This window comes from Sulfuricaulis sp. (genome assembly GCF_049587675.1).
Classification (GTDB): Bacteria; Pseudomonadota; Gammaproteobacteria; order Acidiferrobacterales; family Sulfurifustaceae; genus Sulfuricaulis.
On sequence record NZ_JBAVEJ010000244.1, the window covers coordinates 1 to 45,330 of the forward strand.

At 60.0% G+C, this 45,330-nt stretch carries 46 protein-coding genes and 1 pseudogene; 13 read left to right on the forward strand and 34 right to left on the reverse strand.

The window, feature by feature from the left end; all coding sequences use genetic code 11:
• On the forward strand, positions 1–504 hold a 504-nt coding region (locus tag WB402_RS12920; protein WP_424208503.1), incomplete at its 5' end, for a hypothetical protein.
• Positions 505–707: 203 nt separating this feature from the next.
• Here the strand turns inward: WB402_RS12920 and WB402_RS12925 are convergent.
• From WB402_RS12925 to WB402_RS12940, 4 genes are all read right to left on the reverse strand, one after another.
• A complete protein-coding gene (locus WB402_RS12925) occupies positions 708–2,729 on the reverse strand; it encodes a sodium-translocating pyrophosphatase (RefSeq protein WP_424208504.1) in 2,022 nt (673 codons plus the stop codon).
• 121 nt (positions 2,730–2,850) lie between these two features.
• Positions 2,851–3,063, reverse strand: coding sequence for a hypothetical protein (locus WB402_RS12930; protein ID WP_424208506.1), 213 nt, complete (start codon positions 3,061–3,063; stop codon positions 2,851–2,853).
• Positions 3,064–3,136: 73 nt separating this feature from the next.
• Positions 3,137–4,405 (reverse strand): 6-phosphofructokinase, encoded by a 1,269-nt coding sequence (locus tag WB402_RS12935; protein WP_424208508.1) that lies wholly within the window; start codon positions 4,403–4,405, stop codon positions 3,137–3,139.
• Between the two features lie 5 nt (positions 4,406–4,410).
• On the reverse strand, positions 4,411–4,848 hold the full coding sequence (locus WB402_RS12940) for a hypothetical protein (protein WP_424208510.1): 438 nt from the start codon (positions 4,846–4,848) through the stop codon (positions 4,411–4,413).
• A 212-nt stretch (positions 4,849–5,060) separates the two neighbouring features.
• Here WB402_RS12940 and WB402_RS12945 point away from each other — a divergent pair.
• The 4 genes and pseudogenes from WB402_RS12945 to WB402_RS12960 all read left to right on the forward strand — a co-directional run.
• A pseudogene (locus tag WB402_RS12945) lies at positions 5,061–5,702 on the forward strand (adenylate kinase); the annotation flags it as partial.
• Between the two features lie 417 nt (positions 5,703–6,119).
• The gene (gene hemB / locus WB402_RS12950) at positions 6,120–7,133 is read left to right on the forward strand and encodes a porphobilinogen synthase (RefSeq protein ID WP_424208512.1); all 1,014 of its coding nucleotides are present in this window, start codon (positions 6,120–6,122) and stop codon (positions 7,131–7,133) included.
• 36 nt (positions 7,134–7,169) lie between these two features.
• Complete coding sequence (locus tag WB402_RS12955) at positions 7,170–8,006, forward strand: 23S rRNA (adenine(2030)-N(6))-methyltransferase RlmJ (RefSeq protein WP_424208513.1); 837 nt, start codon at positions 7,170–7,172, stop codon at positions 8,004–8,006.
• Positions 8,007–8,219: 213 nt separating this feature from the next.
• Positions 8,220–8,534, forward strand: coding sequence for a PilZ domain-containing protein (locus WB402_RS12960; RefSeq protein ID WP_424208515.1), 315 nt, complete (start codon positions 8,220–8,222; stop codon positions 8,532–8,534).
• A gap of 220 nt (positions 8,535–8,754) precedes the next feature.
• On the opposite strand, the gene WB402_RS12965 is transcribed toward WB402_RS12960, so the two are convergent.
• Complete coding sequence (locus WB402_RS12965; RefSeq protein ID WP_424208517.1) at positions 8,755–8,961, reverse strand: hypothetical protein; 207 nt, start codon at positions 8,959–8,961, stop codon at positions 8,755–8,757.
• On the opposite strand from WB402_RS12965, the gene WB402_RS12970 reads away from it, so the two are divergent.
• Positions 8,948–11,299: an EAL domain-containing protein gene (locus WB402_RS12970; RefSeq protein ID WP_424208519.1), complete on the forward strand. Its 2,352-nt coding sequence runs from the start codon at positions 8,948–8,950 to the stop codon at positions 11,297–11,299. The genes WB402_RS12965 and WB402_RS12970 overlap by 14 nt on opposite strands.
• Here the strand turns inward: WB402_RS12970 and WB402_RS12975 are convergent.
• The 5 genes from WB402_RS12975 to hslO form a co-directional block, all read right to left on the reverse strand.
• The gene (locus tag WB402_RS12975) at positions 11,296–12,036 is read right to left on the reverse strand and encodes an RsmE family RNA methyltransferase (RefSeq protein ID WP_424208520.1); all 741 of its coding nucleotides are present in this window, start codon (positions 12,034–12,036) and stop codon (positions 11,296–11,298) included. The genes WB402_RS12970 and WB402_RS12975 overlap by 4 nt on opposite strands.
• 7 nt (positions 12,037–12,043) lie before the next feature.
• Positions 12,044–12,844 carry a class I SAM-dependent methyltransferase gene (locus tag WB402_RS12980; RefSeq protein WP_424208522.1) on the reverse strand — a complete coding sequence of 267 codons (801 nt, stop codon included), beginning with the start codon at positions 12,842–12,844 and terminating at the stop codon, positions 12,044–12,046.
• Positions 12,845–13,036: 192 nt separating this feature from the next.
• Positions 13,037–13,549 carry a DUF1269 domain-containing protein gene (locus tag WB402_RS12985; RefSeq protein ID WP_424208524.1) on the reverse strand — a complete coding sequence of 171 codons (513 nt, stop codon included), beginning with the start codon at positions 13,547–13,549 and terminating at the stop codon, positions 13,037–13,039.
• A gap of 177 nt (positions 13,550–13,726) precedes the next feature.
• Positions 13,727–15,547: a translational GTPase TypA gene (typA, locus tag WB402_RS12990; protein ID WP_424208526.1), complete on the reverse strand. Its 1,821-nt coding sequence runs from the start codon at positions 15,545–15,547 to the stop codon at positions 13,727–13,729.
• 86 nt (positions 15,548–15,633) lie between these two features.
• Positions 15,634–16,509, reverse strand: a complete 876-nt coding sequence (gene hslO, locus WB402_RS12995; RefSeq protein ID WP_424208528.1) for an Hsp33 family molecular chaperone HslO — start codon at positions 16,507–16,509, stop codon at positions 15,634–15,636.
• Between the two features lie 126 nt (positions 16,510–16,635).
• Between hslO and WB402_RS13000 the strand changes: the two genes are divergently transcribed.
• Both WB402_RS13000 and WB402_RS13005 read left to right on the forward strand, forming a co-directional pair.
• Entirely contained in the window at positions 16,636–17,136 is a 501-nt protein-coding gene (locus WB402_RS13000) for a SixA phosphatase family protein (RefSeq protein WP_424208530.1), read from the forward strand.
• Between the two features lie 96 nt (positions 17,137–17,232).
• Complete coding sequence (locus WB402_RS13005; protein WP_424208532.1) at positions 17,233–18,231, forward strand: CHAD domain-containing protein; 999 nt, start codon at positions 17,233–17,235, stop codon at positions 18,229–18,231.
• A gap of 1 nt (position 18,232) precedes the next feature.
• On the opposite strand, the gene WB402_RS13010 is transcribed toward WB402_RS13005, so the two are convergent.
• Positions 18,233–19,273, reverse strand: coding sequence for a glycosyltransferase family 4 protein (locus WB402_RS13010; protein WP_424208534.1), 1,041 nt, complete (start codon positions 19,271–19,273; stop codon positions 18,233–18,235).
• Entirely contained in the window at positions 19,270–20,244 is a 975-nt protein-coding gene (locus WB402_RS13015) for a UDP-2,3-diacylglucosamine diphosphatase (protein ID WP_424208536.1), read from the reverse strand. Before WB402_RS13015 ends, WB402_RS13010 begins: the two co-directional genes overlap by 4 nt.
• Positions 20,245–20,439: 195 nt before the next feature.
• Here WB402_RS13015 and WB402_RS13020 point away from each other — a divergent pair, with 195 nt between their 5' ends.
• Both WB402_RS13020 and ppx read left to right on the forward strand, forming a co-directional pair.
• The gene (locus WB402_RS13020; RefSeq protein WP_424208582.1) at positions 20,440–20,796 is read left to right on the forward strand and encodes a diacylglycerol kinase; all 357 of its coding nucleotides are present in this window, start codon (positions 20,440–20,442) and stop codon (positions 20,794–20,796) included.
• A 114-nt stretch (positions 20,797–20,910) separates the two neighbouring features.
• A complete protein-coding gene (ppx, locus tag WB402_RS13025; protein WP_424208538.1) occupies positions 20,911–22,452 on the forward strand; it encodes an exopolyphosphatase in 1,542 nt (513 codons plus the stop codon).
• A gap of 484 nt (positions 22,453–22,936) precedes the next feature.
• Here the strand turns inward: ppx and ppk1 are convergent, their stop codons facing one another.
• From ppk1 to WB402_RS13105, 16 genes are all read right to left on the reverse strand, one after another.
• Positions 22,937–25,030 carry a polyphosphate kinase 1 gene (gene ppk1 / locus WB402_RS13030; RefSeq protein WP_424208540.1) on the reverse strand — a complete coding sequence of 698 codons (2,094 nt, stop codon included), beginning with the start codon at positions 25,028–25,030 and terminating at the stop codon, positions 22,937–22,939.
• Positions 25,031–25,150: 120 nt separating this feature from the next.
• Positions 25,151–25,528, reverse strand: a complete 378-nt coding sequence (gene trxA / locus WB402_RS13035; protein WP_424208542.1) for a thioredoxin — start codon at positions 25,526–25,528, stop codon at positions 25,151–25,153.
• Positions 25,529–25,802: 274 nt separating this feature from the next.
• A complete protein-coding gene (gene phoU, locus WB402_RS13040) occupies positions 25,803–26,522 on the reverse strand; it encodes a phosphate signaling complex protein PhoU (RefSeq protein WP_424208544.1) in 720 nt (239 codons plus the stop codon).
• Between the two features lie 27 nt (positions 26,523–26,549).
• On the reverse strand, positions 26,550–27,332 hold the full coding sequence (gene pstB / locus WB402_RS13045) for a phosphate ABC transporter ATP-binding protein PstB (protein ID WP_424208584.1): 783 nt from the start codon (positions 27,330–27,332) through the stop codon (positions 26,550–26,552).
• A gap of 3 nt (positions 27,333–27,335) precedes the next feature.
• A complete protein-coding gene (gene pstA, locus WB402_RS13050; RefSeq protein WP_424208546.1) occupies positions 27,336–28,199 on the reverse strand; it encodes a phosphate ABC transporter permease PstA in 864 nt (287 codons plus the stop codon).
• Positions 28,196–29,167: a phosphate ABC transporter permease subunit PstC gene (gene pstC, locus WB402_RS13055; RefSeq protein ID WP_424208547.1), complete on the reverse strand. Its 972-nt coding sequence runs from the start codon at positions 29,165–29,167 to the stop codon at positions 28,196–28,198. Before pstC ends, pstA begins: the two co-directional genes overlap by 4 nt.
• Before the next feature lie 78 nt (positions 29,168–29,245).
• Entirely contained in the window at positions 29,246–30,322 is a 1,077-nt protein-coding gene (gene pstS, locus WB402_RS13060) for a phosphate ABC transporter substrate-binding protein PstS (protein ID WP_424208549.1), read from the reverse strand.
• Positions 30,323–30,741: 419 nt separating this feature from the next.
• Positions 30,742–31,344 (reverse strand): DUF6691 family protein, encoded by a 603-nt coding sequence (locus tag WB402_RS13065; RefSeq protein ID WP_424208551.1) that lies wholly within the window; start codon positions 31,342–31,344, stop codon positions 30,742–30,744.
• Complete coding sequence (locus WB402_RS13070; RefSeq protein WP_424208552.1) at positions 31,341–31,859, reverse strand: YeeE/YedE family protein; 519 nt, start codon at positions 31,857–31,859, stop codon at positions 31,341–31,343. The genes WB402_RS13065 and WB402_RS13070 overlap by 4 nt, the downstream gene beginning before the upstream one ends.
• A gap of 356 nt (positions 31,860–32,215) precedes the next feature.
• Complete coding sequence (gene arsB, locus WB402_RS13075; protein ID WP_424208586.1) at positions 32,216–33,301, reverse strand: ACR3 family arsenite efflux transporter; 1,086 nt, start codon at positions 33,299–33,301, stop codon at positions 32,216–32,218.
• Positions 33,302–33,345: 44 nt separating this feature from the next.
• Positions 33,346–33,822, reverse strand: a complete 477-nt coding sequence (gene arsC, locus WB402_RS13080) for an arsenate reductase (thioredoxin) (RefSeq protein WP_424208554.1) — start codon at positions 33,820–33,822, stop codon at positions 33,346–33,348.
• A gap of 28 nt (positions 33,823–33,850) precedes the next feature.
• The gene (locus WB402_RS13085; protein ID WP_424208556.1) at positions 33,851–35,233 is read right to left on the reverse strand and encodes a hypothetical protein; all 1,383 of its coding nucleotides are present in this window, start codon (positions 35,231–35,233) and stop codon (positions 33,851–33,853) included.
• Positions 35,234–35,240: 7 nt separating this feature from the next.
• Positions 35,241–35,477, reverse strand: a complete 237-nt coding sequence (locus tag WB402_RS13090) for a thioredoxin family protein (protein WP_424208558.1) — start codon at positions 35,475–35,477, stop codon at positions 35,241–35,243.
• Positions 35,478–35,494: 17 nt separating this feature from the next.
• Entirely contained in the window at positions 35,495–35,809 is a 315-nt protein-coding gene (locus WB402_RS13095; protein WP_424208560.1) for a hypothetical protein, read from the reverse strand.
• Between the two features lie 45 nt (positions 35,810–35,854).
• Positions 35,855–36,907: a permease gene (locus WB402_RS13100; protein ID WP_424208562.1), complete on the reverse strand. Its 1,053-nt coding sequence runs from the start codon at positions 36,905–36,907 to the stop codon at positions 35,855–35,857.
• A gap of 100 nt (positions 36,908–37,007) precedes the next feature.
• Complete coding sequence (locus tag WB402_RS13105; protein WP_424208563.1) at positions 37,008–37,358, reverse strand: metalloregulator ArsR/SmtB family transcription factor; 351 nt, start codon at positions 37,356–37,358, stop codon at positions 37,008–37,010.
• 96 nt (positions 37,359–37,454) lie between these two features.
• Here WB402_RS13105 and WB402_RS13110 point away from each other — a divergent pair, with 96 nt between their 5' ends.
• Complete coding sequence (locus tag WB402_RS13110; RefSeq protein WP_424208565.1) at positions 37,455–37,907, forward strand: arsenate reductase ArsC; 453 nt, start codon at positions 37,455–37,457, stop codon at positions 37,905–37,907.
• A 13-nt stretch (positions 37,908–37,920) separates the two neighbouring features.
• On the opposite strand, the gene WB402_RS13115 is transcribed toward WB402_RS13110, so the two are convergent.
• The 3 genes from WB402_RS13115 to WB402_RS13125 form a co-directional block, all read right to left on the reverse strand.
• The gene (locus WB402_RS13115; RefSeq protein WP_424208567.1) at positions 37,921–38,343 is read right to left on the reverse strand and encodes a phosphate-starvation-inducible PsiE family protein; all 423 of its coding nucleotides are present in this window, start codon (positions 38,341–38,343) and stop codon (positions 37,921–37,923) included.
• Between the two features lie 51 nt (positions 38,344–38,394).
• Positions 38,395–38,604 carry a hypothetical protein gene (locus WB402_RS13120; RefSeq protein WP_424208569.1) on the reverse strand — a complete coding sequence of 70 codons (210 nt, stop codon included), beginning with the start codon at positions 38,602–38,604 and terminating at the stop codon, positions 38,395–38,397.
• Between the two features lie 65 nt (positions 38,605–38,669).
• Entirely contained in the window at positions 38,670–40,181 is a 1,512-nt protein-coding gene (locus WB402_RS13125) for an alkaline phosphatase PhoX (RefSeq protein ID WP_424208571.1), read from the reverse strand.
• Between the two features lie 227 nt (positions 40,182–40,408).
• Here WB402_RS13125 and phoB (WB402_RS13130) point away from each other — a divergent pair, with 227 nt between their 5' ends.
• Positions 40,409–41,098: a phosphate regulon transcriptional regulator PhoB gene (phoB, locus tag WB402_RS13130; protein WP_424208573.1), complete on the forward strand. Its 690-nt coding sequence runs from the start codon at positions 40,409–40,411 to the stop codon at positions 41,096–41,098.
• Between the two features lie 72 nt (positions 41,099–41,170).
• Here phoB (WB402_RS13130) and WB402_RS13135 read toward each other — a convergent pair whose 3' ends face one another.
• Positions 41,171–41,671: a hypothetical protein gene (locus tag WB402_RS13135; protein WP_424208575.1), complete on the reverse strand. Its 501-nt coding sequence runs from the start codon at positions 41,669–41,671 to the stop codon at positions 41,171–41,173.
• A 607-nt stretch (positions 41,672–42,278) separates the two neighbouring features.
• Between WB402_RS13135 and WB402_RS13140 the strand changes: the two genes are divergently transcribed.
• Entirely contained in the window at positions 42,279–42,509 is a 231-nt protein-coding gene (locus WB402_RS13140; protein WP_424208577.1) for a hypothetical protein, read from the forward strand.
• A gap of 494 nt (positions 42,510–43,003) precedes the next feature.
• Here WB402_RS13140 and phoR read toward each other — a convergent pair whose 3' ends face one another.
• Both phoR and phoB (WB402_RS13150) read right to left on the reverse strand, forming a co-directional pair.
• Positions 43,004–44,299: a phosphate regulon sensor histidine kinase PhoR gene (phoR, locus tag WB402_RS13145; RefSeq protein WP_424208579.1), complete on the reverse strand. Its 1,296-nt coding sequence runs from the start codon at positions 44,297–44,299 to the stop codon at positions 43,004–43,006.
• A 3-nt stretch (positions 44,300–44,302) separates the two neighbouring features.
• Positions 44,303–44,992 (reverse strand): phosphate regulon transcriptional regulator PhoB, encoded by a 690-nt coding sequence (gene phoB / locus WB402_RS13150; protein WP_424208581.1) that lies wholly within the window; start codon positions 44,990–44,992, stop codon positions 44,303–44,305.
• Between the last annotated feature and the right edge of the window lie 338 nt (positions 44,993–45,330).

Here is a 45,330-nt window from a genome sequence, read left to right on the forward strand (position 1 = left end):
TTGGATCGAGCAAGCGTGAAAGGAAAATATGTGCGAGGCGGTCTAGTCGGGCTTGGGTTGTTTGAAAAGGTTAGATATCGTACCTACCGTTTGACGACGGTAGGACTAATTGAAGCAAGCGAAGTAAGCGGGGTCGAGCAAGGAATGCGAGGTACGGCAGAGAGAGCCCTCGCCAACGCAGTAGCAGACATTCTTTCTCATCCTGTGTTTCTTGAGTGGCTGAAGAACCCAGAGATGCCGAAACATTTCCGTGATGCAGGACACTTCTGGGGAGTAGCTCCAGGTACGCCCCCTAGTGTTATTCGAGCACGCATCCGTGACGTCGATAACACGCTAGGGAAGGCTGGTTCATTGTTGAAAACTAGTGGCGCTAAAGAGATCGTTGCTAGGCATGGGAAGATATTGTTCGATCAACCAGACATTAATCGCGCTATGGAATTTCACGAAACTCTAAAGCAGCGTTTTACAGCAGAGTTGGCTACGCTGAATGTTGCCTTGAGTTAAGCATTCTGTTCCGAGCCTTTATCCATATGATGCAAGTGTTGCGCCTTAACAACGCAACATTCGTTTGCGTGGCAAGCCGAGGCTAGCAAAACAAAGGGCCGGTGGTTGCCGGCCCTTATTATCAGATTGTATTTACCCCTCATCCCCACCCCTTCTCCCGCAAGGGGAAAAGGGAGCGAGCCGAAGCGCGCAGAGCGAGCACTCTATAAGAGGGGCACGATCAGCAATGCCACGATGTTGATGATCTTGATCATGGGATTGATCGCCGGTCCCGCGGTGTCCTTGTAGGGATCGCCCACGGTGTCGCCGGTCACGGCGGCCTTGTGCGCGTCCGAACCTTTACCGCCGAATTTGCCGTTTTCGATGTACTTCTTGGCGTTGTCCCAGGCGCCGCCGCCGGTCGTCATGGAGATGGCGACAAAGATGCCCGTGACGATGGAACCGAGCAGCACGCCGCCCAGGGCCTCGCGTCCGAGGGTGAAGCCGATAACGATGGGTACCAGCACCGGCAATATCGACGGGATAATCATCTCCTTGATCGCGGCTTTGGTCAGCATGTCCACGGCCTTCGAATAGTCCGGTTTGGCCTTGCCTTCCATGATGCCCTTGATGGTCTTGAACTGGCGGCGCACCTCCACCACCACCGAGCCAGCCGCACGCCCCACGGCCTCCATGGCGAGGGCGCCGAAGAGGTAAGGGATCAGGCCACCGATGAACAGGCCGATGATCACGTTGGGGTTGGACAGGCTGAATTCGACCGCCTTGCCGGCGTGCTTGAGCGCGTCGGTGTAGTCCGCGAACAGTACCAGCGCCGCCAGGCCGGCCGAACCGATGGCGTAGCCCTTGGTCACGGCCTTGGTGGTGTTGCCCACGGCATCGAGCGGATCGGTGACGTCGCGCACCTTTTTCGGCAGACCCGCCATTTCAGCGATACCCCCGGCATTGTCGGTGACCGGGCCGTAGGCGTCGAGCGCCACGATGACGCCGGTCATCGACAGCATCGACGTTGCGGCGATGGCGATGCCGTAAAGTTGCGCGAGTTCATACGCGCCCCAGATGCTGGCGCACACCGCGAGGACCGGCAGCGCCGTGGCTTTCATGGACAAGCCCAGGCCCGCGATGACATTGGTGCCATGACCCGTGGTTGAGGCCTGCGCGATCTTCTGCACTGGACTGAACTCGGTGGCGGTGTAGTACTCGGTGATGACCACCATGGCGGTGGTGAGCGCGAGTCCGATAAGCGCCGCGCCGTAAATCTGCATGGTGCTGTACGAGCCGTTGCCGACCATCATTTTGTCTGTCACGAAATAGAAGGCGATGGCGGCCAGCACCCCGGAAACGATCACGGCCCGGTACAGGCCGTTCATGATTTTCTGATTCTTGCCTACCTTGACGAAGAAGGTGCCGATGATGGAGGCGATGATGGATACACCGCCGAGGACCAGGGGATACATCACGGCATTGCCGAAGTTGGGCAACACCAGACTTCCGAGCAGCATCGTCGCGATGATGGTTACCGCATAGGTCTCGAACAGATCGGCGGCCATGCCGGCGCAATCGCCGACGTTGTCACCGACGTTGTCCGCGATCACCGCCGGGTTGCGCGGATCGTCCTCGGGGATGCCAGCCTCGACCTTGCCCACCAGGTCCGCGCCCACGTCCGCGCCCTTGGTGAAGATGCCGCCGCCGAGACGCGCGAAGATCGAGATCAGCGAACCGCCGAAGGCCAGTCCCACCAGCGGCGCGATCAGGGTGGATTGAGCGGCGTCGGGAGAAAGATGCTGAAGAATCGCGTAGTAACCGGCCACCCCCATGAGTCCGAGCCCCACTACCAGCAAGCCGGTAATGGCCCCCGAACGGAACGCGACCTGCAGTGCCGCATTAAGTCCATCCTTCGCCGCCTCGGTGGTACGCACGTTGGCGCGCACCGAGATGTTCATGCCGATAAAGCCGGTCGCGGCGGAGAGAATCGCGCCAATGGCGAAGCCGATGGCGGTGAGTGCGCCGAGAAAGTAGTAGATGACGCCGAACAGGATTACGCCGACCACGCCTATCGTGGTGTACTGGCGATTGAGATAGGCCGAAGCGCCTTCCTGGATCGCGGCGGCGATTTCGCGCATGCGATCGTTGCCGGTGGGTTTGGCCAGGACCCACTTGATGGACACCACGCCGTAGAGAATGGCCGCGGCGGCGCAGGCAAGTGCAAAGATCAGACTGTCAGACATGTTTATTCTCCTGCAAGTTGGACGTTGCTGCGCCGCTTGGCGCGTTGTTTGAGAACGAGTACTGAAAGTAACTGAATCGAACGAATCGCAACATTGATAAAAATCAATCTCGACGGAACTTTCACTTTTTTATCGCCAGTCCGCCTTCGAAATGCATGCCCGCCTCGAAGCCGAACACCTTGTCGAGGTTCAATTCGCGGACCAACCGGTCCACCGCCGCCTGGCCGTGTTCGCGGCTGACTTCGGCAAGTATCAGCTTGGCCGAATTGGCGTTGTAGAACCCGCCGAAATCCGCCTGGACCTTGAGCAATTCCGTTGCCTTTTCCAGTGTCATAAGAACTTTTACCGCCAAGAGAAAACAAAATTTATATCTGGGTTTCCTGGGCGTTTTTGGTGGTTCAACAAAATTATAACTTGAACTCGCCGAGCTTCTTTTTCGTCGCCACGTTCTTGAGCCGCACGTACTGCGGCATGCCGTTTTTGTACGGCGGATAATCTTCGCCCTGGATGAGCGGCTCGAGATAGGTACGGCACTTGGCGGTGATGCCGAAACCGTCGTCGGTGATGAAATCCTTGGGCATCATTTTTTCCACGTTCGCAACCTTATTAAGAGGAGCAACGCCGACTTTCCACTTGTAAGGTTTGCTCGACACGCGCTCGACCGTCGGCATCACGGAGTTCTTGCCCTTGACGGCCAGCTCCACCGCGGCCTTTCCCATGGCATAGGCCTGGTCCACGTCGCTCTTCGAGGCGATGTGGCGCGCCGCGCGTTGCAGGTAATCGGCGACGCCCCAGTGATACTTGAGGCCGAGACCATCCTTGATGATGCCCGCCACCACCGGCGCGACGCCTCCGAGCTGCGCGTGACCGAAGGCGTCCTTGAGTCCCTGATCGGCGAGGAATTTGCCATCCGGGCTTTTCACGCCTTCGGACACGACGACGGTGCAGTAGCCGTATTTCTTGACGTTGGCGTCGACCTTGGCGAGGAATTTATCCTTATCAAAGGCGACCTCCGGGAACAGGATCACGATCGGAATCTCGGTGTCCGGGGTGGAAGCCAGGCCGCCGGCGGCGGCGATCCAGCCGGCATGCCGCCCCATGACCTCGAGGATGAAAACCTTGGTCGAGGTCTTGGCCATGGACGCCACGTCGAAGCTCGCCTCGCGCGTGCTGACGGCGATGTATTTGGCGACGGAGCCGAAGCCCGGGCAGTTGTCGGTGATCGGCAGATCGTTATCCACGGTCTTGGGCACGTGAATCGCCTGGATCGGATAGCCCAGAGTTTCGGAAAGCTGCGAGACTTTGAGGCAGGTGTCGGCCGAGTCGCCGCCGCCGTTGTAAAAAAAGTAACCGATGTCGTGCGCCTTGAACACCTCGATCAAACGCTGATACTCGGCCTTGTTCTGCTCCAGGCTCTTAAGCTTGAAGCGGCAGGAGCCGAAGGCACCTGAAGGTGTGTGGCGCAGCGCCTTGATGGCGGCGGCGGATTCCTTGCTGGTATCGATCAGGTCTTCGGTCAGTGCACCGATGATGCCGTTGCGGCCGGCGTAGACCTTGCCGATCTTTTTCGGATACTTGCGCGCGGTTTCCAGCACGCCGCAGGCAGATGCGTTGATCACGGCGGTCACGCCGCCCGACTGAGCGTAGAACGCATTTTTGGATTTACTTTTTGCCATACGTATTAGTCTCCCCAGAAGAGTGGTGAAGTGTCCGGTTTGTCCGGCGACCCGTCGGTCTTCGCCGGATTCTGATCGATGCTGATTTTCTGCTTGCGAATATGGTCGGCCTCGACTTGCAGTACGCTGACCACACAGTCGCCGATATTATCGTGGCTGTCGATGCCGGTTCCGAGCTGGTATTCCGGATGATAATAGAAATAGGCCCGGTAGCGTTCGGGGCCGAGTTTCACGATGGTAAAGTTGGCGCCCTTGGCGGACCAGAACAGGGTCGGGCACCAGGCCATGCCGTCGGCCTCGCCACCAAGCATCACCTCGGTGTCAGCGAGTTGCGGTTCGATCTCCTTGCCATAGCGCTCTTTCAGCGCGCTGCGCACCGTCCAAAGTTCGCTGTCTGTGAAGTCCGGAATATTCATCGGCTGGATTGTAGGTGGTTCACTCACGGGGTTTTTCACGCTAGGAGCGCACTGGTGAAACGAGCTTAACCAACTTTCCCTCCTTGGAATATTTGGAAAGATGAATCGGGCGATAGGCCCCATTTATAGGGGGCCATTGACGCCGGGGTGGGCAAAATTGTAGTTTACGCGCCCCAGTGATTAAACTGGGGAAAATCCGAAGAACACGCCACCCACCAGGAACTTTAAGCGAGAGAACCATGAGAATCGTGCTATTGGGAGCGCCGGGTTCCGGCAAGGGAACGCAAGCTAAGTTATTGGTTGAGAAGTATAAAATTCCGCAAATGTCTACCGGTGATCTGCTGCGGGCCGAAGTTGCGGCCGGTACTGATCTGGGCAAACGTGCCAAGGCGGCCATGGATTCCGGACAGCTTGTCACGGACGAGATCGTGCTGGGCATGATCCAGGCGCGTCTGGCCAAGCCCGACGCCAAGATCGGCTTCATTCTCGACGGTTTTCCGCGCAATATTCCGCAGGCCCAGTCGCTCGATGCGATGCTTGCTCGCCTCGGCCAGCCACTGCAGCTCGCACTGCTGGTGGATGTCGATACCGACGTGTTGTTGAAGCGTCTGACTGGCAGGCGCACCTGCGGCTCCTGCGGCGCGATCTACAATATCTACTTCTCGGCGCCGAAAACCGCCAACAAGTGCGACAAATGCGGCAGTGCGTTGACGCACCGCTCCGACGATAACGAGCAAACAGTTGCCAACCGGCTCAAGGTCTACCAGCAGCAAACGGCGCCACTGGTCAATTATTACAAGGCCCAGGGCAAGCTGCGCACCGTTCGCGGTGTAGGGACGATGAGCGCCATCTTCAAGAATGTCACGGATATCATCGAATCCCAGATCAGGCCGCTTGCGGATGTGATGGGCAAGATAGAGTCGGCAGCTGCCAGGCAGGCGGCTAAGGCCAAGGCCGCAGCGGTGGCCAAGACAGCCGCTGCCAAGGCTGCGGCTAAAGTGGCAAAAGCATCTCCCAAGGCCAAGGCGGTAGTTCCGGCGACGAAGCTCAAGCCCTTGGCAAAAAAAGCTATGCCGAAGAAAGCGGCAGTGAAAAAAGCCGCTCCCAAGCCTAAACCGAAGAAAGCACATAAACCGGTTTCCAAGGCCAAAAAGGTCAAGTAATTCCCGGTCAGGTAACTCATATGTGCCGGTACCGCTGGCCCATGTGCTTTGGTTTCTTAGTGACATCCGCCATTTCACCCGGCAGACGACTAGGCTAGCATTAGGCTAAACCTTCCAGCGGTAACAAGCGGCATCATGACAAGTGAAACAGGTAAATTTCCGCGCACCCGCATGCGGCGCATGCGACGCGATGATTTTTCACGCCGGCTCATGCGCGAGACGCGCCTCACCGCGGACGACCTCATCCAGCCGGTGTTTGTCATGGAAGGCAAGAATCGTTCGGAGCCGGTCCCAAGCATGCCGGGCATCAGCCGTGTCACGCCGGATCTGCTGCTCAAGCAGGCGGAAAAGCTCCTGAAACTGGGCGTACCGGCCATCGCGCTTTTTCCGGTGGTGCCAGCATCGAAGAAAGACAACAAGGCCAAGGAGGCGTACAACCCCAAGGGCCTCGTGCCGCACACGGTTGGCGCGCTCAAGAAAAAATTTCCTGAACTTGGCGTTATTACCGATATCGCCCTCGATCCATATACCTCACATGGCCAGGACGGGCTCATCGACGGCGCAGGGTATGTGTTGAACGACGCTACCGTGACGGTGCTGGTCAGGCAAGCGTTGTCGCACGCGGAGGCGGGCGCCGACGTGGTCGCGCCTTCGGACATGATGGACGGACGTATCGGTGCGATTCGCGACGCGATCGAGAAAGCCGGCCATGTTCATACCCGCATCCTCGCCTACGCGGCCAAGTATGCCTCGAATTTCTATGGCCCGTTTCGCGACGCCGTGGGTTCGGCCGCGAATCTCGGCCAGAGCAACAAGTACAGTTACCAGATGGATCCGGCTAATTCGAACGAAGCGCTGCGCGAAGTCGCGCTCGATATCGAGGAAGGCGCGGACATGGTGATGGTGAAGCCGGGGATGCCTTACCTCGATATCGTACGAAGCGTAAAGGACAGGTTTGGGGTGCCGACCTTCGTCTATCAGGTAAGCGGCGAATACGCCATGCTCATGGCCGCCGCGAAAAATGGCTGGCTTGATGAGCGTGACTGTGTGCTGGAATCCTTGCTCTGCATCAGGCGCGCCGGAGCCGATGCCATTCTGACTTATTTCGCCGAACGCGCGGCGGGGTGGCTGAAGGAAGGCGCCCGCTAACCGGCGCCCATCCGCGATTCGCGGTCTTCGCTCCAGATGAATTACCGCCACGCCTTCCACGCCGGCAATTTTGCCGACGTCTTCAAGCACATCGTGCTTACCCTTTTGCTCAAGTCCTTGCACCGGAAAGACACGCCGTTCTGTTACGTCGATACGCACGCCGGCGCGGGACGATATGATCTAACCAGCGAGGCGGCGCAGAAAACCGGTGAGTACCGTGACGGCATTTGGCGCTTGTGGGACATGAATCCGCTGCCTGAACTGGCGGATTATCTTGCTGCCGTGCGCGCGAGCAATGCTGATGGAACGCTGCATTATTACCCCGGGTCACCCGCGATCGCGCGATTTTTCATGCGGCCAATTGACCGCATGGTGCTTTTGGAGCTGCAAGCGGATGAGTGCGCGCTGCTGCAAGCCAGATTTGCCGGCGACCGGCAGGTCGTGGTGCAGCGTCAGGATGGATACGCCGGTCTAAAGGCGTATCTGCCTCCCAAGGAAAAACGTGGCTTGGTCCTGATCGATCCGCCGTACGAATCAGACAGGGAATACGAGCAGGTGGTGGAAGGTCTGAAAGTCGCGCATGATCGCTGGTCCTCTGGCATCTTCGCCTTGTGGTATCCCATCAAGGCCCGTCCTCCGATCGAACGATTCCATCGTGTACTGGCGGCCACTGGAATTCGCAAGATGCTGCTGGCGGAATTCGCTCCTTATCCCGAAGATTCCAGTTTCCGCCTTAACGGCTGCGGCATGGTCGTGGTCAATCCGCCTTGGAAATTGGAGGAGACGCTGCGACGGTTGTTGCCGGAACTCCTTGATGTGCTGCGGCAGCATCCGGCCGCCCGCACGGGCCTGTCCTGGCTGGTCCCGGAATAGGGGTGTTTTGATAACTAAGTGCCGCTGACAGGTGGTAAAAGTGTAACGGCAGCGACCTGTTACACATGATCGTCGACAGCCTTGGCATAACCGGGTATTTTATAGCTGTTATATACAGGTTTTTTAATAACAAAACCGCCACGGCCGCGCGCCAGTTGGAGGACTCCGGCGTCGAAAGGCCCGCCGGCTATGCAAGGGGAGTGTAATCAGACAATGAACGAAAGACGCGACAGCCAACGGGTACCGGTAGTGATCGATGCCGTACTGAACTACCAGGCGCAGGTGATGATATGCACGGTGCGCGACATCAGCCTGAACGGCGCCTTTATCGAAGGCATGCCTCAAGGACTGCCTTATTTCAATGCCCCCGTGGAATTGGGGCTGACCCTGACCGCCGGTGGCGAGACCAAGCAGCATCGTATCCCCGCCAAGATCCGTCGGATTGCCGACAACGGTGCCGGAGTGAGTTTCGGCGATGTCGGCATGGACGCCTATTTCAGCCTGGTCAATCTGGTTTATAACGCCTGACCCTTTCTGGTTCCCCCGACGACAATTCCGGACTATTCGGGAATCAACAGCCAGTCAGCGACAGCTGTCGGCGTGCGCCGTCGTTTTATCGGCTTTTTCCATCGCGCTGTGAGCCGTGTCCTAATTCGTCACACTCCGTAAATTATTCATTTCTTTCAAGGTTCTGCTTTCCGAGTTTTACCCGCAATAACCATATTGCTGGCATGTCTCTTGCAGCCTTCTAGCCACAAAGGGAAGGGGACAACAGCTTGTTTTGGCGCGACTTTCGCGAAATGACGCCGGCCAGCATCGCCGGATCCAGCGCGCCGTCTAACGTTGTCAGCGAATAACCAGAACAAGAGCCGGTCGCACGCCCGGATTTATTGATGATTCGGCACAATTCCAGATACCTCATCATTTCGGGGTTCGTTCTGATGTTGGCGCTCATGGTGGCATTGGCGGCCGTGGGCCTCACGCGCATGGCCGCGATCCATCATCACCTCGACGTAATCACCGGAAAATACAACGCCAAGACCGATATCATTTTCTCGATGCGCCACATTGTCCGCGAGCGCGCGCTAAGCACCTATGCCATGTTCATCATGGACGACCCGTTCCAGCGCGAGGAAGAGTACCAGCGGTTCACCAATATGGCGGGCGAGTTTATCCAGCTGCGTGACCATTTGATACAGCTCGGCCTTACCGAAAAAGAACGAATCGCCCTGGATGGAGTGCTGGAGCAGGTACGCGAGTACCAACCGCTGCATTCGAGGCTGGTTGACCGCATCACGCACGAACAGACTGATGGTATCCGGGAAGAGATTCTGAATCACGACTTGTTGCGCCAGAGGGAGATGCTGGACCGGCTGGACAAGATGGTTGACATGGAACGCAACGAGAGCCGGGCCGCGGCGGTACAGGCGTCGGATGAATACCGCTCCGCCTATCTGGTCATGATGTTTCTGACAGCAGTCGCCATTGCATTCGGTTTGCTGATTGCGGGCTATGTCGTCCGCCGCGCGCGCCTTATTGAAAGCGCGCTGGCGCAGGAAAAGGAACATGCCGAGATTACCCTGCATTCCGTGGGCGATGCCGTGATCGCCGCCGACGCGCAAGGCAAGGTGAGCTACCTCAACCCCGCGGCCGAGCAGATGACGGGTTGGCGCAGCGAAGAGGCGCGCGGCCAGCCGTTGAGAAAGATTTATCACATCATCAACGAAACCACGCGCAAGCCGCTGGAACATCCGGCGATGCTCGGTGTTCTCGACAGCCCTATCGTCGGCCTGGACAAGCATACTCTGCTGGTCAGCCGTTCCGGCATAGAGTTGGCCATCGAGGACACGGCCGCGCCGATTCGCAACAGCGCCGGTGAGGACGTTGGCGCGATTCTCGTGTTCCGCGACGTCACCGAACAGCGCAGTATGCAGAACCAGCTCAGCTGGCAGGCGAGCCATGATCCGCTAACCGGGCTTGTCAACAGGCGCGAACTCGAGTTGTTGCTTGAACGACTGCTCGCGAGCGCCAAGGAACAGAACAAACGCCACGCATTGCTCTACCTCGATCTCGACCAGTTCAAGGTGATCAATGACACCTGCGGCCACATCGCGGGAGACGAACTCCTGCGACAGGTCGCCGGGCTCATGCACCCCCTGATCCGCGACAGCGATACGCTGGCGCGGCTTGGCGGCGATGAATTCGGTATCCTGCTTGAAGGCTGCTCCCTACGGCAGGCTGAACAGATTGCCCACAAGTTGCTTCAGTCGCTGGAGGAATTCCGCTTTGCCTGGCAGGGTAAGACCTTCCGCGTGGGAGTCTCCATCGGTCTTGTTGGAATTCATGCGCGCAGCGGTACGCTCTCCACGGTGCTGAGCGCTGCCGACGGCGCCTGTTACATGGCCAAGGAGAAAGGCCGCAATCGTATCTGGCTGCACCAGGACGATGATCGCGAGATTGCGATCCGGCACGGAGAAATGGAGTGGGTATCCCGCATCATGCAGGCGTTCGATGAAAACCGCTTCGTGCTTTATTTCCAGCGTGTGATACCGCTGGTCGTTTCTTCCGGGACCCCGCCGTATCGCGAAGTGCTGGTGCGCATGATCGACGAGAAGGGGGAACTGGTGCCGCCCATGGCGTTTATCCCTGCCGCCGAACGCTATGGTGTCATGAGCACGGTCGACCGCTGGGTGGTGAAAACCACCTTTGCATGGCTGGCGGATCATCCGCAGGAAGAAGGTCTCGCGGTCAATCTCTCCAGCCAGTCTCTCAGCGATGACGGGTTTCTGGACTTCGTGATGGGCCAATTCCATGCCGTGCGTCTGTCGCCGCGCCGGATCTGTTTCGAGATTACGGAAACCGCGGCCATCGCCAACTGGAAACGCGCCACCCAGTTCATCGCCGCACTGCGGTCGCTCGGCTGCTGCTTCGCCCTGGATGATTTTGGCAGCGGCATGTCGTCGTTCGGGTATCTCAAAAACCTGCCGGTGGATTTCATCAAGATCGACGGTGCATTTGTGCGCGACATGATCGAAGACGAGGTGGACCATGCCATGGTCGAGGCGGTCAATCGCATCGGCCATGTGATGGGCATCCGCACCACGGCGGAGTACGTGGAGAATGACCGAATACTCGCCAAACTGCGGGAGATGGGTGTGGATTATGCGCAGGGATTCGGCATCCATGTGCCCGAACCGCTCGATATCCAGGAGCCGCGCACCGCCGCGAAGCCGCTATCCGAGGATCATGAGCTTCTTGGTCCGGTGATCTCGGCTTTTCGCCGCCCTGCCTAGAGTGCGCGCGATCCGGCGGCCAGAGAAAAGGCCGCCACCAGCGCCACCGCCGCCGTTTCAATCCGCAGTATCGCCGAACCCAGCGCAATTTGTTTGGCGCCGGCACCGGTTGTCCGTGCAACCTCCTCTTCCGTAAAACCGCCCTCGGGTCCGACCAGTATGGTCACGTCAGCCGAGGCATTTTGCTCGACGGCGCGTGAAACCGCGACTGCCGTCGCTGAAGGATGGGCGATCCAAACGCTGTTTGCCCGGCCCGCTTCCCGTGCCACCATTTCCTGAGGTGTGGCCGAAGCTTGCAAGATCGGCAAATAGGACCGTCGGCTTTGCTTGCAGGCTTCCAGGCAAATTCGCCACCATCGCTCGGCGCTGTTGGCGCCGGGCCGCACCACGCTGCGTTCACAAGCCAGCGGTGTGAACTCGGTCATGCCGAGCTGGGTGGCCATGTCGAGCAATGTGCCCTGTCGATCCCCCTTGGGCAGGGCGCAAACAAGATGAATCGCCGGTTTCGGAGGCGGTTCAACGCGTCGCTCTTCGATGCGCAGGTCGAGCGCGCGTCCGCGCGCTGTTATATGCAGGAGAGTGGCGCGAACGAGACCCCCACGTCCGTCAAAGAGCCAGAGTGTCTCGCCAACCTGAAGCCGGCGTGAGGCCGTGGCATGACGTGCCTCGTCGCCCGCGAGCGTCAGAGTGGCGCCGGGATCGGCAAGATGTTCGGCATAAAACAGCGGCTCGGACATGCGCGGGTCAGTGACGGGTAAGATAAACGTCGTAACGGACCAGTTTGCCCGCGAGACTCATGCTCGGTTTGGGTGCAAGTGGCGGGGCGTCGTCCGGACGTTTCACCACCACTCGGTCCAACGCCACGCGGCGGCTGATCTCAAGCAACTCCTTTGCATCGGGATCATCGCCCACCAGGTCGCGCAGCAGGCGCATCTCTTTTTTTACCGCCGCGGATTTTTTGCGCTTGGGCGGAAACATGGGGTCGAGATAGATCACCTCGGGCGGCGTTATCGAAGGCAGCAACACGCGTCCATCCCCTTCGATCAACCGCAATCGCTTGTCCAGCGTGATGCCGGAACGCGCGGTCAGGCGCCGCAGACCGTCCCGCGCCAGCGCCATGATCACCGGCGAGCGCTCGATGGCGGTGGTGCGATATCCCATGAGCGCGAACAACAACGCATCCTGGCAATAACCGGCCGTGGCATCCACCACCGATTGCGCCTTCTTGCCGAGCGCGCGCGCCAGCGGCTGGCGGCGCGAAAGATTGGGACTGTAGGGGCGTAGATCGAGATGCGAAAAGTCCACGCACACCGGCCCCATCTGCGGGTCGTGGTTGTGATGCGCGCCATCCCTGGCGCGCCGCCCTTCGGGCCGCGCTGAAGCGCGCCCAATTCCGCTCCTGGCGGAATTGTCGCGGAGCTCCAGACGTTCGGGCGTCACGACCAGCAGCAAATCGAAATCTGCCTCCGCTGTCGTTACAAATGGCAGCTTCAGCTCGCGCGCCAGTTCCTCGGCGCTGGCCCTTGCGTTGTCGTCGCCTGTCATGCTGACCGCAATGCTTGCGGGAAGACGGGAAATGCCGGGGACAGGCAATGGGCGTCGGGATGAGAATGACGACATAGTGCGCCAAGCATAATCCATTCCCCCGTCCGCGCGCACGCGATGCAGAGTTCCGTCGCTCTGAAACAAAACGCCCCGCGAGCGGGGCGTTTTGTTTCAGGCGCTAATGTCCGGATTTCAGGGAAACGCCGGTATGGTCGGATCGCGTCCGCGCGGAGCGGCGTCTGGATGCTGTTCCCTCAGCATGCCGGTGATTTCCTCGATCTGGTGCTTATGAATATCCACCATCAAGAGAATTTTTCCGCTCTCGATTTCCTTGGAAAATTTCTCAAGACGAGTGTTGGGCACATCCGAGGCGATCATGCCCGAGGCCCAGACGCCGACGATGGCGCCAATCAGGCTCATCGCCAGAATCACGCCGAGACCCATAACCAGTCCCGAAGGCGGGAACATCATGGCAACCACGCCGGCGAGCGCGCCGGTGGCGCCGCCGACCACCAGGCCGACTCCCAATCCGTGGATTTCATCGCTTTTTTGCAGCATGGTGGCTTCAGGGAGGTCGCTCAGTTCAACGCCTTCCTTGGCCAGGAAAAAGATATGACGATCTTCGATGCGGGCCAGCAGTAGTTTCTTGAACACCTGCCTGGCGCTTTTGACATCCGGCAGCAGGAAATAAAGCCGTCTTCTCATAACCACCTCCTTCCGATAACGGGTTGGGTGTCAGATAGAGGCCTCTTTACCTATGGAGGCGTTGAACAAAGCATAGCCCAAGCGAGTTGATCAGCCTAACAGAGACACTACTTTCCGTGCAGGAATTCCTGGACGCGGTATGGCAAGGCCACGCGCCGTATCGATAAAAATCAAAAATCAGCCGGCGGCGGCGCGATCGGCACGCTTGCGGTCGGTTTCCTTGAGGAAGCGCTTGCGCAGGCGCAGGTGGTTGGGGGTTATCTCGACCAGCTCGTCGTCATCGATGAATTCGATGGCACGTTCGAGCGTGAGCTCGATCGGGGGCACGAGGATGACGTTCTCATCCGAGCCCGAGGCGCGCATATTGGTGAGCTGCTTGCCCTTCATCGCGTTCACCACCAGATCGTTGTCGCGCGTGTGAATGCCGATGATCATGCCCTCGTACATGTCCTCGCCCGGGCCGATGAACATGCGCCCGCGTTCCTGCAGATTGAACAGCGCGTAGGCGACGCTCATGCCGGCACCGTTCGAGATCAGCACGCCGTTAATGCGTCCGCCGACCACGCCTTTCTTCTCCGGGCCGTAGTGATCGAACACGTGGTAGATCAGGCCGCTGCCGGCGGTGGCGGTGAGGAAGTCAGTCTGAAAGCCGATGAGCCCGCGCGCCGGAATCATGTATTCGAGGCGCACGCGTCCCTTGCCGTCCGGCTCCATGTTGAGCAGGTCGCCCTTGCGCTGGCCGAGCTGTTCCATGACCGCGCCCTGATGCTGGGTTTCGATGTCCACGGTCAGCTGCTCGTACGGTTCGTGGGTCTCGCCGCTCACTTGCTTGGTGATGACTTGCGGGCGCGACACGCCGAGTTCATAACCCTCGCGCCGCATGTTCTCGATGAGGATGCCCAGGTGCAGCTCGCCGCGTCCGGAGACGCGGAATTTGTCGGGGCTGCCGGTATCTTCCACGCGAAGCGCGACGTTATGGATCAGCTCGCGTTCGAGCCGCTCGCGAATTTGGCGGCTGGTGACATATTTGCCGTCCTGTCCCGCGAACGGGGAATTGTTGACCTCGAAGGTCATGGTCACCGTCGGCTCATCCACGGACAGCGGCGGCAGCGCCTCGACCTTGCTCGGATCGCACAGGGTGTCGGAAATGCGCGGGCCTTCGATGCCGGTGATGGCGATGATGTCGCCAGCCTCGGCCTCGGGCACTTCGGTGCGTTCCAGTCCCATGAAGCCGAGTACTTGCAGGACCTTGCCGTTGCGGGTCTTGCCGTCGTGGTCGATGATCACGACCGGTTGATTGGTTTTCACCTTGCCGCGGGTGATGCGGCCGATGGCGATGGCGCCGACGTAGCTCGAATAGGCGATGCTCGAGACCTGCATTTGGAACGGGCCTTCGGGGTCGACCTTGGGTGGCGCGACATGCTTGATGATGGTCTCGAACAGCGGCGTCATGTCGCCCTCGCGCACGTCCGGCGTGAGTCCGGCGTAACCGTTCAGCGCCGAGGTGTACACCACCGGGAAGTCGAGCTGCTCTTCAGTCGCGCCGAGCTTGTCGAAAAGGTCGAAGGTCTGGTCCAGCACCCAGTTCGGACGCGCACCGGGGCGATCGATCTTGTTGATGACGACGATGGGTTTCAGGCCCTGCGCGAATGCCTTGCGCGTGACGAAGCGCGTTTGCGGCATCGGTCCGTCCACGGCGTCCACCAGCAGCAATACGGAATCCACCATCGACAGCACGCGCTCGACTTCGCCGCCGAAGTCGGCGTGGCCCGGCGTGTCGACGATGTTGATGCGGTAATCGTTCCAGCGGATCGCGGTGTTCTTGGCCAGGATGGTGATGCCGCGTTCCTTCTCCAGGTCGTTAGAATCCATGATGCGCGTACCCATTTGCTGGTGCGCGGCGAAAGTACCCGACTGTTGCAGGAGTTTGTCGACGAGCGTGGTTTTGCCGTGGTCGACGTGGGCGATGATGGCGATGTTGCGCAGTTTCTGAATCATTGAATTTACCGTTTACTGTGGGGGGTGACGGCCAAAAGGCCGCGCATTATACACGGTTATCGGGAAAAAAGCCCACCGGCGGCAGGCTAGTGGCGCGTCGGCGTGGCCGGGACGCTGTGGAGCGCGGTAAACAGCTGTTCCGCGTCAATGCGGTCAAATTCGTAGCGGCTACCGCAGAATTCGCAATCCACGCTGACTGCCCCTTGCTCGTCAAGAATCGAGTGGATTTCGTCACGTCCAAGCATGCGCAACACCGCCTCGACCCGCTCACGCGAACAGGAACAGCGAAAGCTGACCGGCATGCGTGAGAACAGGCGTATGTCCTCTTCGTGATACAGGCGATGGACGATCTCGCGTACCGGCAACGCCAGCAGTTCCTCCCGCGTAATGGTCGAGCCGAGATGCACGGCACGCACCCAGGCGTCGTCGTCGGACGGTTCGGCGTCCGGCAGGCGTTGCAGCAGCATGCCCGCCGCCTGTTGCGGATCGGAGGCGAGCCATAGGCGCGTGGCGAGCTGTTCGGAGCGGGCGAAATAGTTTTCAAACGCCTCGGCCACTGTCAGCCCCTCCAGGGCGACAATCGCCTGGTAACGTTCCTTGCCTTTCAGCGGATCGATCGTGACCGCGAGGCGACCGTCACCCACCAGCGCGGCGAGCGGCGCATCCGGGATCTCTCCTTGCCACTGCGCGATGGCGCGCATGGTCCGGTCGCTGGTGCATTCGACCACCAGCAGGCTGACCGGCCCCTTGCCTTGTATCTGCATGATGAGCCGGCCGTCGAATTTCAGCGTGGAGGTGAGCAGCGCCGCGGCCGCCATCAGCTCGCCCAGCACCTCGCGCACGCGTGGCGGATATTGGCGCCGTTCGAGCACCGCCTGCCAGGTTGCGTCGAGGTGCACGATCTCGCCCCGGATGGGCTCGTTTTCAAACATAAACCGTTGCAGGCTGTCGTGGTATTGCATGGCTCTCCTAATATACATGGATGCGTCCTTACAGTTTGTCAGAACCGATCGTGGTTTCCGGCCGGTTCTCGATATATTTTAAGTGTAACAAAACTGACATGCGATTTTCGTTATACTGTAATAATCATGTATATCCTGCTTGTCCGTCACGCCAAAGCCGAGGCACGTTCTTTGCTGGGCCTGGGAGCGAAAAGGGACGTGCGGCGTCTGCTGACTGACGCCGGACGTAAGCGCATGCGACGGGCTGCCAAGGCGCTGCACAGGCTTGTCCCGGCGATCGATGTGATCGCCTCGAGCCCGCTGATCCGTGCCCGTGAAACCGCAGAGATCCTCGCCGGACGATATGACAATATGGCCGTCGTCGACCTGATGCCGCTTTCGCCGGGGGGTTCCGAACAGGAACTGCTCGACTGGCTGCGGGAACAGCACCAGGATGCCTCCGTCGTCCTGGTGGGGCATGAGCCCGATCTCGGTTTCCTGGCGAGTTGGCTGCTCACTGGCAAGAAATCGACATTCACACCATTGCGCAAGGGTGCGGCCTGTTTGATCCGGTTCGACGAAGCACCGGCAGCCGGCGGCGGCGTGCTGGAATGGATGCTGATTCCCAAACTACTCGACAAACTCTGATCAGACCGATGCGTGTTGCGTCACGGGCCTTGCCGATGACTTGTACTGGTGCTGGCGGCTTGGAAAAGAGCACGGCTGATCCCGCTCGCTGTTTGTATGGCCACAAAGCCTGATGCATCAACCAAGCCGGGCTCGGCACGCCCTCGCGGCTGGCAAAGCGAGCCCGCGGGCGACGTTGCGGTACATTTGGCGCATCGATATCTCAACGCCGCTGGCGAAGCTGCCGAGCGTGTGGCGAGCGATCCCGACCCCGAAGCCCTGCACGATTTCCGAGTCGCGTTGCGACGCCTGCGCAGTGTTCTGCGGGCCTATCGATCCTGTCTCAGGAAATTGCCGAAAAAAAGGCGCCGCCAGCTCAAGCGCGTGGTGCGCGCCACGAACGCAGGCCGTGACTCCGAAGTGTTCCTCGCCTGGCTCGACATCCAGTCATCGTTGCCGGCGACGGAGGACGCCGCCCACGAGTGGTTGCGGAAACGGCTCGAAGCAATGCGTGACGCCGCCTACGCGCAGCTGCGGACGCAGGTGCTGACCGATTTCACCGCCCTGGTACAGCACCTGCGCCAGGCACTCGCGGTCAGTCGGAACAAGTCATCCAATGGCGGAGTCATGGCCGATCATATACGCGTCCAGACCGCCAAAGTCGCCGCCGATCTTGCCCGGGTACATTCGGCAGCCGATGCCGAAGCTATCCATGACGCGCGTATTCAGGCCAAGCGTCTGCGCTATCTTATCGAGCCTTCGAGTCCGCGCCTTCCGGGAGCGCGTGCTGGGGTGAAGCGACTCAAAAAGTTTCAGGACGAGGCCGGCGCACTGTGTGACGGTTTCGTGCGCCGGCGCCTGTTCGTGCAGTTGGCCGAAGCGGCGGGGGCGCAGCAGGCGCGTGAGGCGATCGAGACCGCTCATGGGGAACGATCGAAACCCCCGAATGAGCTTGATGTCATTCCCGGTTTGCGCCGGTTGGCGCAACACAGCGAGCGGCAAGTGCACCAACTGTTTCAACGCTTTCAGCGCCGTTATCTCGAAACGCGTACCCAAAATCTGATCGAGCCGTTCTTGCGGCTGGAGCGCCGGCTCGCCGGCCCCCACGCGGACTGATTCAGCCCGCCGGACGACTGGCGGCGAGTGCCGCCGGGTTGTCGCGGCGTGCGGTCTCCAGATGACCGAGGAACTGACGCGTGCAAGCCTCCCAGGTATATTTCATGGCCGTCTCACGACAGCGCTCGGGATTGAGTTTGAGTGCCTCAAGCGCGGCTTCGCGCAGATTGTCGCTGAGGCAGCCGGTGACGCCGTGTTCGATCACGTCCAACGGCCCTTGAACCGGATACGCTGCCACCGGAATGCCGCAGGACAGGGCCTCGATCATCACCATCCCGAAAGTATCGGTGCGGCTCGGAAATACGAATACGTCCGCGGCCGCGATATGTTTGGCGAGTTCCTCGTCGGACTTGTAGCCGGTAAAGCGCACGGCGGTGTATTTGCGCTGAAGCGTCTCCAGGTCCGGACCGCTCCCGACGACATATTTGGTTCCCGGGAGATCGAGTTTGAGGAAGGCCTCGATGTTCTTCTCGATGGCCACGCGCCCCATGTACAGAAAAATCGGCCGATTGGCATCGAGGTAAGACTTGGTGCGCGGGCGAAACAGCTCGGTATTCACGCCGCGCGACCAGTAACCCAGATTACGGAAGCCCCACCTCGTCAGATGCTGATGCAGGGTTGGCGTGGCCACCATGAGCGTGCTGGCCGGTCCGTGAAACCAGCGCATCAGACGGTAGCTGAGCGCCAGTGGGATTCGCGTACGCAGCCAGAGGTACTCCGGGAACTGCGTGTGAAACGCGGTGGTGAATGGGAATCGGTTTTCGAGGCACCAGGCGCGCGCCGCCAGGCCGAGGGGCCCCTCGGTGGCGATGTGCACCGCGTCCGGGTTGAGCGTCTCAAGCATCGCGCGGACCCGCCGCCCCGGAAAAAGCGCAAGGCGTATTTCGGGGTAGGTCGGCAGCGGAACGGTGCGGAAATCCTGCGGTGAAATGACGTGCGTCATATGACCCAGTGTCCCAAGTTGCTCGTTGGTGCGGACGATGGTGTTGACGACGCCGTTGACCTGCGGGCGCCAGGCGTCGGTGATGGTGACGATATTCATGCTGCCTCCTCAATCACAGGGGCTTCCGCCCGCGCTCTGCCTTCCTCGAGCAACCACCGGCACTCGTCGGCCCAGTGCAGCACCGCGAGCGAACCGTCGTGACGCTCGACCAGCGCGGTACAGGACTCGACCCAGTCGCCGTCATTGACATACAGGATGTCCCCGACGTACTCGAGCGCCGCCTTGTGAATGTGGCCGCAGACGATCCCGTCGACACGATGCCGCCGCGCCTCGCGCGCCAGCGCCTGTTCGAAATGGCTGATGAAGTTGACGGCGTTCTTCACTTTGTGCTTGAGGTAAGCGGCGAGTGACCAGTAGGTCAGGCCCAGACGGCGCCGGACGAAGTTAACCCAGCGATTGGCATAGAGCAGGAAGTCGTACATTCCGCTGCCGAGAACTGCGAGCCACTTGCTGTGCTTGACGATGCTGTCAAACTCGTCGCCATGAATCACGAGAAATCGGCGTCCGTCGGCGGTCTCGTGAATGACCTGCTGCACGACTTGCACGCCGCCAAATACCGAACCGGCGTAATCGCGGAACAGCTCGTCGTGATTACCGGGCACGTAGATCACTTCCGTGCCGCGCGCCGCCATTTCCATGATTTTCTGGAGCGCCTGGCTGTGGCTCGCCGGCCAGTACCAGCCGCTCTTGAGGTTCCAGAAATCGATCATATCGCCGACGAGATACAGGCGTTCGCAACGGGCGTGCTCCAGGAAGTCGAGCAGAAATTCGGCTTTGCACGCGCGCGTGCCGAAATGTACGTCGGAGATCCAAACCGTGCGGAACCGAAGCGGGTCACGGCGGTTCAGGGGAGTACCGGAATGGAGGATCGGCGGACGTCGGTTATCGGCGCGTGACGACGGTGACGAGGGCCGAACGCGACGCCGCGATCCGACCGACCGACGCAAACGGCCTTCGGTTTTCTTGGCGGGCGACGTTGCCGTGCTCGATTGGACGGAGGTGACTGACATATCGTTTTTCATTCCTGTTTGCCGCACGAACTATGCATGCAGGACGTTAAGGTTTTTTGACGAAAACCGGACGAAAATGTCACGTGGTTGTCATATCCGGGTGTTTCAATTCAATGACAATAAATTCATGCATAACAAACCGAATAATCACGAGCTTCTGCACGCGTGGGTCTGGGCAAGAAATTGCTGTTGAGCATGACCGATGCGGGTCGTATCGCGCGCGCCGCAGGGTACTCCGTGGCCGGGTTGCGCGCGGCGCTGCGTCGCGAATCGGCTTTCCGTCAGGAGGTGATGTTGTTTGTCGTGTTCGCGCCGCTGGGAGCGTGGTTTGGCCGGGACGGCGTGGAGCGTGCGTTGCTGATCGGGAGCCTGATGATCGTGCTGATCGTCGAGTTGCTCAATTCTGCGCTCGAGGCCGCCGTCGACCGCATCAGCAAAAAGGATCACAAGCTCTCAGGTCGGGCCAAAGATATGGGTTCAGCCGCCGTGTATATTTCTCTGGCGCTGGTGATTCTGACCTGGGCGTTCGTGCTGACGGATCGTTACATCTGAAATGATGGCATCTTTTTACCTGCAGAAGCGTTGCGACTGCTACAATGAAATCATGAAAGCCATCGCTCTTCTTTTCATGCTTCCCATTCGTTACTACTTGTCCGCGGGAGTTCCATGCCGCTAGCGCGCGCACTGCGCCTTGTGCCCTCGGTCGCCACGGCGGTTCGCCGCACGGCAGGGACGCAGACCGTGGCCGCGGTGGATCTCGGTTCCAACAGTTTTCACATGATCGTGGCGCGCGTGGTGCACGGCCAGCTCCACGTCATGGATCGTCTTCAGGAAACGGTGCGTCTCGGTGCTGGGCTGGACGAGCGCGGTCATCTATCCAAGGACGCCCAGCGGCGTGCACTCGATTGTCTGGAACGTTTCGGCGAGCGTTTGCGCGACATGCGCGCCGGCACGATGCGTGCGGTCGGGACCAACACCCTGCGGCGCGCGCGCAATGCCCAGAAATTCCTCCGTCGCGCGCGGCTGGCGCTCGGCCATCCGATCGAGGTGATTTCGGGACGTGAAGAAGCCCGATTGATATATCAAGGCGTGGCGCGGGAACTCGCTGACGAGGGCACGCGCCTGGTACTGGACGTCGGCGGTGGCAGCACTGAGCTAATTCTGGGTGAACGCTCCGAGCCCAAATCGATGGAAAGTCTTTATATGGGTTGCGTGAGCCTCAGCCGGCAATATTTCCCAAATGGCAAGATCACCGAAAAGGCCATGCGTCGTGCCGAGACGGCGGCGCGGTTGGAACTGGCTCCTGTCGAGGCCCAGTTTCAACAAGGCTGGCAACGCGTCTACGGTTCTTCCGGGACCATCCGTGCCGTCGGCGCTGTCGCGCAAGCGTGCGGCTGGACGAAGGACGACGATATTACCCCCGAGGTCATCGGGCGGTTACGCGAAACGCTGATCAGCGCCGGCCATGTCGACGCTCTCGATCTGCCGGGGCTCAGTGCCGACCGGGCGCCGGTGCTGCCCGGCGGCGTCGCGATTCTGCTTGCCGCATTCGAGGCGCTCGGCATCGAACACTTGCACATCGCCAGTGCCGCCCTGCGTGAAGGGCTGCTCTATGACTTATTGGGACGTCTGCGTCATGAAGATGCGCGCGAACAAACCCTGCGTGCTCTCACGGCCCGTTTTCACGTGGACAAGCCGCAGGCCGAGCGCGTAGAGCGCACGGCACGCGCCTGCTTCGAACAGGTGGCGGAACACTGGAAACTCGTTCCGGAGGACGTCGAGGCATTGTCCCTGGCGGCGCGTCTGCACGAAATCGGTCTTGCCGTGGCGCATAGCGGCTATCACAAGCACGGCGCCTATCTGGCGCGCTATTCCGATCTGCCCGGGTTTTCGAGCACCGAGCAGCATTTGCTGGCGCTGCTGATTCGCGCGCACCGGCGCAAGTTTCCCGCGGAAGAGTTCGCAACATTGCCGAAGGGTCAGGCGAAAAAAGCCCGTCGGCTGGGGATACTGTTGCGTCTCGCGGTGCTGCTGCACCGGCGGCGTAGCGACGCTTTGCTGCCAGCGTTCCGACTTACCGCCAAGAAACGCACGATCGATGTCCGTTTTCCGCGCGGGTGGCTCACCAAGAACCCGCTCACACGCGCCGACCTCGCACTCGAAACCGGTTATCTCAAGACGGCGCGGACGCGGCTGCGTTTCGAGTGACCCGGTTTCAGGGATTTTCGGCCAGCTCGCACAGCAGATTGGCCTGGGCGGAAGCCGATTCCTGGCCGTCGGGCAAGAGGCACCGGTAACTGCCGTTGCTTTGCAACTCCCACGCCTGGGTATTGTTCGCCAGTATGAGGGCAGACGGGTTCGCCGCTGACAAGATTGACCGATGAAAAACATGCGACCCATACGGACGTTGGCACGTCGCGCCACGGAGATCCTGAATAACACCCGGGCCATCACGGCGGACACGGCGCTTCGGCTCGCGCGTTACTTCGGCACCACACCTGAGTTTTTGGCTTAACATGCAGCAGTCGTATGACCTGCGCCGAACACGCCGGGCTTTCGGTAAACGCATCGAGCGACAGGTTCGCCAGCGCGCGGCTGAATCCATCACTTGTCCATTTGATCAAACAGGGAAAACTCTAAGCCTTCAATCACACTAATATAATCCGGACACCCATCCCGTGAATATTAATTCTCAAGAAATTTCCGCCAACTCCTCGAGCAGGGTGTCCTGTGCCGATATTGGTTCCTGGTCCTGCGGCGCGAGGCGCCGGTAACTGCCGTCGCTCAGCAACTCCCACGCTTGGGTATTATCCGCCAGATAGACCGCCAGCGCTTCCTTATATACTCGCTCACGCAGCGATTTGTTCTCGATCGGGAAGGCGGTTTCGACGCGGCGGAAAAAGTTGCGATCCATCCAGTCGGCACTTGCCATCCACATCTCCTGATTCCCGTCGTTCTGGAACCAATAGACGCGGGTGTGCTCGAGAAAACGGCCGATAACGGAGCGAACGCGGATGTTCTCCGAGACGCCCGGTACGCCCGGTCGCAAGCAGCAGATGCCGCGCACAATGAGGTCGATATTGACTCCCGCCTGCGAGGCTGCGTAGAGGGCCTGTATGATCTGTGACCCCACCAGGGCGTTCATTTTGGCGATGATGCGCGCCGGATTGCCGGCACGCGCGTGCCCGGCCTCCCGTTCGATTTTTTCCAGCAGCGATTTATGCAGGGTGAATGGCGATTGCACCAGTTTCTGAAGCTTGCTGGCGCGGCCGATGCTGGTGAGCTGTAAGAACAGTTTGTGCACATCGTCGCCAATCGCCTCGTCACAGGTAAGCAGGCCGAAATCGGTGTAAAGGCGGGCGGTGCGGTCATGGTAGTTGCCCGTGCCAAGGTGCACGTAGTGGCGCAGGCGCGTGCGCTCGCGTCGCACCACCAGGGTCATCTTGGCGTGCGTTTTGAAACCGACCACGCCGTATACCACGTGGGCGCCGGCTTCCTGCAGCAGCGTCGCCAGGCTGATGTTGGCTTCTTCATCGAAACGGGCGCGCAGCTCGATCACGACCGTGACTTCCTTGCCGGCGCGCGCCGCCTCGATCAGGGCGTCCACCATGGCCGAGTTCGGTCCGGTGCGGTATAGCGTTTGCTTGATGGCCAGGACACCGGGATCGGCGGCGGCCTGGCGCACGAAATCGATCACCGGAACGAACGACTCGAAAGGATGATGCAGCAGGACGTCTCCCTGGCGGATGACCTCGAACAGGTTTTTGTTGCGCACGAGTTTTTTCGGGAACCCGGGAGTGAAGGCGGGGTACTTCAGGTCCGGCCGGTCCACCAGATCGTAGATGGCGAGCAGGCGGCTGAAATTCACCGGACCGTTGACCTGGTAGAGGGTTTCTTCGGTTAGCTCGAACTTATTCATCAGGTAGCCGGCCATGTCCGGTGGACAATTGTCGGCGACCTCCAGACGCACGGTATCGCCATAGCGGCGCGACGGCAATTCACCTTCGACCGCGCGCAGCAGGTCATCCACTTCTTCGTCGTCCACGAACAGTTCGCTGTTGCGGGTGACACGGAACTGATAACAACCGGTGACTTCCATGCCCGGAAACAGATCGTTGACATGGGTATGGATGATCGAAGACAGGAACACGAAGTCATGGGGTCCGGTGGAACATTCCTTGGGCAAAGGAATCAGACGCGGAAGCGCGCGCGGCGCCTGCACCACGGCGACACCGCCGCGGCGGCCGAATGCATCGACCCCGCGGAGCGAAATGATGAAGTTGAGGCTTTTGTTCAGAATCCGCGGGAAGGGATGCGACGGATCGAGGCCGAGCGGGCTCAATACCGGCAGCAGCTCGTGCTCGAAGTAGTGTCTGACCCAGGCTTCCTGATCCGCGTTCCATTCGGTGCGCCGCACGAAGCGGATGTTTTGCCGCGCCAGCTCGGGAATGAGCAGCTCATTGAGCGTATGGTACTGATCTTCCACGAGCCGGTGGGTGGCGGCATTGATTTGCTTCAACACCTCCTGCGGCAGTAGGTTGTCCGGCCCGGCCTGCACCGACCCCGACACGACCTGTTCGTGCAGACGCGCCACCCGGATTTCGAAAAACTCATCGAGGTTGGTGCTGGAAATGCACAGGAACTTGAGCCGCTCCAGCAGCGGTGTGGCCGGATCCTTGGCCTGCTCCAGCACCCGCCGGTTGAACTCGAGCAGACTGAGCTCCCGGTTGATATATAGTTCCGGCGACCGCAGATCTTCCGACGGTTTGAGTTCGGCAATATTCATAGGTTGGCCAAAAGGGAGCACAGAATATTACAGACAAATTACGTCAGTATTATGACACTTATATGACAGCGTTGCAGGGATACCCCGGATCGCGTGGACCGCAACCGGTTTGGCGCCGTTTCAGGCAGATTTATCGGCCTTACTCTGCGCTTCGATGTCGCGCCGCACCTCATCCATGTCGAGCGCTTTGGCCTTCTCGATCACCTGGTCGAGGGCGGAGGCAGGCAGTGCGCCGGGCTGCGCGAAGATGATGATCTTCTCGCGGAAGATCATCAGGGTGGGAATCGAGCGAATCTGGAAGTAACCGGCCAGCGCCTGTTGTTCCTCGGTATTGACCTTGGCGAACACGACATCCGGATATTTTTCCGACGCGGCTTCATAAGCCGGCGCGAAAGAACGGCACGGACCACACCACGGCGCCCAGAAGTCCACGATGACCAGGTTATTATCACTGACGATCTGATGCAGATTTTCCTGTGTTACATCAACGGTTGCCACTTTGCCTCCCGCGGGCATCGGGTGAATGCCCATGAAGATTTAGATTGAAAAATATTATACCGCCAACATACGACGGTATTCGATTGTTGATGTGGGGCTTAAACAGGCAAAATCAAGCTAGAGGTTGTCGCAAAGATGGAGCACTAAAAGCGCGGATTCCGGTGAGCGGACCTTGGGCGAACGGAGAAAGGTGCGCGTGACGATATCTGTCACTGTCGTGAGCTAGGCGCCATCCCGCACCCATGCAGGCGCGATGACCGGTGTTATCCGTGTGTCAGGAATTGATCTTGCCCAGGATTTCTTTTTCCACCTGGTCAAGACTGGTATGACGCACGTCTTTGCCCTTGACGAGATAAATGATGTATTCGCAGATGTTGCTTGAATGATCGCCGATGCGCTCGAGCGCCCGTGCCGCCCAGATGACGTTGAGCATGCGTGAGATCGTGCGCGGGTCTTCCATCATGTAGGTGATAAGCTGGCGCATGGTGCCGTCGTATTTCTGGTCAACCTTCTGGTCCTCGCGTGCCACGCGCAATGCTGCTTCGATATCGAGGCGGGCAAAGGCATCGAGCGCGTCGTGCAGCATGTGGCGCACGTAACCGCCCAGCGCCTGGATCTCGGCGTAATTGTTTTTGGGACGTTCCTCGCCCGCGAGCCGCACGGCCATGCGCGCGATCTTCTCGGCTTCGTCTCCGATGCGCTCGAGATCGGTGATGGTCTTGATGACAGCCACCACCAGCCGCAGGTCGCTCGCGGTCGGCTGACGGCGGGCGATAATCTGGCTGCATTCCTCGTCAATGGTCACTTCCAACTTGTTGACCTGGGTGTCGTTCATGATCACGGCTTCGCCTTGCGCGGTGTCGCCCTTGATGAGAGCATCCATGGCATGTTCAATCTGTTGCTCGACGAGGCCGCCCATCTGCAGCACGCGCGAACGGATGTCCTCAAGCTCGGTATTGAACTGGCGGGAAATGTGCGTGTGCATCTGTTCCATGGCGTGATTCCTCGCGAGCGGCGCGGCTTAGCCGTAGCGCCCGGTAATATAGTCTTCCGTCTGTTTCTTGGACGGATTGGTGAAGATGGTGTTGGTGCCGGCGAACTCCACCAGCTCACCCAGGTACATGAAGGCCGTGAAATCGGAGACGCGCGCGGCCTGCTGCATGTTGTGCGTGACGATGACGATAGTATAGTTCTTTTTGAGTTCGTATATCAGTTCCTCGATCTTCAGGGTTGAGATCGGGTCCAGCGCCGAGGCCGGCTCATCGAGGAGCATTACCTCCGGTTTCACGGCAACGGCGCGGGCGATGCACAGTCGCTGTTGCTGGCCGCCGGACAGGCTCATGCCGCTTTGGCGCAGCTTGTCCTTGACCTCGTCCCACAGGGCCGCCTGCTGCAGCGCCCATTCCACCCGGTCGTCCATTTCCGAGCGCGAGAGTTTTTCATACAGGCGCACGCCGAAGGCAATGTTCTCGTAAATCGACATGGGGAACGGCGTCGGTTTCTGGAACACCATGCCGACGCGCGCGCGCAGACGGAAGAGGTCCGTGCGCGGCGACAGCACGTTCTCGCCGTCGAGCAGGATCTCGCCGGTGGCGCGCTGACCGGGATAGAGCTCGTACATGCGGTTGAAGGAGCGCAGCAGCGTGGACTTGCCGCAGCCGGAAGGCCCGATGAAGGCCGTGACCATGTTCGTAGCGACGTCCAGGCTGACGTCCTTCAGCGCCGTGAACTTGCCGTAAAAGAAGCTCAGGTTGCGCACCTGAATCTTGCTTTCAGCGTTCAGAACAGAAGACGTATCGTTCATCATTCAGTGCTCCATCCTGGCCTTGCGCGACAGAGTGCGCGCGACGATGCTCAAGGCCAGCACGCTCAAGGTGATAAGCAACGCGCCGGCCCAGGCCAGCGCGTGCCATTCTTTATAGGGGCTCATGGCGAACTGGAAAATCACGACCGGCAGATTCGCCATGGGCTGCATCAGGTTGGTGCTCCAGAACTGGTTATTGAGGGCCGTGAACAGGAGCGGCGCGGTTTCGCCGGCAATCCGCGCAATGGCTAGCAGCACGCCCGTGAGAATGCCGGAGAGGGCGGCACGATAGGCCACGAGTGAGATCATTTTCCATCGCGGTGCCCCGAGAGCCAGTGCCGCCTCGCGCAGGGTGTTCGGTACCAGGCGCAGCATTTCCTCGGTCGTGCGGATCACCACCGGCAGCATGATGATGGCGAGCGCAAGCGCGCCCGCCAGCGCCGAGAAGTGGCCGAGACTGACCACCACCATTTCATAGACGAACAGTCCGATGATAATTGAGGGCGCGGACAGCAGGATGTCGTTGATAAAGCGGATGACGCTGGCGACGAACGTGCGGCCGCCGTATTCCGCCAGATAGGTGCCCGCGAGTATGCCGATCGGCGTGCCGATCGCGGTGGCCAGGCCGACCATGATGAGACTGCCGACGATCGCATTGGCGAGTCCGCCGGCGCTCCCGGGCGCCGGCGTATTTTGCTGAAACATGCTCAAGTCGAATGCCGAAAATCCGTAGCTGAACGTGGTCCACAGGATCCAGAACAGCCATATCAGTCCAAACGCGGTAGCCAGTACCGAACCTGAAAGGCTCACGATATTGACGGTACGTCGCCGGAAATAGCGCCAGTCCATAGCGGTCGAGTTTCTCATGTCTTGACGCCCTCGCGCGATTCCAGGGTCAGAAGCATGAACTTGGCCAGAGAAAGCACAATGAACGTGATCAGAAACAGCACCAGTCCCAGCGCTATAAGCGATGAAGTGTGCATGTCGCCCACGGCCTCGGTGAATTCGTTTGCCAGCGTCGAGGCGATGGAGTTGCCCGGCTCGAACAGCGAGAGGCTCAGCCGGTGAGTGTTGCCGATGACGAACGTCACGGCCATGGTTTCGCCGAGCGCGCGACCGAGACCCAGGAAGATGCCACCCACCGCGCCCACGCGGGTGTAGGGCAGCACCACGTTCCACACCACTTCCCAGTGCGTGCCGCCCACGGCATAGGCCGATTCCTTGAGGAACTTGGGCGTGGTCGCGAACACATCGCGCATGATGGCGGTAATGAAGGGGATGATCATGATGCCGAGGATGATGCCGGCCGGCAACATGCCGATGCCGAGCGGCGCGCCCTGAAACAGGGCGCCAATGTAGGCGCTGTCGCCGAAGCGCGCCTGCAGCCAAGGCTGAACGTGCAGCGACATGACCGGGGCGAAAACGAACAGGCCCCACATGCCGTAGATAATGCTCGGAATGGCGGCCAGCAGTTCGATCGCCGTGCCGATGGGACGCCGCAGCCAGTACGGCGCGACTTCCGTAAGAAACAGCGCGATGCCGAAGCTGATCGGCACCGCGATCAACAAGGCAATCAGGGAACTCACCAGCGTGCCGTAAATCGGCACGAGCGCGCCGAAGCGCTCGGTGACCGGATTCCACTCGTCAGTGATGAAAAATTTAGGTCCGAAGGCAGTGAACGCCTGCCACCCACCGATAAACAGCGACACAATGATGCCGACGAGAATCACCAGCACCAACCAGGCCGAGCCCGTGGCCATGACCTGAAAATATCGGTCCATCATGCGTTGCCGCCCGCTGGCGGTGTCGGTGATGTGTGATCGACCGCTGTTCATGGTATGTCGGTATTATGAAGAGAAAGCGGGGTCCCGAAGGACCCCGCCACATACAGGAAATATTAAGTGAGGCAAATTCTACTTCTGGACCATGCTGTCGGTCCAGACAGCCTTGCCACTCGCGTCCTTGATCTCTTTTTTCCACGTTTCCTCGACCAGTTTCACGACGCTGGCCGGCATCGGAACGTAGTCGAGTTCCTCGGCCATCTTGCCGCCGTGATGATAGGCCCAGTCGAAGAACTTGAGAACTTCCTTGCCGGTCTCGGGTTTTTCCTGTTTCAGGTAAACCAGGATGAAGGTGGCGCCGGTGATCGGCCAGCTCTTTTCGCCGGATTGGTCCGTGAGCATCAGGTTGAAGCCCGGCGTGCCTTTCCAGTCGGCGCCCGCGGCCGCGGCCTGGAACGTCTCGCTTTCGGGCTTTACAAACTTGCCGGCCCTGTTCTCCATTTGGGCGTAGGTCATCTTGTTCTGCAGCGCGTAGGCGTACTCGACGTAACCGATGGATCCATTGAGACGCTGCACGTAGGAAGCGACGCCCTCATTACCCTTGCCGCTCACGCCGGTCGGCCAGGCGACCGAGGTATTGTTGCCGATCTTTTCCTTGAACGCTGGGCTGACCTTGGACAGATAGTGGGTGAAGATGAAGGTGGTGCCCGAACCGTCGGCGCGCGCCACGACGGTAATTTTGCCGTTCGGCAGTTTCACGCCCGGGTTGAGTTTCTTGAGTGCGGCGTCATCCCAGTTCGTGATCTTGCCGAGATAGATGTCGCCGAGCACGGCGCCGGTGAGCTTCAGTTCGCCCGCCTTCACGCCTTCCAGGTTCACGACCGGCACCACGCCGCCCATGACCATGGGGAACTGCATCAGGCCGATCTCGCTGAGTTTTTCCACCGTGAGCGGCGCGTCGGAGGCACCGAAGTCCACGGTCTTGGCCGTGATCTGCTTGATGCCGCCGCCCGAGCCGATGGACTGGTAGTTCATGCTCGTGCCGGTCTTGGCCTTGTAGGCCTCGGCCCATTTGGCGTAAATCGGATAAGGGAAGGTCGCGCCCGCGCCGTTTATGGTTTCGGCGGCTTGAGCAAGACCGGCGATCATGCCGAGCGCCACCGCGCCGGCTACCGCCGTGTTTTTAAGATGTCTGGATAAGATGTGCATGATGTATATGTCTCCGAATATTGAAAAATCGTGAAGTGTTGAATGCGGAGCGCATCATGCCAAGGCATTGTGACAGTTGTATGACAGCATCGTCTGTCGCGAACCTCGCAAAATCAAGAAGTTTGTTCGTTCCGGGAACCAACGAGCTCCTGAATATGTCACCGGCTGAATGACACAGCGGAGGCAGGGCAGCACTCGGCGTTGGTGACGAGTTATCTCTGTCGAGTTCCTTGACGACAAGGCACAGGAATTCGTCGCCCGGGTGTCCACCCGCCACGACGAGATACGCGGTCAGCGCGGTTTCGGTCGCGCTCACACTCAGATATTCAGGTCATGCCCCTGCCGCACGCGGAAGACGCGACCCCGACGGACGCGGCCATGCGCAAGAGAAAGACAACATGAAAATCGCCGATCAAGTTCTAATTGCCGGAACCCGCCAGGTCTTTGGCGCTGATCGTCCCGCCGCGCTGGGATTCAAACCAGGCGCCGAGACGGAAACCGCCCCACGCGAGACTGGCCAGCACCAGCAGGAACAGCCAGGTCGGCCAACCGGTCAGTCCGGCGAGGGTCTGACTCTCCGGCCCCTTGCCTATCTGATACAACGGCTGCAGCGAGTCGTAGAACACGGCGAACACCATCATGCCTATCAGCATGCCGAGCATGAAGAACAGGGCGTCGAAGCGGCCGGAGAACAGGCCGACCACGGAAGTGCCGGGGCAGTATCCGCCGATGGCCATCCCCGCACCCAGCATCGCGCCGCCCAGCGCCATGGCCCAGAAGAACATGGTGGGGACTTTCAGGGCGTCGAAGCGCAGCCAGCCGGCCACGTCGAATAGCCACAATCCGATCGCTGCCACGACGATGGCGACGAACATGACCCTGAACACGGTCCAGTCGCGCAGCGCGAATTGGGCGGTCAACTTGCGCGGGCTGTTGAGTCCCGCGGACTCGATGAAATAGCCGAACAGGATGCCGGTCGCCAGAACAATCAAGTTGCCTGAATTTTCGAGCGGAAAGTTCATTGCCAAATCCTCCGTGACAGGGTCGCCACCAGCAAGCCGGTGGCGAAAAATGCGATCAGAAAGACGAAGGCCGCTACCGCCAGTACCGCGCCGCCGGACAGGCCCAAGCCGCTGGTGCAGCCACCCGCGAGCGACGCGCCGAAACCGCTGAGCATGCCGCCGGCCACGGCGAACCACATTCGCGCGCCCACGCCCGTGCGCGGTCCGCGTTCGATCTTCATACGAAAACGCCGCGCGATGAGACTGCCCAGCAAGGCGCCAATGGCCACGCCGGCGATTTCCCAGCTGATCCATGAGTTCATCGGATGAGCCGCGCCCAGGTAGTTGCCGAGATCGGAATTCATCTCGGTCCAATCGGGCGCCGCCAAGGCACTCAGCCATGTCAGCAGACGGGAGAAGAAACCACTTGCGCCGAGGCCGTGCCCGGTGAATAGAAACATCCCCATCAATGTCAGACCCAGCCCCGCCCCGGCGGCCAATGGCGGCCAAAAATCTTGTGGTTTACGTTCAGTCATGGTGAACCTCCTTTTGATTGCACATAACGATGAGTAATCTAGAGTTGTTCGCGTGATGGAATATTGACCTGGATCAATCCTGCTTTTGTGAAGCGCGTTTTGTTTTCAGAAAAAACCATGAGTATTGATATTTATCAATCATGTCGACGCCGGAATGATCGTAATCATGGGCGTGGTTGTCGGATGGCGTGCTCATGTTATCGGATACGTGAGATGAACCGCCGGAAGAGACGGCACCGCCGACAGGGAGTTGCGGCGGTTGTGGTTCAGCGGCGTCACGCGCTGCCGCGCGCGTAACCGGATCAGGCGCGGCGCAGCTGCTTCCCGATGACGGCCGGTTCAGCCGCGCCCACGGGCTACACTCCCGGCGGATGTATGTGGGTGGCCGGGCAACACTCATCGTAACTCAGAATGCCCGGCTTGGCTTCGTACCAGCCGCGCGAGCGGTTGACGAAATTGGCGACGGCGAGCATCACCGGCACCTCGATCAGCACGCCCACGACGGTTGCCAGCGCCGCGCCCGACTCGAAGCCGAACAGCGCAATCGCCGTGGCCACCGCGAGCTCGAAGAAGTTACTCGCGCCGATCAGCGCCGAGGGACCGGCGACGCAATGCGGCGAGTGCAGTGCGCGGTTGAGGAAATACGCCAGCCCCGAGTTGAAGAACACCTGGATCAGGATCGGCACCGCCAGCAGCAGGATCACGAGCGGCTGGCGCACAATCTGCCCGCCCTGGAAGCCGAACAGCAATACGAGTGTGGCGAGCAGGGCGGTGAGCGAAACCGGGTGCAGCACCTTGATGGTCTGTGCGAGCCGCGCCAAACCAGTTTCGTGGCGCAGGATCGCGCGGCGCACGAGCCAGGCGGCCGCGAGCGGCGCGACGATATAGAGCGCGACCGACAGCAGCAAGGTGTCCCACGGTACGGTGATGGAAGACAGGCCCAGCAGCAGCCCGACGATCGGTGCAAAGGCGACGACCATGATGACGTCGTTGAGCGCCACCTGGGTCAGCGTGAAGTTCGGCTCGCCGCGTGTCAGATGGCTCCATACGAACACCATCGCGGTGCAGGGCGCGGCGGCCAGCAAAATCAGCCCGGCGATGTAGGAATTGATTTGCTCCGCCGGCAGCCACGGTCGGAACAGCCAGCCGATGAACAGCCAGCCGAGCAGGGCCATGGAGAACGGTTTTACGCCCCAGTTCACGAACAGCGTCACCCCGATGCCCTTCCAGTGCGCCGTCACGCGATGCAGCACCGCGAAATCCACCTTGAGCAGCATCGGGAAGATCATGAGCCAGATCAGCGCTGCGACCGGCAGGTTGATGCGGGCGATCTCGAGGCCACCGATGGCCTCAAACGCCGGCGGGAACAGCCGCCCGAGACCGATGCCGGCGACGATGCACAGAAACACCCAGATGGTGAGATAACGTTCGAAAAAACCCATCTCGGCGCCCGCGGATCGCTTTGCGGTGGTTTCACATTGAGCGCTCATGATCGCCCTCCTTTGGCGGGTGAGGTGTTTTCATCGCAGCGCGCCATCATTTTCAGTCCGCCGATCAAACCTTCGACGCGGCTCTTAATTTCATCTCGCGTGGCGCGGAACTTGGTCATGATCTCGTCCTCCGTGCCGGTGGCCTTGGCCGGGTCTTCCAGCGGCCAGTGCTTTTTCTGCACGCCCGGCGGCAACACCGGGCAGTGCTCGTCGGCATGACCGCAGACGGTGACCACGAGATCGGCCTGTGCCAGCATCTCCGGCGTCACGCGCGTGGATTCCTGGCGCGAGATATCCACGCCGGCTTCGCGCATGACGGCGATCGCGCGTGGGTTCTTGCCGTGCGCCTCGATGCCGGCGGATGTCGCTTCCAGCCATTCGCCTCCCAGATGATTGGCCCAGCCTTCGGCCATTTGCGATCGGCAGGAATTGCCAGTGCACAGAAACAGAATCTTCGCTTTGCGTTGGTACATTCGATTTCCTTTTATTAGCAATCAGAATTTATTTGCAGACTTTGCGCGTGCCGCAGGCGATCAGGTTTGCCGGCGGATTTCCTTCCGGCGACGGGCAGAACACCGGCGCGAACCCCCCGCCCGGAGTGCGGAAGTTGGTCGTCTGCCCTTGATACAGCCGCGCGGCAAGCAACTGCACCTCGCCGTCGTAGACGTAATTACGGATGTCGAGCTTGAGCGAGGTTTCGGTTCCGTCCTGCCGCAGCCGCCGCTGGCTCGGCGCAATTTGTTCCTGCGCGACGTAACGGCCGGAAACGAGCTCGTCCCACACCCGCCGCGTGAGCTTGTCGCCGCGATAGGCGGCCTTGGCACCGTAACCGGCGGCGGGTTTGAAAAAGAGCGTTCGCCGCTGTGCCCATAATGCCTCGGCACCGGCAGCCGTGACCCGTACCGTGTGCGGAATGCCGGTCAGCAGTGTGTGGACGACAGGCTCCGGAACCTGCCACGCACGCAGCCGCGCGTCATCGGTGAGCGCGACGAGATTGTGCTTGTCGGCATAGAGTGCATGCGCGCGCGGATGGGGCGTGAGCACGACGCCGCCTTCGAGATATGCCTGGCGCAGGAGCGCGTGCCGCGGTTCTTGCAGGGCGAAATCGGTCAGGCGGTTGTACACGAGGTCGATTGCTTGATTCTCGTGCCACAACTTGCTGTTGTGCATTCTGAGTTCGGCCGGATCGGCGATCACGGCCTTGAGTCCGTGACGGCGGAACAGTCGTTCGAACAAAAGGAACTCCGGGTAGAGGTACTGTTCCCGGGGAGCGTCATCCACGATGGCGATATTCGTGAGCGGCTGTTTGCCGCGTTGCAGCTGCCATTCGCGCAGGAACATTTGACGGAATGTATCGTCGAGCGCGCCGACGCGCGCCGGTGCCGGTATCAGCGGCTTCATCGTCTCGCCGCAGGCGGACTGAGCGCGTTGAAGCGCCACGTTGAGCAGCGCTCCACCGGCATTGGTGTTGATCTCGATGAGCTGCGGTCCGGCGGGCCCGAGATGAAAGTCATAACCCATGAACACGCCGCGCGGTCCCGGGTCGAAGCGGGCGATCTCCGGCGCCTCGGCCAGCACCGCCTCGCGATACGCCGGCAGCGCCACCACGGTTTCGACCGCGCGGATGATCTCGTGCATGCGCTCGACCTGTTGCGGCGTCACGAAAACCGCCGTGGCCGAGAAAAGATTCGGCCGCGTGGCGAGAATCTTGTCATAGAGGTCGGCATTGGCACCGTCGGCGTCAAGATCGCACCGCAGCGTGTCGCGGTTGACGGTTACGCACAGACAGTCACGATTGAGCGCCGTGGCCAGGTCTTCGGAGCCTGCCGCGGAACGGACTGCGGTGGCATTTACCGTCGATGGCTTGGTAATGAATCTATTCATGCTTCCTTCAGCCCGCTAGCCAGCCTTCAACCGCGCTCTTGTTCGGCACGCCGCCGGCGTGCACCACTCTTCCGTCGATCACCACGCCGGGCGTGGACATCACCCCATAGGCCATGATGTCGGCGATGTTCTCGACCTTCTCGATACTGACCGCGATATCTTTAGCGCGTGCGGTATCCTCGATGAGTTTCGCGGTAGCCTTGCAGTTGGCGCAGCCGGTACCGAGTACCTTGATGGTTTTCATGTTCGTGTCCCTCGTGGTCAGCAGCAGGAAATCCCGCTCTTGGTCGGGGTGCAGCAGCTGCCGGCTTGCTTGTCGACAGCTTGCTTCGAAATCGGCGCTGGCGCTGCGGTCGCATTCTTCAGCGCCTCATCGAAGCGCGCATCCAGTTTGCGCGCGGCTTCGTCGCGGAAATGGCGCGCGATCTCGAGCACCGTGTCGATCTGGTTCTGCGTGACGCCATACTCGCGCAGCTTGTCGAGCTGGCAGAGACCCTGATCCGGGTGATTCGAGGCGATCATGGCGGCGAGGGACACGAGTGAAACAATGGAAGGGTGAAGCTCTGTTTGTGCCACGGCATGCCCCTTAAATAAATTCAGATTGAACACGCAGCTCGGTTGTCACAGGAGCAAATTGAATGCGTACCCGACGAGCAGAATCCCCACGGACACCGTGCCCACGAAGACGGCGATCAGTTGCGGCTTGAGCACCTTGCGCAGAATGATTATTTCCGGCGCCGAAAGCGCGATCACGCTCATCATGAAGGCGAGGACAGTTCCCAGCGCCGCGCCTTTGGCGAGCAGTGCCTGCACCACGGGAATCACACCGGCGGCGTTGGAATACATGGGCACGCCGATCAGGACCGCCGCCGGCACCGACCACCACGCCGATTTGCCCATGATGCCGGCCATGAAGTCCTCGGGGACGTAGCCGTGAATGCCGGCGCCGAGCGCGATGCCGGCGAGAATGTAAGGCCAGACCTTGCCCACGATTTCCTTCACGTGGGCGATACCCGCCTGGATTCGCTCGGGCCAGGCGAGGGGGTCTTCGGCCGTGGCCGCCGCGCCGCGCGACTCGATCGCGCGCACCCAGTCCTCCAGTTGGTGCTCCAGGCCGAGCTTGCCGATAACCAGGCCCGAGACGATGGCGACCGAAAGACCCATCGTCAGGTAAAGGCCGGCCACTTTCCATCCGAACATACCGAAGAGCAGCGCCAGCGCGACCTCGTTGACCATTGGCGCGGAGATCAGGAAGGAGAAGGTCACGCCGAGCGGCACGCCGGCCTGGAGAAAACCGATAAACAGCGGCACGGCGGAGCAGGAACAGAAAGGCGTCACGATCCCGAGACCGGCCGCCATTGTGTTGCCCAGGCCAAGCCTTTTTCCGGAGAGCAGATCGCGCGTGCGCTCGGCGGATATATAGGTATGGATCACGCCCATGACGAACACAACGCCAGTCAGGAGCAGTAATACTTTCGGCGTGTCGTAGAAGAAAAAGCGCATAGCCTCGCCGAAGTGTGTCTGCGGATCAACGGAAAGGAGCCGCACCATGCCGTCGGCGAACGGTGCCAGGTTCGCATACGCGGCGATCCATGCGAAGGTCGCCAACGCCAGTCCGGCGAACCATTTGATGTTGGCGCCGCCGCTCACGGTTTCAGTTCTTGCTTGCTCCATGTGTCGTATACCGATGTTCGTGTATGGGCTATTCAGTTGGCGAGCGCTTCGAACATGGTTTGTCCGGGTGAAATCTTTTTGCGTCAGATGACGCCGGCCGTCATGCGCAGCAGCGAATCGGCGGCCGGGTCGGTGCGCCGCGCAGGCGCTTGCGGTCCTGTGAGAACGGTTTGGCCGTGGTGTTTGCCCGGCTTGCGGTATTCAGAATTTCGCGCGCCCAGGCTGGCAAATCTGGATTGAGGCGATAGTGGATCCACAGTCCCTCGCGCCGGTCGCTGACGATCCCGGTCTCGCGCAGCGTCGCCAGATGGCGCGAGATCTTGGGCTGCGACTCGTCCAGTGCGTGGGTGAGCTCGCAGACGCACAATTCTCCCTCGGCTGCGAGCAGCAACAGGCAGCGCAGACGCGTCGGATCGGCCAGGGTGGGGAAGAATTTATCGGCTGTGATCATGTCGTAAATATATGACTGGACATATATACTGTCAAGCGAATATATTAACGGCCTCGATTTGACCCCGGTAGACAAGGTGGTAGACAAGGAGTTGCTATGCGTTACCCGATCCGCGTCCTGTTCCTGTGCACCGGCAATTCCGCTCGTTCGCAGATGGCCGAAGGTCTGTTGCGTACCGTCGGTGGCGCCGACTTCGAGGTTCACAGTGCCGGCACCGAGCCGAAGGAACTCCACCCACTGGCCGTCGAGGTGATGCGGGAGACCGGCATCGACATCGCCGGCCATAAGAGCAAGCCGCTTGAACGTTTCCTCGGTCAGCAGTTCGACTACATCATCACGGTTTGCGATCGTGCGCGCGACAGTTGCCCGACCTTCCCGGGCGACAACCAGCGCATTCACTGGGGATTCGAGGACCCGGCGGCCGTGACCGGAAGCCGGGCCGAGCAGCTCACGGTGTTCCGGCGTGTGCGCAACGAGATTTCCGAGCGCCTACGCGTGTGGGTGACGGTGCAGCGCAAGCGACTGAAGGAGATCGGTCAGCCGGTCTGAGGAGTCGTTGACATCAGACGGCTTCACCGCTGCGCTCAGGCGAGAAACGCGCCGTCACAATGCGCAGCGCCACAAGCGTGACAATAACTCCCAGCCCGAGTAGCACCTTCTCCGGCGCATACTCCTTGAACCACAGGCCCATCAGCTCACCGATCAGCACCACCAGGGCGGTGTCCAGAATGAATGTGACGCGCACGCGTCCGAGTTTCAAGTAAGCCTGAAGCGTGCGGATGACCTCCAGAAGCGCCAGCATGATGAGAGTGTCGATGATGGTGCGCTCCGCCACGCCGGCCCAGTTGCTGGACAGCGACTGCCGCAGATCGAGCACGACATTGACAATGCCGGTACCCATCCACAGGCACAGCGCCACGATCAACAGGCCGGTGAGCACGCGCACCAGCGCCGGTGTGAGTATATCGGCAACATGGGCCCACAAGTTGTTACCCTGGATGGTGGACGATGAACTCGTTTCAATAGCCGCTCTGGTCTAGGCGGAGATATCTTCCGTCGCTTCACCGGTCTCGGGACTGGATTGAGGGATTTTATCCGCCGGGTGGGTTAGGCGCGGAATATCAGCCGCGGCCACGGCGTCGCACGTGGCCTCCGGCGCGGCTCCAGTATTCGCCGCCTTCCGGTCCTTGGCGCCCGCGGCGGGTTCGGTATTGAAAAGGTTAACGAGCTGAGCTGACAGTGACATGGGGATATCTTCCTGTATGTATTGGCAGTGAGAATCTATCGGGCGCGTGTTCTCAACGCTTTAGATCACCAGCCCCAGCCCTGCTTTTTCAGCTTGAAGCCCGTGATCTTGAGCACGTCGTCGGTCCGATAGTCATCGACCAGCGGCATGTTGGTGTCGTCGCTGTGCTGGATCGAGACATAGGCAGCCGTGCCGGAGGCATCGAAGAGGAAGCCGGTCGGTTCGGCCGAGCTGTCCTTCACCGACAGGATCTTCACGCAGCCGTCGGTCTTAATGTCGCGGTCCATGCCATCCGGCAGGCAGGCAAAGATGTCGCCGTTGTCGTGGTCCTCGATCACGTAGACGTTTCCGGTTTTCGGCTGGAACTCGAGGTTGTCGAAGGAGTTAAAGTCGGTATCACCCTCGACGAAGCGATTCACCGCCACCGAACGTTGTGTGTTGCTAGCGGTGAGCGGGGCGCTGTCCACGCCGCACATGACCTCGGCGTAGTTCTTGCCGTCCTCGTTACCGGTATTGGTCCAGCAGAAGCGCACCGCATCCGGGTTGGTCTCGTCCTGGTACATCGGATCCTGGTGCAGGTCCTCGGGACGGTAGTAGCCGGTGGCACCGTTGGCATTGGCATTGGTGCGCGCCGTGGCGGCGTTCACCGGCACCCAGCCGGCATTACCAATCTCGCAGCCCTGGCCGAATTGCTGGGTATTGTTCACGCACGACACCTGCATGGCGTACAACGATCCGGCCGCGAGCGGCGACTCGGAGAGATTGGCGATCGTGCCCGAAACAAGCCTCGGCATGGCGGGAACGAACTTGAAGATAGCGCCGCCGTCGGTGTTGGCCGGGCTGCCCGGACGCAATTCATCGCCCGCTATCACGACACCGCTCGGCAGAACCGCCAGACCTTCCCAGGCCATGGTCGGAAGGGCGCCACGATAAGCGGCTTGGCCAAGCACCGGATTGCCGTTGCTGTCGATGAAATTGCTGGTGCCGCGCGCCGTGAGCGTGAGCTCGGAGGTGGCAAGCGGGTCCAGAATCTCATAGGCGCCGCCGTCGCTGCGCTCTTCAGTCACCAGGATAGTGTGCCACGGGGTGTGGCGGATGCCGTCACACGACGACATGCCTCGTAGTACTGTGTCGACCTGGCCGTCGGACAGGCGGATGCGCTCCACGGAAGGATAGAGCTTCGGCAGTCCGCTCGGGTACGTACCGATCGGCGCCGGATTGCTGAACTCTTCGATGCAGGCGATAAGGTGCGTGGGATTCTCCGCGCTCGGCCAGAACGCCATCTGATCGGTGTTGTTGGCGGCATTGCGCGTGAGGTACTGCACCTTCAGGCCATTGGCGACCAGCACCTGATCGTAAGCCGATTGCGACGGCGTGCGATAGACGCCGACGGTGGCCGAGGCCGAGGCCCCGAGCGGCTTTTCCACACCGAACAATTTTTCGGACTGTGCTTTGAGAAGTTTTTCGACCTTGAGACCGAAGTCGGTTTCATCGTCGGCGTGGGCGGCGAGCGGGGCGAATGCCGTGGCCATGGCCACGGCGAACATGCATGGTTTTAACAGGGGTACGCGCTTCATTGGGTATAGCTCCTTGATGGGTTGAGAGATTCGAGGCAGGAGCTTAGCGACGCGTGATGACACGCGTTTGATACAAGCACGACGGATTGGTGACAACATTCAGCCGCCGCCCGTGGTGGGATGATCAATGTGCTGCGTCCGTCATGAAGTTCTTGGGGGTAATCAATTTGTCATGTTGCTGGTATGAAATGCTGCACGTTCAATAACCACTGCATCTGTATTCTGTCATGCGACCCAGAATCCTGATTGTCGAAGACGAAGCCGCCATCCGTCAGATGGTGTGCATGGCTCTGTCCCAAGAAAATTATGATTGCCTGGAAGCGGCCGACACCACCCAAGCCCAGGCGAAAATTTTGGAGATGATCCCCGATCTGCTCCTGCTTGATTGGATGCTGCCGGGCCTCAGCGGCGTCGAGTACGCGCGTCGTTTGCGGGCCGAGAAACTCACGCGGGATATCCCGATCATCATGCTAACCGCCCGTACCGAGGAGGAAGACAAGGTCCGGGGACTGCAAAGCGGCGTGGACGATTACATCACCAAGCCGTTTTCCATGCGCGAACTGGCGGCCCGGATCAAGGCGCTGCTGCGGCGCGCGGCGCCGCACAGCGACGATAAGACGATCGAAATTGCCGGTTTGCAGCTTGACCCCGTCACCCACCGGATTCTGGTGCATGGCGAAAGCATCAAGCTCGGCCCCACGGAATTTCGCCTGCTGCACTTTTTCATGTCGCATCCCGAGAACGTGCACAGCCGCGAGCGGCTGCTGAACAGCGTCTGGGGAGGAGGCGTTTACGTCGAGGAACGCACGGTGGACGTGCATATCCGGCGTTTGCGCAAGGCGCTGGCGGTCAGCAGGCATGACGATCTGATCCAGACCGTCCGGACGGCGGGTTACCGTTTTTCCAGTCAGAAATAAATCATTGCCACTTGTTCGATCCGCGCGGTCACGTGCGCGGCGGCATTGGCGCTATCCGGTGTTTCCGGCTGACTACAGGGGAATTTGCATGGAAACGTTCAGCGTGTCGGGTGTTTGCTGGGCATTGTGCCGCCCGATATATTTTTCGTGCAGGTATTGCTGCAGCGGTTCCGAGGAATCAAGGCGGTCGGTCTTGATTCGGGGGATGCCCTTGAGCTTGGATTCAAAATGGTAACCGGGCATCATGTGCGAGACAGCCAGAATCTCGATGTCATGGGCATCGACTTTCTTCCGCGGATCGTCGAGGTCGCCGTTGACGATGGACTCGAGAGTCCGCGAGTCCAGATCGAAGTGATAGGCAAGTTCCGGGCCGCATTCGAGAAAAACGGGTATCAGATCGCGTCCGCGGGCGTTTTGATCATGCAACGGCGCAAGTTTGGCGAAGGCCTGTCGCAAGGCGAATCGAATGACATCTGACTCCCTGACGCGCAACCGCCGTGCGATGGTTCTGACTCGTTCAACATCCGATTGACAAAGCTTCAGGGAGACATTTTGTATCTTGGTATCGGTCATAAACGCAGCCTCGCTTGTGAATTTAAGGAATCGTTGGCATCACCCTGCCATCCTAGGATGACAGGGTGATGACGTCGGAAAAAATCTTTCCGCCAACAGTGCGACCACCCATGAATCCGGCCGATGCATTGTCAAGAAAGTTTCTTGGATTCTTAACCTGTCCGACATGGAATGAGCTTATGCTGCCCTCCTTGAGAAAGGTTACGGGTTAAGTCTTATCGAAAGAAGTGTGCAGTGATAGCAGATAGGCATGTGAAGTTAGATGAGTTAGTAGTGGAAGCAATAGAGGAAAATCGCCGGGGCAGCGGAGTCATGCTGCCCCGGTCTATGAGCCGGAACCCCTAGAAGAGGAATTCCCTTCCCCTCAGCCTACCCCTAAGGCTTGACGTCCCTGCCTCCTGCAGGGACTCATTGTTTTCAAACCCGACCTAACGGGCCGGCGACGATTTGCCGTGATGGAATGGCATCGCCTGTTTCGTTGATGGCGATATTTGTCTCGATAGGAATATCGACCCCCCGGTATTTTGTCATCCGTTCGTAACAGTGCATCACTAGAATCCCTGGCGCATTGAATCGCCGTAGAGGAAGTACAAATCCGGAGAATCGAATGAGCCAGGGACATGAGTTTTCCGATGAGTTCATCAACGCCTTCGTCGACAATCAGGTGATGCCGGAAGAAAAGGCCTGGGCCTACGCGCACTCGGCTTCCTGCGAGGCCTTCAACCGGCGGGTCTGCGAGCTGCGCAAGATTCGCGATCTGATCAGACTTGCCTGCCAGGAATTGCCGATGCCGAGACAGGGTCGGGCGGCTCCTTGTGTCAAAGCAGCGGGTCGTTGAGATCATCATATTATATGTGCAGGTCGCATACCCGCGGCGGATACACTTTCGCGGGCGGCACGGCGGTTGATTTTGCGCTTCGCAACCGCGGCGTTCATCGTCTGTTCGGCATGCCCGACGACTTGGTCTATCGATTATCCGACAGCGGCAACTATGCTCTGCAAACTTACTTCAAGCCCGTTAAATCTGTTAAATCCCAGAACCCGACGGTCACGCAAGATTACTTTCGGGATTTGCGCGTCAGTTGGGATTTCGATCTCAACGGGAAACCCGATGTGCACACCTGGCTTGAATTCAAGCGGGGAAAATACGACGGCATGATGCCGGCGCCGACCGCCGTCCCCCTGCCCGGCGGCCTGTTACTCCTGGGTTCCGGTCTGATGGGATTGATCGCGATGCGGCGGATCGGCAGGGGTATGGTTCAGAGTAGAGTTCCTTGCGCAAGAATAGGCGCGCATAGTGAAACGCATGTTAAACGGGGGTTAAATTTTTTGTTAACCGCGTTCCACGCGCTGCGCCGGAAACACGCAGCTGAACGTGCTCCCCTGGCCGACTTCGCTTTCGATTTCGAGCTTGGCCTCGTGGCGCAGCAGCACGTGCTTGACGATGGACAGCCCCAGGCCGGTGCCGCCCGAGGCGCGCGAGCGCGCCGTGTCCACGCGGTAAAACCGTTCGGTCAGGTGCGGAATGTGTTCGGGTGCGATGCCTTCACCGGTGTCAGTGACGGCGAATTCAGCGCCGTCATCCGTGGGGCGCCATGACAACCGTATCTTGCCGCCGGCAGGAGTGTAACGCACGGCGTTGTTGATCAAGTTAGAAAAAGCGCTGTGCAGTTCCTCACGGCTGCCCAGCAACTTGAGCGAGGGATCGGCCTCCAGCGTGATGTCGTGGCGGTTCTCGCCACTCAACAGCGTCGCTTGTTCCACGAGACTCTTCAGGAGCGCGGCGATGTCTACTGGCTCGACCTGTGTGCGTGGTGGCGCGGTTTCCAATTTTGAAAGCATGAGCAGATCGTCCACCAGGCGCTGCATGCGCTGGGACTGCTCGTGCATGATGGAAAGGTGTTTCTTGAGGTCTTCCATCCTGATCTGGTCCATCTGCTGGAGTGTCTCGACGTAACCGCCCAGGACCGTGAGCGGCGTGCGCAGCTCGTGTGAAACATTGGCCACGAAATGGCGGCGCATTTGTTCCAGCCGCATCAGCCGGGTGACATCGCGTCCCATGACTAGTTTCTGGCTGCTTCCGAACGGCGTGATCTGGATGGAAACGTGGACTTCGCGATTATCCGGAGAGGTGATCTCCAGCGGTTCGGCGTATTCGCCGCGTTCCAGGTACTGGGCGAAACCAGGAACGCGCAGAAGGTTGAGCAGACGCACGCCAACGTCGTGCGGATAGTGGATTCCGAGCAGGGTCGCGGCCGAACGATTCGCCCATTCGATGTCGCCCGCTTGCGACAAAACCACCACGGCATCGGGCATCGCCGAGGCGGCATTCTGGAACCGCGCCAACATGCCGCTCAGCTGATCCTGCCGGCGCGAGGCCTGTTTGACGAGCTTGTGGATCTCGTCGAAAACCTCGCCCCATAAGCCGCCAGCCTCCGGCATGTCACCGGCGCGGCGGTCGAGCAGCCAGCGATGTAGATTCCGCAGGTGGCGCAGGGTCCAGGCAATGTAGAAACCGAACCCGCAGGCGGCGATCAGGAACGGGCGTCCGGTGAGCACGCCGAAGAATAGACTGAGCACGGCTATGGTGACGAGAATCCAGATTTCACGCCACAGGCCGGGATGCATGCTTCAGTCCTGCGTCGAGAAACGGTAGCCGGCGCCGCGCACCGTCTGAACCAACCGGTCATGCCCGGTGGCAGTCAGTATCTTGCGCAAGCGGCGGATGTGCACGTCCACGGTGCGCTCTTCCACGTACACGTTGCTGCCCCATACGCTGTCAAGCAGACGCTCGCGCGAATGCACGCGTTCGGGATGGGTCATGAAGAACTGCAGCAGGCGGAATTCCGTGGGTCCCAGTTCCAGATACTGTCCGCGCGCGCTGACGCGATGCGTGACCGGATCGAGCATCAGGCCGCCGATTTCCACCTGGGATTGGGCGGCGTGCGGAGCGGTGCGACGCAGCAGCGCCTTGATTCGTGACAGCAGCTCGCGCGTGGAAAACGGCTTGGTGATGTAATCGTCGGCGCCGCTGTCGAGCCCGGCGACTTTGTCGTGTTCTTCCGTGCGCGCCGTGAGCATGATGATGGGGATGTCGCGTGTCAGTTTCTCACGCCGCAGGCGCCGGGAGTATTCGACGCCGCTCAGTCCCGGCAGCATCCAGTCGAGCAGGATCAAATCAGGCATGTCGGCGAGGATTTTTGCCTGTGCCTCGGTGGTGTCAGCTGCCTCGATGCAGTCGTAGCTCGACTGAGAGAGGGCGAGGCATACCATCTGCCGGATGGCGGATTCGTCTTCGACAATGAGGATTTTGGCCCGCATGATTTAAGTGTCCGGGCGCAATGACCCTTGGTTTGGGACGCCATTTCATATCATAAATGTGTCATAAATATGACAATTATGTCAGAAATCCGGAGTGCTACGAGGACATCCCTGTTACGGAGCCGAGGGATAGCAAATTGGACCGCCCTGAGTCAGAACTGGTCCGAGCTGGCGATGAGGGCGAGCCCTCGGGGACGGGGCGGATACAATTGGTTACCATTACCGGTTCATGATATTGGCCCTGGTATTGGCCGGCCGACTATACTAACGGCCTTTTTTCGAGCAGACAGGAAAACATGCGTAAAAACACAGTCAGACCGACCGACATCAAGTTGCAC

What these genes read in the sequence shown, in the direction of transcription:
- WB402_RS13120 (WP_424208569.1), bottom strand. Translation starts at nt 38,604, where the DNA reads ATGTCACTGTCAGCTCAGCTCGTTAACCTTTTCAATACCGAACCCGCC.
- WB402_RS12965 (WP_424208517.1), bottom strand. Translation starts at nt 8,961, where the DNA reads ATGAGCGCCAACATCAGAACGAACCCCGAAATGATGAGGTATCTGGAA.
- WB402_RS13020 (WP_424208582.1), top strand. Translation starts at nt 20,440, where the DNA reads ATGACCGATGCGGGTCGTATCGCGCGCGCCGCAGGGTACTCCGTGGCC.
- WB402_RS12935 (WP_424208508.1), bottom strand. Translation starts at nt 4,405, where the DNA reads ATGGCAAAAAGTAAATCCAAAAATGCGTTCTACGCTCAGTCGGGCGGC.
- WB402_RS12970 (WP_424208519.1), top strand. Translation starts at nt 8,948, where the DNA reads ATGTTGGCGCTCATGGTGGCATTGGCGGCCGTGGGCCTCACGCGCATG.
- phoB (WP_424208581.1), bottom strand. Translation starts at nt 44,992, where the DNA reads ATGCGGGCCAAAATCCTCATTGTCGAAGACGAATCCGCCATCCGGCAG.
- ppx (WP_424208538.1), top strand. Translation starts at nt 20,911, where the DNA reads ATGCCGCTAGCGCGCGCACTGCGCCTTGTGCCCTCGGTCGCCACGGCG.
- arsC (WP_424208554.1), bottom strand. Translation starts at nt 33,822, where the DNA reads ATGTACCAACGCAAAGCGAAGATTCTGTTTCTGTGCACTGGCAATTCC.
- WB402_RS12925 (WP_424208504.1), bottom strand. Translation starts at nt 2,729, where the DNA reads ATGTCTGACAGTCTGATCTTTGCACTTGCCTGCGCCGCCGCGGCCATT.
- WB402_RS13090 (WP_424208558.1), bottom strand. Translation starts at nt 35,477, where the DNA reads ATGAAAACCATCAAGGTACTCGGTACCGGCTGCGCCAACTGCAAGGCT.
- WB402_RS12960 (WP_424208515.1), top strand. Translation starts at nt 8,220, where the DNA reads ATGAACGAAAGACGCGACAGCCAACGGGTACCGGTAGTGATCGATGCC.
- WB402_RS13100 (WP_424208562.1), bottom strand. Translation starts at nt 36,907, where the DNA reads ATGGAGCAAGCAAGAACTGAAACCGTGAGCGGCGGCGCCAACATCAAA.
- WB402_RS13135 (WP_424208575.1), bottom strand. Translation starts at nt 41,671, where the DNA reads ATGACCGATACCAAGATACAAAATGTCTCCCTGAAGCTTTGTCAATCG.
- pstS (WP_424208549.1), bottom strand. Translation starts at nt 30,322, where the DNA reads ATGCACATCTTATCCAGACATCTTAAAAACACGGCGGTAGCCGGCGCG.
- WB402_RS13125 (WP_424208571.1), bottom strand. Translation starts at nt 40,181, where the DNA reads ATGAAGCGCGTACCCCTGTTAAAACCATGCATGTTCGCCGTGGCCATG.
- pstC (WP_424208547.1), bottom strand. Translation starts at nt 29,167, where the DNA reads ATGAACAGCGGTCGATCACACATCACCGACACCGCCAGCGGGCGGCAA.
- WB402_RS13085 (WP_424208556.1), bottom strand. Translation starts at nt 35,233, where the DNA reads ATGAATAGATTCATTACCAAGCCATCGACGGTAAATGCCACCGCAGTC.
- WB402_RS12930 (WP_424208506.1), bottom strand. Translation starts at nt 3,063, where the DNA reads ATGACACTGGAAAAGGCAACGGAATTGCTCAAGGTCCAGGCGGATTTC.
- WB402_RS13110 (WP_424208565.1), top strand. Translation starts at nt 37,455, where the DNA reads ATGCGTTACCCGATCCGCGTCCTGTTCCTGTGCACCGGCAATTCCGCT.
- WB402_RS13065 (WP_424208551.1), bottom strand. Translation starts at nt 31,344, where the DNA reads ATGAACTTTCCGCTCGAAAATTCAGGCAACTTGATTGTTCTGGCGACC.
- typA (WP_424208526.1), bottom strand. Translation starts at nt 15,547, where the DNA reads ATGATTCAGAAACTGCGCAACATCGCCATCATCGCCCACGTCGACCAC.
- WB402_RS13010 (WP_424208534.1), bottom strand. Translation starts at nt 19,273, where the DNA reads ATGAATATCGTCACCATCACCGACGCCTGGCGCCCGCAGGTCAACGGC.
- WB402_RS13005 (WP_424208532.1), top strand. Translation starts at nt 17,233, where the DNA reads ATGGCCACAAAGCCTGATGCATCAACCAAGCCGGGCTCGGCACGCCCT.
- WB402_RS12955 (WP_424208513.1), top strand. Translation starts at nt 7,170, where the DNA reads ATGAATTACCGCCACGCCTTCCACGCCGGCAATTTTGCCGACGTCTTC.
- WB402_RS12975 (WP_424208520.1), bottom strand. Translation starts at nt 12,036, where the DNA reads ATGTCCGAGCCGCTGTTTTATGCCGAACATCTTGCCGATCCCGGCGCC.
- WB402_RS13015 (WP_424208536.1), bottom strand. Translation starts at nt 20,244, where the DNA reads ATGTCAGTCACCTCCGTCCAATCGAGCACGGCAACGTCGCCCGCCAAG.
- pstB (WP_424208584.1), bottom strand. Translation starts at nt 27,332, where the DNA reads ATGAACGATACGTCTTCTGTTCTGAACGCTGAAAGCAAGATTCAGGTG.
- phoR (WP_424208579.1), bottom strand. Translation starts at nt 44,299, where the DNA reads ATGCATCCCGGCCTGTGGCGTGAAATCTGGATTCTCGTCACCATAGCC.
- WB402_RS13105 (WP_424208563.1), bottom strand. Translation starts at nt 37,358, where the DNA reads ATGATCACAGCCGATAAATTCTTCCCCACCCTGGCCGATCCGACGCGT.
- phoU (WP_424208544.1), bottom strand. Translation starts at nt 26,522, where the DNA reads ATGGAACAGATGCACACGCACATTTCCCGCCAGTTCAATACCGAGCTT.
- hemB (WP_424208512.1), top strand. Translation starts at nt 6,120, where the DNA reads ATGACAAGTGAAACAGGTAAATTTCCGCGCACCCGCATGCGGCGCATG.
- WB402_RS12980 (WP_424208522.1), bottom strand. Translation starts at nt 12,844, where the DNA reads ATGACAGGCGACGACAACGCAAGGGCCAGCGCCGAGGAACTGGCGCGC.
- WB402_RS13140 (WP_424208577.1), top strand. Translation starts at nt 42,279, where the DNA reads ATGAGCCAGGGACATGAGTTTTCCGATGAGTTCATCAACGCCTTCGTC.
- hslO (WP_424208528.1), bottom strand. Translation starts at nt 16,509, where the DNA reads ATGCAATACCACGACAGCCTGCAACGGTTTATGTTTGAAAACGAGCCC.
- WB402_RS12985 (WP_424208524.1), bottom strand. Translation starts at nt 13,549, where the DNA reads ATGAGAAGACGGCTTTATTTCCTGCTGCCGGATGTCAAAAGCGCCAGG.
- phoB (WP_424208573.1), top strand. Translation starts at nt 40,409, where the DNA reads ATGCGACCCAGAATCCTGATTGTCGAAGACGAAGCCGCCATCCGTCAG.
- WB402_RS13070 (WP_424208552.1), bottom strand. Translation starts at nt 31,859, where the DNA reads ATGACTGAACGTAAACCACAAGATTTTTGGCCGCCATTGGCCGCCGGG.
- pstA (WP_424208546.1), bottom strand. Translation starts at nt 28,199, where the DNA reads ATGAGAAACTCGACCGCTATGGACTGGCGCTATTTCCGGCGACGTACC.
- arsB (WP_424208586.1), bottom strand. Translation starts at nt 33,301, where the DNA reads ATGGGTTTTTTCGAACGTTATCTCACCATCTGGGTGTTTCTGTGCATC.
- ppk1 (WP_424208540.1), bottom strand. Translation starts at nt 25,030, where the DNA reads ATGAATATTGCCGAACTCAAACCGTCGGAAGATCTGCGGTCGCCGGAA.
- WB402_RS13000 (WP_424208530.1), top strand. Translation starts at nt 16,636, where the DNA reads ATGTATATCCTGCTTGTCCGTCACGCCAAAGCCGAGGCACGTTCTTTG.